54 protein-coding genes are annotated in these 54,718 nt (G+C 74.5%); 25 read left to right on the plus strand and 29 right to left on the minus strand.

The features are described 5' to 3' along the window. The coding region (locus ACFRAR_RS14105; protein ID WP_380698189.1) for a heavy metal translocating P-type ATPase at positions 1 to 2,002 on the minus strand (2,002 nt) is incomplete at its 3' end. Between the two features lie 293 nt (positions 2,003 to 2,295). Here ACFRAR_RS14105 and ACFRAR_RS14110 point away from each other — a divergent pair. Then, complete coding sequence (locus tag ACFRAR_RS14110) at positions 2,296 to 2,673, plus strand: metal-sensitive transcriptional regulator (protein ID WP_380698191.1); 378 nt, start codon at positions 2,296 to 2,298, stop codon at positions 2,671 to 2,673. Between the two features lie 59 nt (positions 2,674 to 2,732). Then, on the plus strand, positions 2,733 to 3,716 hold the full coding sequence (locus ACFRAR_RS14115) for a hypothetical protein (RefSeq protein WP_380698193.1): 984 nt from the start codon (positions 2,733 to 2,735) through the stop codon (positions 3,714 to 3,716). Between the two features lie 129 nt (positions 3,717 to 3,845). On the opposite strand, the gene ACFRAR_RS14120 is transcribed toward ACFRAR_RS14115, so the two are convergent. Beyond that, on the minus strand, positions 3,846 to 4,592 hold the full coding sequence (locus tag ACFRAR_RS14120; protein ID WP_380698195.1) for an aminoglycoside phosphotransferase family protein: 747 nt from the start codon (positions 4,590 to 4,592) through the stop codon (positions 3,846 to 3,848). 268 nt (positions 4,593 to 4,860) lie between these two features. Between ACFRAR_RS14120 and ACFRAR_RS14125 the strand changes: the two genes are divergently transcribed. From ACFRAR_RS14125 to ACFRAR_RS14135, 3 genes are all read left to right on the plus strand, one after another. After that, positions 4,861 to 6,093 carry an acyltransferase family protein gene (locus tag ACFRAR_RS14125; protein WP_380698197.1) on the plus strand — a complete coding sequence of 411 codons (1,233 nt, stop codon included), beginning with the start codon at positions 4,861 to 4,863 and terminating at the stop codon, positions 6,091 to 6,093. Continuing rightward, positions 6,074 to 7,294 (plus strand): cytochrome P450, encoded by a 1,221-nt coding sequence (locus tag ACFRAR_RS14130; RefSeq protein ID WP_380698199.1) that lies wholly within the window; start codon positions 6,074 to 6,076, stop codon positions 7,292 to 7,294. Before ACFRAR_RS14125 ends, ACFRAR_RS14130 begins: the two co-directional genes overlap by 20 nt. Positions 7,295 to 7,365: 71 nt before the next feature. Continuing rightward, entirely contained in the window at positions 7,366 to 8,169 is an 804-nt protein-coding gene (locus tag ACFRAR_RS14135) for an aminoglycoside 3'-phosphotransferase (protein ID WP_380698201.1), read from the plus strand. Here the strand turns inward: ACFRAR_RS14135 and ACFRAR_RS14140 are convergent. From ACFRAR_RS14140 to ACFRAR_RS14150, 3 genes are all read right to left on the minus strand, one after another. Then, on the minus strand, positions 8,139 to 9,548 hold the full coding sequence (locus ACFRAR_RS14140) for an MFS transporter (protein WP_380698203.1): 1,410 nt from the start codon (positions 9,546 to 9,548) through the stop codon (positions 8,139 to 8,141). The genes ACFRAR_RS14135 and ACFRAR_RS14140 overlap by 31 nt on opposite strands. Positions 9,549 to 9,672: 124 nt before the next feature. Then, positions 9,673 to 9,837: a hypothetical protein gene (locus ACFRAR_RS14145; RefSeq protein ID WP_380698205.1), complete on the minus strand. Its 165-nt coding sequence runs from the start codon at positions 9,835 to 9,837 to the stop codon at positions 9,673 to 9,675. A 215-nt stretch (positions 9,838 to 10,052) separates the two neighbouring features. Further along, positions 10,053 to 11,495 (minus strand): MFS transporter, encoded by a 1,443-nt coding sequence (locus tag ACFRAR_RS14150; RefSeq protein ID WP_380698207.1) that lies wholly within the window; start codon positions 11,493 to 11,495, stop codon positions 10,053 to 10,055. A gap of 414 nt (positions 11,496 to 11,909) precedes the next feature. Between ACFRAR_RS14150 and ACFRAR_RS14155 the strand changes: the two genes are divergently transcribed. The 5 genes from ACFRAR_RS14155 to ACFRAR_RS14175 all read left to right on the plus strand — a co-directional run bounded on the left by ACFRAR_RS14155 (position 11,910) and on the right by ACFRAR_RS14175 (position 16,057). Continuing rightward, positions 11,910 to 12,410 carry a GNAT family N-acetyltransferase gene (locus tag ACFRAR_RS14155; RefSeq protein WP_380698209.1) on the plus strand — a complete coding sequence of 167 codons (501 nt, stop codon included), beginning with the start codon at positions 11,910 to 11,912 and terminating at the stop codon, positions 12,408 to 12,410. 294 nt (positions 12,411 to 12,704) lie between these two features. Beyond that, positions 12,705 to 13,280 carry a class I SAM-dependent methyltransferase gene (locus ACFRAR_RS14160; protein WP_380698211.1) on the plus strand — a complete coding sequence of 192 codons (576 nt, stop codon included), beginning with the start codon at positions 12,705 to 12,707 and terminating at the stop codon, positions 13,278 to 13,280. 177 nt (positions 13,281 to 13,457) lie between these two features. Next, positions 13,458 to 14,462, plus strand: a complete 1,005-nt coding sequence (locus ACFRAR_RS14165) for a LuxR C-terminal-related transcriptional regulator (protein ID WP_380698213.1) — start codon at positions 13,458 to 13,460, stop codon at positions 14,460 to 14,462. Between the two features lie 105 nt (positions 14,463 to 14,567). Beyond that, a complete protein-coding gene (locus ACFRAR_RS14170; RefSeq protein ID WP_380698215.1) occupies positions 14,568 to 15,476 on the plus strand; it encodes an NADP-dependent oxidoreductase in 909 nt (302 codons plus the stop codon). Between the two features lie 122 nt (positions 15,477 to 15,598). Continuing rightward, positions 15,599 to 16,057: a Fur family transcriptional regulator gene (locus tag ACFRAR_RS14175; RefSeq protein WP_380698217.1), complete on the plus strand. Its 459-nt coding sequence runs from the start codon at positions 15,599 to 15,601 to the stop codon at positions 16,055 to 16,057. A gap of 10 nt (positions 16,058 to 16,067) precedes the next feature. On the opposite strand, the gene ACFRAR_RS14180 is transcribed toward ACFRAR_RS14175, so the two are convergent. Next, a complete protein-coding gene (locus ACFRAR_RS14180) occupies positions 16,068 to 17,201 on the minus strand; it encodes a CU044_5270 family protein (RefSeq protein WP_380698219.1) in 1,134 nt (377 codons plus the stop codon). Next, positions 17,198 to 17,896 carry an RNA polymerase sigma factor gene (locus ACFRAR_RS14185; protein WP_380698221.1) on the minus strand — a complete coding sequence of 233 codons (699 nt, stop codon included), beginning with the start codon at positions 17,894 to 17,896 and terminating at the stop codon, positions 17,198 to 17,200. The genes ACFRAR_RS14180 and ACFRAR_RS14185 overlap by 4 nt, the downstream gene beginning before the upstream one ends. Before the next feature lie 126 nt (positions 17,897 to 18,022). On the opposite strand from ACFRAR_RS14185, the gene ACFRAR_RS14190 reads away from it, so the two are divergent. Beyond that, positions 18,023 to 19,597 carry a serine protease gene (locus tag ACFRAR_RS14190; protein WP_380698223.1) on the plus strand — a complete coding sequence of 525 codons (1,575 nt, stop codon included), beginning with the start codon at positions 18,023 to 18,025 and terminating at the stop codon, positions 19,595 to 19,597. A 131-nt stretch (positions 19,598 to 19,728) separates the two neighbouring features. On the opposite strand, the gene ACFRAR_RS14195 is transcribed toward ACFRAR_RS14190, so the two are convergent. The 4 genes from ACFRAR_RS14195 to asnB all read right to left on the minus strand — a co-directional run bounded on the left by ACFRAR_RS14195 (position 19,729) and on the right by asnB (position 25,347). Then, complete coding sequence (locus tag ACFRAR_RS14195; RefSeq protein WP_380698225.1) at positions 19,729 to 21,300, minus strand: class I tRNA ligase family protein; 1,572 nt, start codon at positions 21,298 to 21,300, stop codon at positions 19,729 to 19,731. Positions 21,301 to 21,356: 56 nt separating this feature from the next. Beyond that, a complete protein-coding gene (locus ACFRAR_RS14200) occupies positions 21,357 to 22,145 on the minus strand; it encodes an SDR family oxidoreductase (RefSeq protein WP_380698227.1) in 789 nt (262 codons plus the stop codon). Between the two features lie 251 nt (positions 22,146 to 22,396). Continuing rightward, positions 22,397 to 23,476 (minus strand): PrpF domain-containing protein, encoded by a 1,080-nt coding sequence (locus ACFRAR_RS14205; RefSeq protein ID WP_380698229.1) that lies wholly within the window; start codon positions 23,474 to 23,476, stop codon positions 22,397 to 22,399. Further along, complete coding sequence (gene asnB / locus ACFRAR_RS14210) at positions 23,473 to 25,347, minus strand: asparagine synthase (glutamine-hydrolyzing) (RefSeq protein WP_380698231.1); 1,875 nt, start codon at positions 25,345 to 25,347, stop codon at positions 23,473 to 23,475. The genes ACFRAR_RS14205 and asnB overlap by 4 nt, the downstream gene beginning before the upstream one ends. Positions 25,348 to 25,513: 166 nt before the next feature. Between asnB and ACFRAR_RS14215 the strand changes: the two genes are divergently transcribed. After that, positions 25,514 to 26,230, plus strand: coding sequence for a PIG-L deacetylase family protein (locus tag ACFRAR_RS14215; protein WP_380698233.1), 717 nt, complete (start codon positions 25,514 to 25,516; stop codon positions 26,228 to 26,230). A 66-nt stretch (positions 26,231 to 26,296) separates the two neighbouring features. On the opposite strand, the gene ACFRAR_RS14220 is transcribed toward ACFRAR_RS14215, so the two are convergent. The 10 genes from ACFRAR_RS14220 to ACFRAR_RS14265 form a co-directional block, all read right to left on the minus strand. Beyond that, complete coding sequence (locus tag ACFRAR_RS14220) at positions 26,297 to 26,941, minus strand: maleylpyruvate isomerase family mycothiol-dependent enzyme (protein ID WP_380698235.1); 645 nt, start codon at positions 26,939 to 26,941, stop codon at positions 26,297 to 26,299. 12 nt (positions 26,942 to 26,953) lie between these two features. Continuing rightward, positions 26,954 to 27,901: a methylenetetrahydrofolate reductase [NAD(P)H] gene (gene metF / locus ACFRAR_RS14225; RefSeq protein WP_380698237.1), complete on the minus strand. Its 948-nt coding sequence runs from the start codon at positions 27,899 to 27,901 to the stop codon at positions 26,954 to 26,956. 178 nt (positions 27,902 to 28,079) lie between these two features. Continuing rightward, complete coding sequence (locus ACFRAR_RS14230; RefSeq protein ID WP_380698239.1) at positions 28,080 to 28,322, minus strand: acyl carrier protein; 243 nt, start codon at positions 28,320 to 28,322, stop codon at positions 28,080 to 28,082. A gap of 63 nt (positions 28,323 to 28,385) precedes the next feature. After that, positions 28,386 to 28,802 (minus strand): holo-ACP synthase, encoded by a 417-nt coding sequence (gene acpS / locus ACFRAR_RS14235; protein ID WP_380698241.1) that lies wholly within the window; start codon positions 28,800 to 28,802, stop codon positions 28,386 to 28,388. 1 nt (position 28,803) lies between these two features. Then, positions 28,804 to 29,673 carry a hypothetical protein gene (locus ACFRAR_RS14240; protein ID WP_380698243.1) on the minus strand — a complete coding sequence of 290 codons (870 nt, stop codon included), beginning with the start codon at positions 29,671 to 29,673 and terminating at the stop codon, positions 28,804 to 28,806. Positions 29,674 to 29,768: 95 nt separating this feature from the next. Continuing rightward, a complete protein-coding gene (locus ACFRAR_RS14245) occupies positions 29,769 to 30,671 on the minus strand; it encodes a diiron oxygenase (protein ID WP_380698245.1) in 903 nt (300 codons plus the stop codon). A gap of 27 nt (positions 30,672 to 30,698) precedes the next feature. Next, entirely contained in the window at positions 30,699 to 31,739 is a 1,041-nt protein-coding gene (locus tag ACFRAR_RS14250) for a class I SAM-dependent methyltransferase (RefSeq protein WP_380698247.1), read from the minus strand. Positions 31,740 to 31,767: 28 nt separating this feature from the next. Continuing rightward, positions 31,768 to 32,589: a class I SAM-dependent methyltransferase gene (locus tag ACFRAR_RS14255; RefSeq protein ID WP_380698249.1), complete on the minus strand. Its 822-nt coding sequence runs from the start codon at positions 32,587 to 32,589 to the stop codon at positions 31,768 to 31,770. Positions 32,590 to 32,697: 108 nt separating this feature from the next. After that, positions 32,698 to 33,210, minus strand: coding sequence for a MaoC family dehydratase (locus ACFRAR_RS14260; RefSeq protein ID WP_380698251.1), 513 nt, complete (start codon positions 33,208 to 33,210; stop codon positions 32,698 to 32,700). Positions 33,211 to 33,392: 182 nt separating this feature from the next. Further along, complete coding sequence (locus tag ACFRAR_RS14265) at positions 33,393 to 34,640, minus strand: trans-sulfuration enzyme family protein (RefSeq protein WP_380698253.1); 1,248 nt, start codon at positions 34,638 to 34,640, stop codon at positions 33,393 to 33,395. Positions 34,641 to 34,854: 214 nt separating this feature from the next. Here ACFRAR_RS14265 and ACFRAR_RS14270 point away from each other — a divergent pair, with 214 nt between their 5' ends. The 4 genes from ACFRAR_RS14270 (at position 34,855) to ACFRAR_RS14285 (ending at position 36,968) form a co-directional block, all read left to right on the plus strand. Next, positions 34,855 to 35,223: a BlaI/MecI/CopY family transcriptional regulator gene (locus ACFRAR_RS14270; RefSeq protein ID WP_380698254.1), complete on the plus strand. Its 369-nt coding sequence runs from the start codon at positions 34,855 to 34,857 to the stop codon at positions 35,221 to 35,223. After that, positions 35,220 to 36,116 (plus strand): M56 family metallopeptidase, encoded by an 897-nt coding sequence (locus tag ACFRAR_RS14275; RefSeq protein ID WP_380698256.1) that lies wholly within the window; start codon positions 35,220 to 35,222, stop codon positions 36,114 to 36,116. Before ACFRAR_RS14270 ends, ACFRAR_RS14275 begins: the two co-directional genes overlap by 4 nt. A 133-nt stretch (positions 36,117 to 36,249) precedes the next feature. Continuing rightward, positions 36,250 to 36,573, plus strand: a complete 324-nt coding sequence (locus ACFRAR_RS14280) for a heavy-metal-associated domain-containing protein (RefSeq protein WP_380698258.1) — start codon at positions 36,250 to 36,252, stop codon at positions 36,571 to 36,573. 113 nt (positions 36,574 to 36,686) lie between these two features. Continuing rightward, positions 36,687 to 36,968, plus strand: a complete 282-nt coding sequence (locus ACFRAR_RS14285) for a metal-sensitive transcriptional regulator (RefSeq protein WP_380698260.1) — start codon at positions 36,687 to 36,689, stop codon at positions 36,966 to 36,968. Between the two features lie 174 nt (positions 36,969 to 37,142). Here ACFRAR_RS14285 and ACFRAR_RS14290 read toward each other — a convergent pair whose 3' ends face one another. Then, entirely contained in the window at positions 37,143 to 37,913 is a 771-nt protein-coding gene (locus ACFRAR_RS14290) for a thioesterase II family protein (protein WP_380698262.1), read from the minus strand. A gap of 208 nt (positions 37,914 to 38,121) precedes the next feature. On the opposite strand from ACFRAR_RS14290, the gene ACFRAR_RS14295 reads away from it, so the two are divergent. Next, entirely contained in the window at positions 38,122 to 39,384 is a 1,263-nt protein-coding gene (locus tag ACFRAR_RS14295) for a cytochrome P450 (protein WP_380698264.1), read from the plus strand. A gap of 24 nt (positions 39,385 to 39,408) precedes the next feature. Here the strand turns inward: ACFRAR_RS14295 and ACFRAR_RS14300 are convergent, their stop codons facing one another. Both ACFRAR_RS14300 and ACFRAR_RS14305 read right to left on the minus strand, forming a co-directional pair. Then, positions 39,409 to 40,197: a phosphotransferase enzyme family protein gene (locus ACFRAR_RS14300; RefSeq protein ID WP_380698266.1), complete on the minus strand. Its 789-nt coding sequence runs from the start codon at positions 40,195 to 40,197 to the stop codon at positions 39,409 to 39,411. Between the two features lie 56 nt (positions 40,198 to 40,253). Beyond that, positions 40,254 to 41,471, minus strand: a complete 1,218-nt coding sequence (locus ACFRAR_RS14305; protein WP_380698268.1) for a Dyp-type peroxidase — start codon at positions 41,469 to 41,471, stop codon at positions 40,254 to 40,256. Between the two features lie 31 nt (positions 41,472 to 41,502). On the opposite strand from ACFRAR_RS14305, the gene ACFRAR_RS14310 reads away from it, so the two are divergent. The 4 genes from ACFRAR_RS14310 (at position 41,503) to ACFRAR_RS14325 (ending at position 45,680) form a co-directional block, all read left to right on the plus strand. Then, the gene (locus ACFRAR_RS14310; RefSeq protein ID WP_380698270.1) at positions 41,503 to 42,885 is read left to right on the plus strand and encodes a nitrous oxide reductase family maturation protein NosD; all 1,383 of its coding nucleotides are present in this window, start codon (positions 41,503 to 41,505) and stop codon (positions 42,883 to 42,885) included. 167 nt (positions 42,886 to 43,052) lie between these two features. After that, the gene (locus ACFRAR_RS14315) at positions 43,053 to 43,787 is read left to right on the plus strand and encodes a TSUP family transporter (RefSeq protein ID WP_380698272.1); all 735 of its coding nucleotides are present in this window, start codon (positions 43,053 to 43,055) and stop codon (positions 43,785 to 43,787) included. A 191-nt stretch (positions 43,788 to 43,978) separates the two neighbouring features. Further along, the gene (locus ACFRAR_RS14320) at positions 43,979 to 45,253 is read left to right on the plus strand and encodes an MFS transporter (protein WP_380698274.1); all 1,275 of its coding nucleotides are present in this window, start codon (positions 43,979 to 43,981) and stop codon (positions 45,251 to 45,253) included. A gap of 67 nt (positions 45,254 to 45,320) precedes the next feature. Continuing rightward, positions 45,321 to 45,680, plus strand: coding sequence for a hypothetical protein (locus ACFRAR_RS14325; RefSeq protein ID WP_380698276.1), 360 nt, complete (start codon positions 45,321 to 45,323; stop codon positions 45,678 to 45,680). Between the two features lie 293 nt (positions 45,681 to 45,973). On the opposite strand, the gene ACFRAR_RS14330 is transcribed toward ACFRAR_RS14325, so the two are convergent. Next, entirely contained in the window at positions 45,974 to 47,242 is a 1,269-nt protein-coding gene (locus ACFRAR_RS14330) for an MFS transporter (protein WP_380698278.1), read from the minus strand. Positions 47,243 to 47,629: 387 nt separating this feature from the next. Beyond that, entirely contained in the window at positions 47,630 to 47,824 is a 195-nt protein-coding gene (locus ACFRAR_RS14335) for a hypothetical protein (protein WP_380698280.1), read from the minus strand. A 282-nt stretch (positions 47,825 to 48,106) separates the two neighbouring features. On the opposite strand from ACFRAR_RS14335, the gene ACFRAR_RS14340 reads away from it, so the two are divergent. Beyond that, positions 48,107 to 48,955, plus strand: a complete 849-nt coding sequence (locus ACFRAR_RS14340; RefSeq protein ID WP_380698282.1) for a helix-turn-helix domain-containing protein — start codon at positions 48,107 to 48,109, stop codon at positions 48,953 to 48,955. Beyond that, entirely contained in the window at positions 48,952 to 49,152 is a 201-nt protein-coding gene (locus ACFRAR_RS14345) for a DUF397 domain-containing protein (RefSeq protein WP_380698284.1), read from the plus strand. The genes ACFRAR_RS14340 and ACFRAR_RS14345 overlap by 4 nt, the downstream gene beginning before the upstream one ends. On the opposite strand, the gene ACFRAR_RS14350 is transcribed toward ACFRAR_RS14345, so the two are convergent. The 3 genes from ACFRAR_RS14350 to ACFRAR_RS14360 all read right to left on the minus strand — a co-directional run bounded on the left by ACFRAR_RS14350 (position 49,145) and on the right by ACFRAR_RS14360 (position 53,181). Beyond that, positions 49,145 to 50,131 carry a Gfo/Idh/MocA family protein gene (locus ACFRAR_RS14350; RefSeq protein WP_380698286.1) on the minus strand — a complete coding sequence of 329 codons (987 nt, stop codon included), beginning with the start codon at positions 50,129 to 50,131 and terminating at the stop codon, positions 49,145 to 49,147. The two genes, ACFRAR_RS14345 and ACFRAR_RS14350, sit on opposite strands and share 8 nt — an antisense overlap. Before the next feature lie 48 nt (positions 50,132 to 50,179). After that, positions 50,180 to 52,867: a hypothetical protein gene (locus ACFRAR_RS14355; RefSeq protein ID WP_380698288.1), complete on the minus strand. Its 2,688-nt coding sequence runs from the start codon at positions 52,865 to 52,867 to the stop codon at positions 50,180 to 50,182. A 119-nt stretch (positions 52,868 to 52,986) separates the two neighbouring features. Continuing rightward, a complete protein-coding gene (locus ACFRAR_RS14360) occupies positions 52,987 to 53,181 on the minus strand; it encodes a hypothetical protein (protein WP_380698290.1) in 195 nt (64 codons plus the stop codon). A 265-nt stretch (positions 53,182 to 53,446) separates the two neighbouring features. Here ACFRAR_RS14360 and ACFRAR_RS14365 point away from each other — a divergent pair, with 265 nt between their 5' ends. Continuing rightward, the gene (locus ACFRAR_RS14365; RefSeq protein ID WP_380698292.1) at positions 53,447 to 53,803 is read left to right on the plus strand and encodes a hypothetical protein; all 357 of its coding nucleotides are present in this window, start codon (positions 53,447 to 53,449) and stop codon (positions 53,801 to 53,803) included. 216 nt (positions 53,804 to 54,019) lie between these two features. Then, entirely contained in the window at positions 54,020 to 54,448 is a 429-nt protein-coding gene (locus ACFRAR_RS14370; RefSeq protein ID WP_380698294.1) for a hypothetical protein, read from the plus strand. The last annotated feature ends 270 nt before the right edge of the window (positions 54,449 to 54,718 follow it).

Raw genomic sequence — 54,718 nt, forward strand, 5'->3', positions numbered from 1 at the left:
TGGCGGCGTCGGTGCCGGTGCCCATCGCCAGGCCCAGGTCGGCCTGGGCGAGCGCGGCCGCGTCGTTGACGCCGTCGCCGACCATCGCCACGACCTTGCCCTCGTCCTGGAGCCGCTTGACGGTGTCGACCTTGTCCTGCGGCATGACCTCGGCGATCACGTGCTCCGGCTTGATGCCGACCTCGGCCGCCACGGCCTCGGCGACCAGCCGGTTGTCACCGGTCAGCAGCACCGGGGTCAGGCCCAGGGCCCGCAGCTTGCCGATGGCCTCGGCGCTGGTCGGCTTGACGGCGTCGGCGACCTCCAGCACGGCCCGCGCCTCGCCGTCCCAGCCGACCGCGATCGCGGTGCGGCCGGAGGCCTCGGCGGTGCGCTTGGCCTCTGCCAGCGCCTCGGGCAGGTACTGCGACCACTGGTTCAGCAGGGCCTCCCGGCCGGCCACCACCGCGTGGCCGTCCACCACGCCCTGGACGCCCAGGCCCGGGACGTTCTCGAAGCCCTCGACGGCGGGCAGTTCGCCGGCCTTGGCGGCGGCGTTGGCGATCGCCCGGGCGATCGGGTGCTCGGAGGCGTGCTCCAGGGCGCCGGCCAGCCGCAGCACCTCGGCCTCGGTGACGCCGGCCGTGGCGTGGACGGCGAGCAGGGTCATCTGGCCGCTGGTGACGGTGCCGGTCTTGTCCAGGACGATGGTGTCGACCTTGCGGGTGGACTCCAGGACCTCCGGGCCCTTGATCAGGACGCCGAGCTGGGCGCCGCGACCGGTGCCGACCAGCAGCGCGGTCGGGGTGGCCAGGCCCAGGGCGCAGGGGCAGGCGATGATCAGCACGGCGACCGCCGCGGTGAAGGCGGCGGTCCAGCCCTCGCCGGTGCCCAGCCAGTAGCCGAGGGTGGCCACCGCGAGGGTGATCACGATCGGCACGAAGACCGCGGAGATCCGGTCCGCGAGGCGCTGCGCGGCGGCCTTGCCGTTCTGCGCGTCCTCGACCAGCTTGGCCATCCGGGACAGCTGGGTGTCCGCGCCGACCCGGGTGGCCTCGACGACCAGCCGGCCGCCCGCGTTGACGGTGGCGCCGGTGACGCCGTCGCCGACCCCGACCTCGACCGGGACGGACTCGCCGGTGAGCATCGAGGCGTCCACGGCCGAGGCGCCCTCGACCACCGTGCCGTCGGTGGCGATCTTCTCGCCCGGCCGGACCACGAAGCGGTCACCCACCGCGAGGTCCGCGATCGGGATCAGCACCTCGGCGCCGCCGCGCAGCACCGTCACGTCCTTGGCGCCCAGTTCGAGCAGCGCCTTGAGGGCGGCCCCGGCAGTGCGCTTGGAGCGGGCCTCGAAGTAGCGGCCGGCCAGGATGAAGGCGGTGACGCCGGCCGCCGCCTCCAGGTAGATGTTGGACGAGCCGTCGCTGCGGGCGATGGTGAGCTCGAAGCCGTGGCGCATGCCCGGCATCCCCGCGTCGCCGAAGAACAGCGCCCAGAGCGACCAGAGGAACGCGGCGATGGTGCCGAGCGAGACGAGGGTGTCCATGGTCGCGGCGCCGTGCCGGGCGTTGGTGAACGCGGCCCGGTGGAACGGCCAGGCGGCGTAGGTGACGACCGGGGCGGCGAGGGTCAGCGACAGCCACTGCCAGTTGTCGAACTGGAGGGCCGGCACCATCGCCATCGCGATCACCGGCACCGCGAGGGCGACCGCCGTGAACAGCCGCTGGCGCAGCGGGGCCAGTGCGTCGGCCGGTTCGGCCGGCTCGCCGCCCGCGCCCTCGGCGGCCGGGGGCTTGGGGAGCGCGGCGGTGTAGCCGGTGGCCTCGACGGTGGCGATCAGGTCGGCGACCTCGACGTCGCCCTCGAAGGAGACCTTCGCCTTCTCGGTGGCGTAGTTGACGCTGGCCGTGACCCCGTCCATCCGGTTGAGCTTCTTCTCGATGCGGGCGGCGCACGAGGCGCACGTCATTCCGCCGATCGAGAGTTCCACCTCCGCGGAGGCGGGTGCCTGCGTAGTCATCGTCGCTCCTCGTGACAGTTCGTCCTGCCGGCCGGACCGGTCGTACAGGGGGCCTTGCGGTCGTGCGGCGGTGCGTTCCTGCGGTAGTTTCGGTGGCCGGGCCCTCATACCCAGGAGGGGTATCGGGCGGTGCCGAGTTCCTTTATACCCCTGAGGGGTATCGAGGGCAAGCCCCGAGCGATACCCCCGGCAGGTATTTTTCCAGGGCGCGGATTCTGCGCGGATAAGCCGGGGATCCACTGAGGATCCGCCGGGGATCCGCTTGACTTGATACCCCCGAGGGGTATTCACTCATGGGTGTCGAGCCCCGGGACGCACCGCCCCGCCGACCACTCCCCGCACTCTCCCCGCACTCCCGTACGCCCCGCCGGATTCCTGAGGAGGGCCGCATGGCCGGCTACCGCAACGACAAGGACCAGCTCCTGCGCCGACTGCGCCGCGTCGAGGGCCAGATCCGCGGCCTCCAGCGCATGGTCGACACCGACACCTACTGCCTCGACACGCTGACGCAGGTCTCGGCCGCCACCAAGGCCCTCCAGTCCGTCGCCCTGCACCTGCTCGACAGCCACCTCGCCCACTGCGTCCAGGACGCCATCGCGGGCGGCGGCGCCGAAGCGGACGCCAAGGTCGCCGAGGCCTCGCAGGCCATCGCCCGGCTCATGCGGGCCTGACCGCCTTCCGCCGCCCCACCCCTCATCGCCCCTCGCCTCGGACGTCCCAGGAGACCGCCATGAACACCCCGCTGCGCATCACCGCCTTCGGCGCCGGACTCGCCGCCGCCTTCGGCCTCGCCCTCGGCGTCGGCCACGCCACCGGCAACGGCCCCGCCCCCAAGCCCGCCACCGCCGCGCACGGCGGACACAACGCGGCGGGCGCCGGCCAGGCTCCGGAGCACGCGGGCCACACCGAGGAGTCCGCAGCCGGCACCGGAGCCGGCGTCGGAGCCGAGCACCTGCCCGGCGGGCTCCAGGTCTCCGAGCGCGGCTACACGCTCAACGTCGAGAACCCCTTCGTCACCGCCGGCTCCCCCACCGACCTGCGCTTCCGCATCCTCGGCACCGACGGCAAGCCGGTCACCGCCTACCAGCAGCAGCACGAGAAGGAACTGCACCTGATCGTCGCCCCGCGCGACCTCTCCACCTTCCAGCACCTGCACCCGACGCTGGCCGCCGACGGCACCTGGAGCGCCCCGACCGCCGTCCCGGCCGCCGGGGAGTACCGGGTCTTCGCGGACTTCACCCCGACCGGCGCGAGCGAGGGCCTCACCCTCGGCGCCGACCTCCACGCCGCCGGCGACCTGCGGCCCGCCCCGCTGCCGGACACCGGACGGACCGTCACCGTCGACGGCTACACCGTCACCCTGGGCGGCGACCTCACCCCCGGACGCAGCGGCCGGCTCACCCTGAGCGTCAGCAAGGACGGCCGGCCGGTCACCGACCTCCAGCCCTACCTGGGCGCGTACGGCCACCTGGTCGCACTGCGCGCCGGCGACCTCGCCTACCTGCACGTCCACCCGGACACCACCACCCCGGGCCCGGAGATCGGCTTCACCACCACCGCCCCGAGCGGCGGCAGCTACCGGCTCTTCCTGGACTTCAAGCACCAGGACACCGTGCGCACGGCCGCCTTCACCGTGACGACGGACGGCACGGTGGCCCCGGCCCCCGCCCCGGCCGCCGGGCACACCGAGGGCGCGGACGACCACCAGCACTGAGACGCGGCGGAGTGCCGGGCGATCCCATGAAGGATCGCCCGGCACCCTCGGGTTTCAGCCGGACGGGTGGCCGGCGGCCTGTCGGAGCACCGCGCGCAGGAGGGCCTCCGTGCCGCCCCCGCAGCAGCCTCACATCCAGGATCTCAGCACGTCGACCTCGCAGCCCGGTGCGAAGGGGTCGAAGCCGTGCTCGGCCAGCCAGCGGACCACCAGCAGGCTTCGCAGCGACCACCACGCGTGGATCACGTCGAGGTCGACGGCGGTGCCGTAGCCGTCGATGACGTCACCGAGGTGCTCCTCGTGTCCGAGGGTGAAGGTGGCGAGGTCGTACAGGGCGTCGCCCTGGCCCGCCTCGGACCAGTCGATGATGCCGGTGACCTCGCCGCCGTCGAGGAAGACGTGCGCGATCTGGAGGTCGCCGTGTGTGAAGGCCGGGGTCCACGGCCGGAGCGCGGCGTCGGCGACCTGGCGGTTGCGGGTGACCAGGCCGGCGGGCAGGACGCCGTTGCCCGCCAACAGCTCGCATTCCCGGTCGAGTTCCTCCGTCAGCGCGGCGATGCTTCGGCCCGCCCGGCCGGGGCGGGGCGGCGGCGGCGCGTCGTGCAGCGTCCGGATGGCGGCTCCCGCCGCCGCCCATGCCGCCGGGGAGCCGGTCGACGGGCCGCCGAGCCGGCCGAGCGTCGCCCCCGGGACTGCGGCGATCGCGAGCACGGGCGGCTTGCGCCACAGGACCTTCGGGGTCGGGACCGGCGCGAGGGACATCGCCTCGACCTCGACGTCGATGCGCGCCTGATCGGCGTCCACCTTCAGGAACACGTCGCCGACGCGCAGGGTCGCGCGCTCGGAGTGGGCGACGACGACTTCGACCTCTTCCATGGTCGACCAGTATCCCGGGGGTGGCCGCCGGCGTCGCCGGGTTTCTCGCGGATCGGACACCTTCGGTCGCCGTGGCAGCGTCAACTCACTGGTGTTCAAATAGATTTGACGTATCAACAGAATCGATGCGGTGCATCGAGAGATCCCGTTTGACCGCTCCGACCGGGCCCGCCGATAGTGGTCCGATACCCAACCCCCGGACAGGGAATCGGCCATGCAGACGCCAGCACCGTCCGCTCGTCCGAGCCGCTTGCCGTCCCTGACCGGTATGCGGTTCGTCGCGGCGTTCGCCGTCCTCATCTCGCACTTGACCGGCCAGTTCTTCGGATCGATCCACCCCGGCCTCCCCTACTTCTTCACCACTCTCGGGCCGGTCGGGGTCGCCTTCTTCTTCATCCTCAGCGGCTTCATCCTCACCTGGGTCGCCGACCCGAAGGACACCGCCGTGCTGTTCTGGCGCCGGCGCCTGGTGAAGATCTTCCCGAACCACCTCACGACCTTCGCCGCCACCGTCGCCCTGATGGCCGTCGCGGGCATTCCGATCATGGTGATCAACACGCTTCCGCCGCTGTTCCTGGTCGAGCCGTGGATTCCGAACTTCGACGCCCTCGGCGGGCTGACCGGGATCAACGTGCCGAGTTGGACCCTCGGTTGCGAGTTGGTCTTCTACTTCGCGTTCCCCTGGCTCATCCGTCTCATCGCGCGCATCCCGCCGTCCCGGCTGTGGCCGTGGGCCCTGGGCACCGGGCTCGCGGTCGTCGCCGTCCCGTTCGTCGCCCAGCTGCTGCCCGCCCACCCGGCCACCTCCTGGGATCCGGAGGTCGCGCAGTTCCAGTCCTGGTTCGCCTACAGCCTGCCCTTCACCAGGATGCTGGAATTCGTCCTCGGCATCCTGATGGCCCGGATCGTGCTCTCCGGGAAGTGGATCCGCCTCGGCATGGCGCCCGCCTTCCTCCTCACGGTCGCGTTCGTCGCCCTCCAGTCCCGGCTGCCCGGCATCTTCCACCTCTGTGCCGGGCCGACCGCGTTCGCGCTCGCCCTGGTGATCGCGGCGGGCGCCGCCGCCGACGTCCGCGCCGTCCGTACGCCCTTCGGCGGCCGGGTCATGGTGTGGCTGGGCGAGGTCTCGTTCGCCCTCTACCTCGTGCACTACCTCGTCATCCAGTACGGCCCGATCGACGCCGCGCACGCCACCGGCCAGACCGCGATCGCCTCCCCGTCGACCAGGCTGGCGCACATCCTGCTCACCGTCGCGATCAGCCTCGCGCTCGCGGCCCTCCTGTACACGGTGGTCGAACGCCCGGCGGTCCGCCGCTTCAGCCGGCCGCGCGGCCGCCTCGCCGCCCCCGAAGGCGCACCCGAAGACGCACCCGGACCCGGCCCCGAAGGCGCACTCGAAGACGCACCCGCACCCGCCGGGGCCCGGCCCCCCGTACCCCGATCCGACGCGACCCCTGTCCGCCACCCTGGAGCCGTCCCCCATGACGAACCCCGGCCCTGACCAGGCGACCGGCACCCCCCGGTTCCCGACCATCCGGCCGCCCTCCCGCCCCTTCGACCCCGACGAGAGCTACGCCCGGCTGCGCGCCGACGCGCCCGTGTCGCCGGTGCGGTGTCCGGCCGGAATGGACGCCTGGCTGGTCAGCCGACACGAGGACATCCGGGCCGTGCTCACGGATCCGCGACTGAGCTCCCGGGGCGCCGGCTCGATGCACATGCTGCCCTCCTACGACCGGGCCGACCCGCCCCCTGGCTCCATGATCCAGCTGGACGGCGCGGAGCACGCGCGGCTACGACGGCTGCTGATCGGCGAGTTCACCGTGCGGCGGATCGCCGCCCTGCGGCCGTCCGTCCAGCGGATCACCGACCGGCACATCGACGCGATGCTCGCCGCCGGGCCGGGCGCCGACCTGGTCCGGGACTTCGCGCTGCCGATTCCGTCGCAACTGATCTGCGAGCTGCTCGGCGTGCCCTACGCCGACCACGACGCCTTCCAGCACGACAGCGAGGTGCTGATCGGCTTCGACGCCGACCAGGCCACCCGCGACGCGGCCACCCGGCGGTTGGAGGACTACCTCGCCGACCTGGTCACGAGGCGCCTCGCCGAGCCGCGGGACGACCTGCTGAGCCGGCTGATCGCCCGCGGCAGGACGACCGAACGGCCGCCGACCGTACCGGAGTTGGCCACCCTCGGCGTGCTGCTGCTGGTCGCCGGGCACGAGACGACCGCCAACATGATCGCGCTGAGCGCCCTGGTGCTGACGGCGGACCCGGACCGGGCGGCCGCGCTGCGGGCCGCCCCGGACACCATCGGCCTCGCCGTGGAGGAGCTGCTGCGCTACCTGTCGGTGATCCAGTTCGGCCTGCTGCGGTACGCCACCGAGGACGTCACCGTCGGCGGCACCCCGGTGGCGGCGGGAGACTGGCTGGTCGCCGCGATCCCGTCCGGCAACCGGGACGAGGACGTGTTCCCGGCCCCGGACACCGTCGACCTGCGCCGACCGCCCCGCCCGCACCTGTCGTTCGGCTTCGGCCCGCACCAGTGCATCGGTCAGCAGCTGGCCCGGATGGAGCTCCGGATCGCGCTGGCCACCCTGCTGCGCCGGATGCCCGGGCTACGGCCGGCGGAGCCGTTGGCGCCGTCCGCCTTCAAGCACAACGACATCGTCTTCGGCCTGCGGAGCCTGCCGGTCACCTGGTGACCTGGTGACCTGGTGACGCGCGGCGGCAAAAGGGCTTGGCCGGTGCGCCGTGGCCCGCCGAGAATGGGTGGATGATCGCCTTCGCCCCGCACGGACCCGTCGAGCCCCCGCCCGTCGTCACCGAACTCGCCGCCGGGCAGCCGGTCCGGGCCGTGTGGCAGAACGAGCTCGGCGGGCTGACCTTCCGGATCGGCTCGGGCGACACCTGCCGGTTCGTGAAGTGGACACCGGTCGGTAGCGGCATCGACCTCGCCGCCGAGGTCGCGCGCCTGCGGTGGGCGGCGAAGTACACCGTGGTGCCCCGGGTGCTCGACGAGGGCGCCGACGGGACGGGCTCCTGGATCGTCACCCGCGGACTGCCCGGCCGCTCGGCGGTGGACGATCGCCGGAAGCGTGACCCCGCCACCGCCGTGCGCGCGATCGGCGCCGGGCTGCGGCGGCTCCATGACGCGCTGCCCGTCGCCGACTGCCCGTTCGACTGGTCGGCCGGGGGCCGGCTGGAGAACGCGCGGTCACGGGCGGCGGCCGGCCTGACCGATCCGGCGGACTGGCCTCCGGAGCTTCAGCGCTTCGGCACCGTCGATCAGGCGCTCGACGTGCTCGCCGACATCCCGCCCGTCGACCGGCTCGTGGTCTGCCACGGCGACGCCTGCGCGCCCAACACCCTGGTCGGGGACGACGGCACCTGCACCGGGCACGTCGACCTCGGCACCCTCGGTGTCGCCGACCGCTGGGCCGACCTCGCGGCCGCCACCTGGAGCACCCAGTGGAACTACGGCCCGGGCTGGGAGGAGCCGCTGCTGGAGGCCTACGGGGTCGAGCCCGACCCGGAGCGGATCGCCTACTACCGGCTGCTGTGGGAGCTGTCGGACTGATCGGTCGTGGCGGCGCCCCGCCGCTGCGCCGCCCGTACGGCCAGCGCGCCCGCCGCGCCGAGCACGCACAGCACGGTGGCGGCCAGCACCGCGTGGTCCGCGCCGTCGGCGGCCGCTCGCGGGGTGGCGGGGCGGCCGAGGCCCATCAGGGTGACGGTGACCGCCACGCCGAGGGACGAACCCAGGTACCGGGCCGTGTTGTTGGCGCCCGAGCCCATCGCGGCGCGGTGGGCGGGCACGCTGGTGACGGCGAGGCGGCCGAGCGCCGCGTTCAGCACCCCGCTGCCGATGCCGGCCACCGCCAGCCCCGGGGCCAGCCGCAGCCAGGAGTCCCCCGGGCGCAGCCCGACCAGGGCGAGTTCGCCGACTCCGCAGACCAGCAGGGCGACGATCAGTTGGGTGGTGGCACCGATCCGGCCCGCCAGCCGGCGGGCCTGGAGCGCCGCGACCACCGACAGGCCGGACCAGATGGCGAGCACTCCCCCGGCGGCCAGCGCCGACACCCCGAGCACCCGTTGCAGGGCGGCGGGCAGGCAGCTCATCAGACCGACCACGGCGAGCCCGGTGAACAGCGCCCCGCCCGTCGCGGCGACGAAGCCCGGTTCGCGGAACAGCCGCAGGTCCAGCATGGGGTCGGCGCAGCGCGCCTCGACCACGGCGAAGGCGGCGAGCAGCACCACACCGGCGGCCAGCAGGGCGAGCACCACCGGTTCGGTCCAGCCGTAGCGGCCCTCGGCGAGCCCGGCGATCAGGGCCGCGGTGCCGGTGCCGAGGGTGAGCACCCCGGGGGTGTCGACGCGCCGGCGGGCGGGGCTGCGGGACTCCTCCAGCACGGTGGCGGCGAGCGCGAGCAGGGAGGCGGCGAGCAGGGCGAGCCCCCAGTAGACGGCGCGCCAGCCGAGCCAGCGCTCCGCCAGCGCGGCGTACACCGGGCCGACCGCGATGCCCAGGCCCACCGCCGCGCCCCAGACGCCGAGCGCCCGCACCCGGGCGGCGCCGCCCGGGTAGGCCTCGCCGATCAGGCCGAGGCTCGGCGCGAGGACGGCGGCCGAGGCGGCGCCCTGGACGACCCGGGCGGCGAGGAAGAGGGGCGTCACGGCGGCGGCCGCGGCGGCGGCGCTGGAGAGGGCGAGCAGCAGCGCGCCCACGACGAAGACCTGCTTGCGGCCGCGGTCGTCGGCGATGCTGCCGGCGGTGAGCAGCAGGGCGGAGAGTCCGACCAGGGCGCCGGTGAGCACCCAGGTCTGGGCCGTGGGGCCGGCGTGCAGGGCGGCCGCGGTCGGGGCGAGGGTGGTCATCGGCACGGTGTACGCGACGAGGACCAGCAGGGTGCCGTAGGCGGCGGTCGCTAGCACGCCCTGTGCGCGTCGGGTGGTCATGTCCGGCTCCGGGGTGGCGGATCAAGGGGAGAGGTCGGGAAGCGTGCCGAGGGGGCGGGTCAGGGGGACAGGTCAGAGGGACAGGTCAGGGGGTGCGGTGCTCGGCTCAGGGGGGGTGCGGCGGTCAGCGCCCCGGGCAACCACGGGCTGCGGCGCTCCCCCGGGCCGGTTCGGCGGCGGCGGCCGCGACGGCGCCGGCCAGGCAGGCGATCAGGCAGCGGGTGACGGGGTGGCGCACCGCCCGCACCAGTGCGGCCAGCGGGGCGGCGGGGGTCTCGCGGTGGGTCATCGGGTGCTCCTTCGCACGGGTGCTGCGGTGGTGTCACGGTCACCGGGGGCCGCGGCGGCGTCATGCCCGCGGAGTGCCGGCGCGGCGTCATGCCCGCCGTGTGCCGCGGCGGTGCCACGCCCTCCGGGGGCCGCGCCGTTCGGCGTGGCCCCCGGTGGGGTGGGTGGGGCGGGCGCCCGGTCGGGGCCCGCCCCGGGGTGGGAGGGTGGACGGCCTCACGCGGCCGTCGCGGGCTGGGCCTCGGCGGCCGGGGCGCCGGCGGCCTCGGGGCGCGGGGTGCGCAGGGTGACCACCGCGAGCAGGCCGCCGACCACCGCGATCGCCGCGGCGCCGATGAACGCCGCGGAGAAGCCCGAGGTGAGGCTCTCGGCCGTGGAGTCCGAGGTCCGGGCGGCGGCCAGCGCGGTCATCGCGGCCAGGCCGAGCGCCGAGCCGACCTGGTAGCCGGTGTTGACGATGCCGGAGGCGAGGCCGCCGTCCTGCGGGGGCGCGCTGGAGATCGCGGTGCCGAGGGACGGGATGAAGGCGAGCGCCATGCCGATCGCGGCGAGCAGCGAGGCGGGCAGCACGTCGGTCCAGAAGTTGCCGTCCGGGCGGGCCAGCGAGAGCCCGAACAGACCGGCGCCGAGGGCCAGCATGCCGGTGACGACCAGTGCCTTGGGGCCGAAGCGGGCGATCAGCCGCGGCGCCAGGGTGATCATGATGCCCATGATCGCGACGGTCATCGGCAGCAGGGCCGCGCCGCTGGCGAAGGCGCCGAGGTGGAGCACCTGCTGGAGGTAGAGGTTCAGGAAGAACCACATCGGCACCCAGGCCGCGGCCAGCAGGAACTGGGCGAGGTTGGCGGCGCCGAGGTTCGGCACCCGGAAGATGCTCAGCCGCATCAGCGGCTCGCGGCGCTTGCCCTGGATGACCAGGAAGGCGATCAGCAGCACGACCGCTCCGGCCAGCGTCAGCAGGGTCGAGGCCGAGGCCCAACCCTCCTCCGGGGCACGGACGATGGCGTACACCGCGGCGGCCAGGCCGACGGTCACGGTGAGCGCGCCGATGATGTCGATGCCGCCGGTGCGCCGGGGTGCGGAGGGCATCAGCGAGGGGGTGGCGAGCAGCGCGACCAGGGCGACCGGGATGTTGATGTAGAACACCCACGGCCAGCTGATGTACTGGGTGATCAGGCCGCCGAGGAAGACGCCCGCGGTGCCGCCGGCCGGAGCCGCCGCGCCGTACAGGGCGAAGGCCTTGGTCAGCTCCTTCGGATTGCCGCCGAAGAGCATCATCAGCAGGGTGAGCGCCGAGGGGGCGATCATCGCGGCGCCGAGGCCCTGGACGGCGCGGCCGGCCAGTTCGGTCGGGACGTTCCCGGCGAGGCCGGCGAGCAGCGAGCCGGCGCCGAGGACCGCCCAGCCGGTGCTGAACAGCCGGCGGGCGCCGAGCAGGTCGGACAGCCGGCCGCCGAGCAGGAGCAGGCCGCCGAAGGCCACCACGTACGCGTTGAACACCCAGGACAGGTTCCCCTGGCTGAAGCCGAGGTCGTCCTTCATCTTGGGCAGGGCCACCCCGATGATCGAGGTGTCCATGATCACCACGAACTGCGCCGCGGCGATCAGCGCCAGTGCGCGCCACCTCCGGGGGTTCGGCCCGGTGTTGTCGGTTGCCATCTCCAACTCCCTACCCGTCGGGGGGTATCTGCCGGGGCGGTGGCCCGCGGCAACGATCATCGGCCGTCAGCTCCCGGTGCAGGCATGGTGAGTGCCTCCGGTGGACGACCCCGGTGAGGACGTGTCAGAGCATACCCTAGGGGGGTAGGGTTTAACACGTGGAAGTCGGAGGCGGGTTCGAGGCACTTAGGGGTGGGGGGTATGCGACAGCCCCCGGGAGGGGCGGCGGACCGGACCCCGCCCGGCCGGGCACACCGCCCGCGACCAGGCATCCGGCTATCCGTTTCCTAAGTAAATTCGCAGAACTCCCTTGGTCCGGGCCTGACTTGCTTTCGCCATAGGCCTCCGCTCTACTGGCCTCCCGAACTGCCGTTGGCCTCCCGAACCCCCGCGCGTCGAAATGAGGACCGAACGATGGAATCCACGGTGGAACTGCACCCGGCCCGCCCGGCCGAGGCCGCCGCCATCTCCCGGCTCCTCGCGGCCTGCTGGCGCCACGACTACGCGGAGTACCTGGGCGGCCAGCGCACCGAGCACCTGATCGCCACCTACTGCCCCGTCAGCCGGATCACCGTCGAGATCTCCGGCTCCGGCGCCGGGGACGGCTGGCTCGGCTGGCTGGTCGCCGAGCACGCCGGAGAGGTCGTCGGCGTGGCCGCCGGGGGCATCGCCACGGTCGGATCCGGCGAGGTCTACACCCTGTGCGTGGCCACCGACCACCGGCGCCGGGGCATCGGCAGCGGCCTGCTCGACGCGCTCACCGAGCAGCAGCGGGCCCGCGGCGCGACCCGCCAGTGGGTGAGCACCCACGGCGCCGACGACCCCTCGGCCCCCTTCCTCACCCGGCACGGCTTCGTCGCCGACGGTGAGGCCCAGCCCTCCGGCACCGGCATCCGACTGCGCCGCACCCTCTGACCCGGATACAGGGCGGGGGTATACCCCGAGGGTCCGCCGACGGTACTCCGGGCCACCACCCGGGCCGGCTCCGCCACCCAGGGGGGTATCCGCCGCGACGCCCGGACCGGCACCGGACCAGTTCCCCGTACGGGGTGGGGGTATCCGGGGCATCCGGTGCAGCACCCTTGGCGTCCACCGGCCGCGGCGCGAACACGCCGCCGCCACCACTCCTGCGGCACGCACTCCGGGCGCAGAATGAACGCACCGCCCCCAGCTGCCCGTTCGGGCAGACCCTCAGCTCCCGGAGGAGCCATGCTGCTGCGTACCGCCCGCCCGGCCGGCACCCTGCGGACCGTTCCGCGCCCCACCGCCGAACCCCTCCCGCACGGCGCCGACATCCTCGACTACCTGCGCGCCGCCCGCGCCACCCGCGGCCCCGTCCTCGACCTCGGCGCGGGCTCCGGACGCTTCGCCGTCCCGCTCGCCCGCCAGGGCTTCGACGTCGACGCCGTCGACCGCGACCCGGCCCGGCTCGCCCGGCTGCGCAGCTGGGCCGCCACCCTCCCCGAGAGCCACCCTGGGCGGGTCACCGCGATCCGCGCCGACCTCACCGAACTCACCCTGCGCCGCCGCTACGGCCTGGTCATGCTCGCGGGCGGACTGATCCTCGAACTCCCCGAGCAGGTGAGGGCGCCACTGCTGTGGCAGCTCGCCGGCCACCTGACCAGGAACGGCCTGCTCGCCCTCGACTGGATCGCCCCGGACCACCGCGGCCTCACCCCGCCCGCCGACCTGCGCGCCTGCGGGCTGCGCACCGTGCGCCGCGACCGCCGGCCGCTGCCCGACGGCGCCTCCAGCACCTTCCTGCTCTGCGCCCGTCGCACCTGAGATCCGTCCGCCGGGGCCCCGAGAACCGTCCGCCGGCCCCCGAGAGCCACTCGCCAGGTCCGCACACCTCCCCCCGCACGCGCGGTGAACACCCCTTCCCGGCACTGACGTTGTGTTTCCGGAACGTAACGGAACCTCAGGTACCATGCCTCCCAGGGGTGACGCGAGGGGGCGGCAATGGCGACATCGACCGGAGGAAAATCCTCCGAGCACGCACTGTCCGTCTACCGCGCACTCCGGGCCCGAGGCTCCCACCACTTCTCCGCACTCACCCGAGAACTCGGCCTCTCCGGCCCCCAGGCCGCCGAGTGCTGGGCCGAGTTGGAATCCCTCGGACTGATCAGCGGCACCGGACCGGACGAGGACGCGCAGGTCACCGCGGTCGACCCGGAGGTCGCCCTGCTGCGCGTCCTCGCCCGCGAGGCCCAGGAGGTGCGCGCCCGCCAGCAGCGCACCGAACTCGCCTACACCGCCGTCGAGGAGCTCACCCGGCGTTACCTGCGCGGCGGCGTGGCGGTGCCCTCCGAGGTCGAGGTCGAGGTGCTGACCGGCAGCAGCAGCGTCCAACAGACCCTGGAGGGCCTCTCCGACACCGTCCGCACCGAGATCGCCTCCATGCACCCGGGCGCCCTGCCCACCGGCGAGTTCCTCACCGCCGGCCTCGACCGCGACCGCCGGCTGATCGAGGCCGGCGCCCGGGTCCGGGCGATCTACCAGCAGCGCTTCCTCTCCGTCCCGGCGCTCGCCGACTTCTTCCAGCGGCAGATCGAACTCGGCGTCGAGGTGCGGCTCGCGGCCGTCGTCCCGCTCAACATGATCCTCAGCGACCGCCGCCTCGCCCTGCTCCCGATCGACCCGGACGACCTCGACTCCGGCGCCATCCTGGCCCGCGGCCCCGCCCTCGTCCGCTCCTACACCGCGCTCTACGACTACTGCTGGCACACCTCCGCCGTCCTCGGCCGCACCGAGGAGTACCAGCACGGCAGCGACCGCCTCACCGACCAGCAGCACGCCGCGATCCGGATGCTCGCGGCGGGCATGAAGGACGAGAAGATCGCCCGCTCCCTCGGCATCTCGCTGCGCACCCTCAGCCGCCTGCTCTCCGAGGTGATGCAGGAACTCGGCGCCTCCAGCCGCTTCGAGGCGGGCGTGCGGGCGGCGAAGCTCGGCTGGCTGGACTGACCGGCGCGGCCGCGGCCGCCGGCGCCCTGGCCAGGGGGCCGGGAATCCCTTGATCGACAACGGGGTTCCACGGGGCGTCAGACGTCACCGACCGAAGGGCTCTCCGTGCGCGCCATACAGATCGACCGTTTCGGCACCCCTGATGTCCTCGACCTCGTCGAGGTTCCCCGGCCCGTGCCCGGCCCCGGGGAGGTGCTGGTGCGGACGGTGGCGAGCGGCATCAACCCCGTCGACGACAAGACCAGGGAGGGGGCCATCGGCGAGGGCGCTCCCCCGCTGCCCATGACGCTCGGCTGGGACCTGGCGGGCGTCGTGGTCGACGGCGGCGACGGCGGTCGGCTGGGCGCCGGGGACCGGGTCATCGCGATGTCGCACCAGCTCGGCACCGCCCGGGGCACCTGGGCCGACCTGGTCGTGCTCCCGGAGGAGGCGGTCGCCGTCGCGCCACGGGCGGTCAGCCTGGTCGAGGCCGCCACGCTGCCGCTGCCCGGACTGACGGCGCTCCAGACCCTGGACTGGCTCGCGGTCGCCGCCGGGCAGCGGCTGCTGATCGCCGGCGCGGCCGGCGCCGTCGGCGGGCTGGCCCTGCAGATCGCCCGGGCGCGCGGCGTCGAGGTCGACGCCCTGGTCTCCCGGGACGAACAGGCCGCCTTCGCCCGCGAGCACGGTGCGGGCCTGGTCTCCACCGACCCGGCCGCCTTTCCGGCCCGCGGCTACGACGCGGTCTTCGACACCTTCGGGGCCTTCGTCACGGAGGCGGTCGCGGACGGCGGCCGGTACGCGTCGATCGCCACCCAGGCCGGCCCCGTCCCGGACCTCTCGGCCCGGGGCGTGCGCACCACCGTCCACCAGGTGCGCGAGGACGGCGCCGGGCTGGCCGAGCTGGCCGCGCTCGTCGACGCCGGGGCGCTGCGGCCGCGGGTGCACGCGAGTTACGGCCTCCAGGACATCCGGGCGGCGCACGACCGCTTCCGGGCGGGCGGGCTGGCCGGGAAGATCGTCGTGACCTTCTGACCGTCGGCGTCCGGCCTCGTGCGGGCGGGCCGGACACCCGGCCCGCCCGGGCCGGGTTCTCGTGGTCCACCACAAGGTACGATGGAACCAAATCTTTGGTCGACCTGTGGGGGGTGGGGCTGATGGCGCGCGAGACCCTGACGGCGGACCGCGAGAGCCTGGCCGCGCACCGCGAGGCGGCGGCCCGCCAACTCCGGGACGTGGGGCTGCGGGTGACCGGCCCCCGGCTGGAGGTCCTCCAGCTGCTCGCGGCCGAACCTCACCAGGACGTCGAGTCCATCACCGAGGCCGCCCGTGAGCGCCTCGGCACGCTCACCAGCCAGGCCGTCTACGAGATGCTCCGCAACTTCCTGGAGACCGGGCTGGTCCGGAAGTTCGAACGCCCGGGCCGCACCGCCGTGTTCGAGCTCTCCGGCCCCCCGCACCACCACGCGCTGTGCACCCGCTGCGGCCGGGTCGCCAACGTGGACGCCGAGGCGCCCGCCCCGCCCCGCAAGGGCCTGCGGGGCTGGCGCGTCGACGACACCGAGCTGGTCTTCCACGGCGAGTGCCCCGACTGCCGGGTCCGCCGCCCGGAGTGACCGGCCTCGATCACCGTGGTGCCGGGGGGAGTTCACCGGCCCGGTCGACCGCGGCCCGGGTGAGGACGGCGGAGCTGCCGAGCACCGTCCCGACCGCCGGCCCGGCGTCTCCGGCCTCTGCCCCGCCTTCGGCTTCGACTTCCGCTCCGGCTCCGGTGACGACGGTGCGCTCACCGAGGAACGCGTACGTCGTCCGGTCGAACACCCACTGCGTCTGCCGCCCGTGCGCCGTACGGGCCACGGCGACGCCTTCACGCCCGGCGGCGTCGGTGGCCGAGGGAACGACCGTGACGCCGGGAATGCGCTCCGCGGCCCGGTAGAGCGCGGCACCGACCTGCGGCGGCGCCCAGGTCTCGGCCAGCAGGTCGCCGATGGCCGTGAACGCCCGCTGGTCCCGCCCTTCGGCGCCCCCGGCGCCACCCCGGGTCTCGTCCCGGATGAGCTTCAACAGGGCGTCCGGATCGGTGGGCAGCGAGGCGACGTACGCGTGGGTCGGGTCACCGATCGACGGGCCGCCGGGGCGCGCGGAGCCGGGCCGGGGCGCCGCACCCCGCTGGTCGAGGTGGAGGACCGGCCCGTCCTCGCGGAGCGGGGTGTCGGGCCCGCCCTCCTCGCGCAGCAGACCCGGGCGGCTGCCGTCGGCGGACAGCCACACCCGCCTGGTGTGCGCGGGCGCCATCGTCACGGGGCCTCCCCCGGCGCTCTGCGCCGCGTAGGCGACGGTGCTCTCGATGTAGACGAACTGGTCGGCGCGGACGGCGGGTTGCTCCGATCCGGCGGCGGCGAGGGCGATCCGGTCGAGGAGCAGCGCCGCCTCGGAGGCGCCGGCCGCGCCGGCCCCGGCCGCCGAACGTCCCTGCCGGGTCGGGTCGTTGAGGTCCACCACGACGGCGCCGACGATCGCCAGGGCGGCGGCGAGCGCCGGCACCGCGATCCGGACCGGACTGCGGTACCAAGCCGGACGCCGCTCCGGGGCCCGATGCGGCTGGAGCGCCGCCGCCTCGCGCAACAGCTCCTCCCGCAACAGCGCTCGGCGATCGGCGGCCAGGCCGGGCACCGTCGGCGGGCGCAGCAGTTCGGCGAGTTCGCGACGCTCGGGCGCCTCGGCCGGATCCTGCGTGCCGCGCCGTGGGGTGGCGTTCATCCGTGGCTCTCCTGGGTCGACGGCCGGAGTGCGGAGAGGCGGCCGGGTACGGACAGGGCGGTGGTTCGGGCGGACCGGCCGTCCGCCGGGCGGGGCTTCCCGGCCCGAGCGTCGGCCTTGGCGTTGGCGCCGGCCCTGGCCTTGACGCCGGCCCTCGACTCGGCCCTCGCCTCGACCTCGGTGAGCTCGCGCAGCCGGGCGCGGGCCCGGGACAGCCGCGAGCGGACGGTGCCGACCGGCGTGCCGAGTGCCTCCGCCGCACTCGCGTAGTCCAGTCCGGCCCACACCACGAGGGTGAAGACCTCCCGGTCACGGCGCCGGAGCCGGGCGAGCGCGCGGTGCGCCGCGCGCAGCTCCTCGACGTCCGCGAGGTGCGCGACCAGGTCGTCGGCGAAGTCCGGGACCGCCCCCCGCTCCGGGAGCCGGGCGAGCGCGACGTCGCGGCGCCGGCGGGCCCGGGCGTTGCGGCGCATGGTGTTGGTGGCGATCCCCAGCAGCCACGGGCGCAGGCCGTCGCCGTCCGGGTGCAGCTTCTCCCGGCTTCGCCAGGCCTCCAGGAAGGTCGTCGAGACGACGTCCTCGGCTTCCGCCCAGTCGCCCGTGACCCGGAGGGCATAGCGGTACAACACCTGGGCGTGCTCGTCGTACAGCTCGCCCAGGGCGTCCGGATCGCCACGGCGAAGACGCGTTCTCATGAGTGCTTCCACACCCTGCCCTGCCCGGTCGGCCGCCCGGGTTCCGGTGACCTGCGCCACAGCCGCCATCGCCCCGGTGTAACCCGGATCACAGGAACTCCGGTGCCCGGCCGAGCAGTACGAAGCATGACCGCTACTTCCCTCCCCCGCCGCAACCTCCTCCGGGCCCTGGCCGCCACCGTCGCCCTGGTCGGCGGCGCGGCACCCGCCTGGGGCGGCGCGGCCTTCGCCGCCGAGCCGGAGACGTACACCCTGACGATCAGGCACCTGGACCGCGACGGCCGGCCGACCGCGCCGTACCGCACCAACGTCACCGGGATCTCCGGCCCCGGCGCGGACACCTCGGTCCGGCCGGAAGCCCCCTCGGGCGTCACCACCCTACGGCTGCCCAAGGGCCGGTACCTGCTGGACAGCACCCTGGCCTCGGGTCTGGAACCGGGCGGCACGATCTGGACGGACTGGATCGTCCAGCCGCGCCTGGACCTCGACCACGACACCACCGTCACCGTCGACGCCCGGACCACCGCCCCCGTCTCCGTCCGGCCGCCGGACGGCTCCGCGGCCTTCGTGCACAGCGCGATGTTCGTCTCGGTCACCCACGGGGGCGCCACCAGGACGGTCGAGGTCGCCAACGGGTCGCCGAACCTGCGCGTCGCCCACCTGGGGCCGGAGACCGAGGCCGGGGCGGTGAAGCAGTGGTTCGACGTCAACTGGAAGACCGACAGCGTCGACTACCTGCTCGGCCCGACCTTCTCCGGCAGCCGCGCCCTGACCGGGCTCACCCGGCAGTACTCCGCGCCGGAGCTGGCCACCCTGAGGGTCCGCGGCGCCGCCGGACCGGGCGGCGCGGGGATCGGCCTGCTCAGCTTCCAGCCCTCCGAGGGGGCGTCCATCGGCATCTCCCGGAGCATGGCGACGCCCGGCACCGCCACCTTCGTCGTCACACCCGAACGCGGTAGCTGGGACGTCGGCTACACCGCCCCCCGCGCCGACGAGTCCGCGCCGAACTCCTACACCACCGAGCGTGTCGCCGTCCGGGCCGGGGCCACCACCACCCGGACCTTCGACGGCCCGGTCTTCGGCCCCGCGCTGACCGAGCGCCCCGCCGTCTCGCGCGACGGCGACCGGATCACCGCGGACATCCCGCTGCTCGCCGACGGCGACGGCCACGCGCCCTCGGCCCCGTCCTTCGACACCGCCTACACCTCGCTGTACCGCGACGGCGCGCTGGTCGGCGCGGCCTCCGGCACGCCCGGACAGGGCGAGTTCACCGTGCCCCCGGCGCCGGGCTCCTACCGCCTGGCCACCACGGTGACCCGCAAGGCCGCCGCCGGCGCCACCACCCGGGTGACCGCCTCCTGGACCTTCGCCTCGGCCACCACGAGCGGCCCGACCGCGCTCCCGGTGAGCGTGGTGCGCTTCTCCCCCGAGCTCGACCCCACCGGCACCGCGGCGGCCGGCAACGCCGTCCGGGTCCCGGTCACCGTCCAGGGCGCCGCCGCGGACGGCCGCGTCCGCTCACTGACCGTCTCCGCGTCCACCGACGGCGGCGCCTCCTGGACCCGGCTCCCGGTCGAGTCGGGCGCCGTCACCGTCCGGAACCCGGCGGCGGGCACCGGCGTCTCCCTGCGCGCCGAACTCACCGACGCCGACGGCAACACCCTCGACCAGACCATCACCGACGCCTACCGCACCCGGTGACCCTGCTCCGCGGCCGTCGAAGGCGGCGAGACGCGGAAGACCGCGCGTCACCCCCCGAGGGCGAGCGGAGGAAGCCGACGACCGGATGATGCGCCGGCGGGGGCGGGGCCCGCTCAGGGAGCGGGCCCCGGTCAGAAGCCGAAGACCGGGCCGGTGGGTGGGGTCGGGCGGGTGCCCGGGAGGGGTGGGGTGAGGGTGTCCGGGGTGATCGGCGCGCCGGGCCGGTCGCCGAGGGCGCGGGCGAGCCGGGTGGCGCCCTCGGGCATCACGGGCCAGGCCCAGGCGGCCAGGGCCCGGGCGACGGCCAGTTGGGCCACCAGGGCGGCCCGGTGGCGGGACTGGTCGTCGGCTCGGTCCCGCTCGTACGCGTTGACCAGCTGGAACTCGCCCACCAGCCGGACGGCTTCGTCCAGCAGGGCGACGGCGCGGCGCGGGTCGAAGCTCTCCGGCCGGTAGGCGACGCGCAGTTCGGCCGCCGTGACGGACAGCCGCTCGCACAGGTGGGCCCATCCGGCGCCGCCGGGTGCCGTGTCCGGGACGCTGCCGTGGCAGTCCTCCCGCAGGTCGGCGAACAGCCGCACCAGCCAGGGGTTCCACTCCTCCTCCAGCACCTGGCGGGAGCCGTCCAGCCCCTCCAGTGTGAAGTCGGTGGGGCGGCCCACCGGCCGCTGCGACAGCACGTGCCGGCGCAGCGCGTCCGAGCCGCCCTCGGTGAGGGCGTCCAGGGCCCAGACCGCGTGCCGCTGCCCGGTGGACATCCGGCGGCCCAGGAAGCGGTACGCCTCGTTGACCTGGTGGCCGACCGGCACCGGCCGGCCCAGGTGCAGCAGCAGGGCCGGGAGCAGGGCCAGCCGCAGGTGCGCGTGGTCGAAGCCGAAGAACTGGAGCACTCCGTCCGGCTGCCCGTCCTCGGCCAGCAGGTGCGCGGCCACGGCCTCGAAGCGGGAGTCCACCCGCTGCTCCTCGAAGCCGGGCGCGGTCACCTCCACGCCCCAGTCCGCCGGGTGGCTGACCGCGACCTCCGCCAGGCCGTCCCGGGCCAGTTGCTCGCACAGCACGGCGAGCCGCGGCGCCATCGGGGTGGCCGCCCAGTGGTCGAGCAGCGCGTCGCGGTGCGCCTCCAGCGGCAGGTAGAGCCGCCGGTACTGGCGCAGGTCGGCCGGGGTGCCGCAGAGCACGCAGAGCGGGCGCAGCAGGTCCCCGCAGTCGTTGGGCCGGGCGCAGGAGCGGCAGACGTTGCCGCCCGAGGTGGCGCCGCAGTACGGGCAGCCGCCGGTGACCAGCACGCCGTGCAGCCAGCGCTCGCAGGGCCGGCAGTACGGCAGCAGCCGGCTGCGCGCCACCACCGTTCCGTCGGCGTGCAGTCGGGCGAGCAGGTCCTGCACGTGGGTGCGGTAGCCGGGTTCGCGGTCCGGGTGCAGCAGGGCGTCGAACTCGACGCCGGCCCGTTGCAGGTCCACCGTGATGCTCTCGCCGTAGCCGTCGGCGACCTCCTCGGCCTTGCGCCCCTGCACCAGGGCGCAGAGCCGCACTGCCGTGTGGTGCTGGTCGATTCCGCTGCTCATCCGTACCGGACGGCCGTCCGCGCGCAGGAAGCGCCGCAGCACGTCCGCGGCGACGTACGGGCCGGCCAGGTGGCCGACGTGCAGTTCTCCGTTGGGCACCGGCGCGGTGGCGGTGATCCGGATGGGTGTGGTGGTCATGGACGGGCCTCCTTGCCGTCGGGTTGCCCCCGTCGTCGTTCGCTCGCTCCGCCCCGTCATCGGGGTTCGAAGTGGAAGGACCGGATGAAGCAGTCCCTCGGCTGGTCGACCGCGAAGGCGAGGCAGTCGAACAGGGCCTGCGCGGTGAGCCGTTCGCGCGGGCTGTGGCGGGTGCCGGGGCGGGCGCCGTCACCGGTGCCCTGCTGGGCGCCGTGGTGGGTGCCGTGGTGGGCGCCGTCCCACTCGGCGGCGCTCGGGTCGGAGCTGGAGAAGTCGGGCGGGTAGAGCGACATCACCCGCACCCCGGACGGCCGCAGCCGCCGGGCCAGCACGTCGGCGAACCCGGCCTGGGCGCTCTTCGCGGCGTGGAAGGCGTCGTGGGCGGGCGAGCCGTCGTCGGTGTCCAGGCCGGACACCGAGACCATGTTGACGATGTCGGGCCGCGGGGAGTTCCGCAGCAGGGGCAGGAAGTGCTTGACCATCAGCACGGTGCCACCGGCGGTCGCGCCGATCGTCTCGACGATCTGCTCGTCGGAGGCGTCGTCCAGCGCGACGCCGCCGAGCCAGCGCGCGCCGTTGTTGACCAGCAGGTCGACGCGGTCGGTCAACTCGCCCACCTGGCGGGCGAACCGGGCGATCTCGGTGGGCTTGCTCAGGTCGCAGCCGAAGGTGTGGATGCGTTCGCACGCCACGCCTTCGATCTGCCCGCTGACCACCTCCGCCGCGGACTTGGTCCGCGCGGACACGAACACCTCGGCCCCGAGGTGGGCGAAGCCCACCGCCAGGGAGCGGCCGAACGGACGGGACGCGCCGGTGACGACGACCCTCAGGTTGTGGAATCTCATGAGCACGTTCCTTCTGTCGTGCGGCCGGACGCGGACACGGCGGCAGCCCTGCGGCGCGCGTGAAAAAGGGCGGGACGGGGCCCCGGAGCAATCGGGCACCGCGCGGCGCGACACCGCGTACGACCCATCGTTCCAGCCCGTCCGGCCCCGATGGCGCCCTGACCACGGCGTGCCCCCGCCGTGGCGTGTGGCCGCCACGGGTGGACGGCCGGCGGGCCCCGGGGCCGCGCGGGACCGGCCCGCGCCGGGTCTCAGGCGGCCTCGGCCGCGGGCCGGCCCCCGGCCAGGACGACCCGGCCCAGGACCCGGGCCCGCTTGTGCGGGACGGTCACCCGGGCGAGGCGTCCGGCCGCCCGGACGGCGGTGGCGGTGACCGGACCGGCGGGGGTGAGCAGCGGCGGCGCGGCAGGAGTGGGCAGGAACGGCCCGGCGGGGGTTGGCAGGGACGGCCCGGCGGCGCCGGCGAGGCGGTGCGGCAGGGTGCCGGGGAGGGTGAGGGCGGCGGCGAGGCAGACCGCACCGGTGAGGGCGAGCCCGGGGTGCCAGCCGGTGGCGGTGAGGGCGCGGACGGGCAGCCCGGCGGGCTCGGCGGCGCCGACCAGCGCGAGTTTGGGCAGGGCGCCGTCGGCGGGGTGACCGAGCCGGGCGGCGGCGGCCGCGCGGATCGGGGCCAGCCGGGCGGCCACCCGGGCGTCGGCGGCGAACAGTTCGGCGCTGCCGCGCAGTCCGAGGTCGGCGGCCGCCACGAAGGCGTACGGGTTTCCGAACGAGACCAGTGAGGCGCCGACCTCGCCCGCGTCCGTCCGCAGCGGTTCGTACGCCAGGCCGGTGGGCAGCAACTCCGGGTCCGCTTCCGGCTCGTAGTGCAGCGTGTACTCGCCCTCCCCGACAGTCGATCCCCCAGCAGACGATTCCCCGGCGGACGACGCCCCGGCGGCCTCGACCACCAGGGCGCCGCCCTGACCGCGCAGCCGCACCGACGCGCCCGGCCGCCGCAACGGCCCCACCCAGCCCAGCAGTTCGGCGACCAGCGCGGCGGCCAGCCCGGAGTGCCCGCAGGCCGCGCCGAAGTCGAAGCGCTCGGCCCGGCCCGGCAGGCCCTGGACGAAGCGGTAGTCGAGGTCCCACCCCGGCTCCGCCGACCGGGAGATCAGCGCGAACTTCATCACCTGGCCCCCGACTTGGCGGCGGATCGCGGCCAGGGCGGGGCGCAGCCGCCACTCGTCGGCGGGCAGCAGGGCGGCGTCCAGGACCAGGGTCGGGCAGGGCGCGCCGAGCGCCCGCGCGAGGTGGCCCACCACGCGCGGTCCGACCAGGGGTGCGTCGCTCAATGCCGGGCCGATTCGCCGTCCGCCCAGAGCTGGTGGACCAGCAGCGCCCAGACGGCGCGGGCTGCGGTGTCCTCCGGCACACCCGCCCGCCGGTCGAGCAGCGCGGTGACCCGCTCGGCGCGCAGCCGCCCGTCCCGGCGCACCCGGTCCGGGGCCAGCACGTCGCGGGCGAAGGCGGCGAGCGGCTGCCCGGGGGCGAGCATGGCGGTGACCGGCAGGGTGAACGGCTGCTTGGGCCTGCGCAGCACGGAGTCCGGGACCAGCCCCCGGGCGGCGGCGTACAGCGGTTTCTTGACCCGCCCGCCGGAGACCTTGAGGTGCCCGGGGAGCCGGTGGGCGAGGCCGTGGACGGCGGGCTGGAGGTAGGGCAGCCGCACCTCCACCGCCGAGGCCATGCTGAGGTGGTCGACCCGGCGCAGGTGGTAGGCGGGCATCCGCAGGCCGGTCTCGAAGCGCCAGATGGCGGCCATCCGGTCGGGCTCCTCCCTCAACGGGGGTTCCTCGGCGCCCGGTTCGGCCCCCGGGTCGGCCCCCGGGTCGGCGTCCAGTTCGGCCCGGTAGTCGGCGGTGTACAGCCGCTCCCGCAGCGCGGTCGGCACCGCCGCCACCTCCTCCAGGTACGCCCCGGCCCACGGCCGCCCGGCCGGCGTGGCGACGGCGGTGCGGATGCGGTCGTAGCCGCCGAACAGTTCGTCGGCCCCGTCGCCGGTGAGCGCGACGGTGAAGCCGGCGGCCCGGACGGCGGCGAACAGGGCGTGGGTGGAGGCGGTGATCGGGTCGGCGTTGGGCTGGCCGAGGTGGGCGACGGTGCGCGGCAGCAGGTCGGGCAGGTCGGCCGGGTCCAGTTCGACCTCGTGGTGGACGGCGCCGCAGTACCGGGCGACCTCGGCGGCGTGACGGCGCTCGTCGCCGGGCCAGTGGCCGGGGTGGACCAGGGTGAAGGTGTGCAGGTCCGGCAGGGTCTGCGCGGCGAGGGCGGCGACCAGCCCGGAGTCCAGGCCGCCGCTGGCGACCACGGCCACCGGCACGTCGGCGCGGGCCAGCCGCCCGACCTCGCGGTGCAGCGCGGCGAGGGTGTCCCGCCCGGCGCCCGCCTCGTCCAGGACGCCGGACAGACCTCCGGACAGACCTCCGGACAGACCGTCGGACAGAACGCCGGAACCGACACCCGCACCGACCTCCGCCGGCGCCTCCCGCCGGGAGATCCGCAGCCCGCCCGACACCGAGTACCGGGCGACGGCGGCCGGCGGAAGCACCCGGACGTGCCGGTACAGGGTGCGCTCGCCGAGCGGGGTGCGGTAGCGCAGGTAGCGGTCCAGCCCGGGCTCCCAGCGCTCCCGCCGCACGGTCGGGAAGGCGAGCAGCGCGGGCAGCTCGGAGGCGAACTCCAGGCCGTCCGCGCCCAGATGGTAGTAGACCGGCTTCATACCCAACGGGTCGGTGGCGATGAGGAGTTCCGGCTCCTCGGCGCGCAGGTCGAGCACCGCGACCGCGTACATCCCGTCCAGCTGCTCGACGAAGGCCGGGCCGTACTCGGCGTACAGCGCGGGCAGCACCGAGCCGTCGCAGCGGTCGGGCAGCCGGTGGCCGCGGGTGAGCAGCCGGCGGCGCAGCTCGGCGTGGTTGTAGATCTCGCCGTTGAAGACGACCAGGATGCCGCCCTCGAAGGCGTGGCCGAGCCGGTAGGGCTGGTCGCCGCCGCGAGGGTCGGTGACGGCCAGCCGGTTGCAGCCGAGCGCCCAGCCGTCCCCGGCGAGCACGGACTGCCGGTCGGGCCCGCCGTGCCGCTGGCGGGCCGCGACCCGGGCCAGGTCGGCCCGGTCGACCCGGGTGGCCGGGCCTTCTCCCAGCCGGCCGAAGATCCTGCACATCGAGCACACCCCTTCGCTGGTTTTGCTCTCCCAAATCTTTGCCATGGCCTACTGACGCCATGGCCGGTGCACGCCACGCGCTCTCCGTTGTGCCCCGGGACGCCGGACGGCGAAGCTGGCGGGGTCCTGCGGATGTCCCGCCGAAGTCCCGCCGAGAGGAGGCCCGTTGAGCTCGCGCCCCGCACCCCGCCGCGCCCTGGTGGTGGCCGCCCACCCGGACGACACCGAGTTCTGCGTCGCCGGCACCGTGATGCACTGGACCGCCCAGGGCACCGAGGTCACCTACTGCGTGCTGACCGACGGCGACAACGGCGGTTACGACACCGCCCTCCCCCGGCAGAGCATCGCCCCGCTGCGCCGCGCCGAACAGCGCGCCGCCGCTTCGTACACCGGCGTCCGGGAGGTGCGCTTCCTCGGCCACCCGGACGGCCGACTGGAACCCACCATGGAGCTGCGCCGGGACATCACCCGGGTGGTCCGCCAGGTGCGGCCGGACGTCGTGGTGCTGCCGAGCCCGGAGATCAACTGGGCCCGGATCGCCGACGTCCACCCCGACCACCGGGCGGCCGGGGAGGCCGCGCTGCGCGCGGTCTACCCGGACGCCCGCAACCCCTTCGCCCACCCGGAGCTGCGGGCTCTGGGGCTGGATGCCTGGGAGGTGCCGGAGCTCTGGATGATCATGGGCCCGACGCCGAACCACTTCGTGGACGTCACCGAGCTGTTCGACCGGAAGCTGGCCGCCCTGCAGCTGCACACCTCGCAGACCGCCCACCTGGACGACCTGCGGGCGCTGCTGCACCGCTGGCAGACCGAGCACGCCCGGGAGGGCCACCTGCCCGAGGGCCGGCTCGCCGAGGCGTTCCAGGTGGTGGAGCTCGGCTGACCCACCGCCCCGGACCGGCCCTCCCGGTGGATCCGGACCCTCCCCGCCGGGAGCCCCGGACCGGCCCTACCGGTAGATGACCAGTTCCTCACGCGACGCCCCGGCCAGCCGGTAGCGCTCCGGCGCCACCGGCCGGCCGGTGTACATCCGGATCAGCGTGCCCTCGTCGCAGCTCAGCTCGGCCGCCGCCCGGCCGTCCACCACGTTGCCCAGCACCCAGTCGCCGTACGGGGTGATCGCGCAGACCCGGGGCGTCAGCCGCTCCCGGCTGACGGTGGCCAGCAGGGCGATCGCGTCGTTCGTCCCGAGGCTCTCGTACGCCCCCGGCAGGCCCAGGGCCTCCCGGACGTCCCCGGCGTGCACCCACTCGCCGAGGGCGATGACGTCCAGCCCGCCGTCGGCCTCCTCGATCGCCGGGCCGGCCCCGGCCATGCCGAACTCCAGCTCGTCCAGGATCCGCCCGACCGGCCAGTCGGCGCGCTCGGCGACGTCGGCGGCGTTGTGCTCGGGGGTGAACGCGGGCAGCCGTCCTTCGATGATCCGCACCAGCGCGGCGCCGCAGTGGGCGAGCAGTTCGCGCACCGTCCAGTCCGGGCAGGCGGTGGGCAGCTCGAAGAAGGCGGGCGGGGTGCGGCGCAGCAGGGGCAGCAGGGTCTCGCGCTCGGCGCGCAGGAGTCTGCCAGGGCGGTCCGGGTCGCGCGTGGTGGTCATGGTGCTCTCCTGTCAGGTAGGACTGCCGATCAGTTGTCGGGCCGCCGGCTCCCGCACCGGTCCGGTCGGGGTGAGGTTGCGGTGGATCTCCAGCGCGGCGGTGGAGCGGTTCAGGGTGATGTAGTGCAGACCGGGCGCGCCCTCCTGGAGCAGGCGCTCGGCCATCCGGGTGGCGTGCTCGACACCGATCCGGTGCGCCGCCGCCCGGTCGCCGCGGGCCGCCTCCAGCTGCCGGGCCAGCCCGGCCGGGAAGGACGCGCCGCTGAGCTCGGCGAACCGGCCGATCTGGCGCACGTCGGTGGCGGGCATGATCTCCGGGATCACCGGGGTCTCGCAGCCCGCCGCGGCCAGCCGGTCGCGCAGCCGCAGGTAGTGCTCGACGTCGAAGAACATCTGGGTGACGGCGTAGTCGGCGCCCGCCCGGCACTTGGCGACGAAGTGCCGGACCTCGTCGTCCCAGTCGGCCGAGCGGGGGTGGCGCTCCGGGAAGGCGGCCACGCCGACCGAGAAGGCGCCGCACTCCTTGACCAGCCGGACCAGTTCGACCGCGTACCGCAGGCCCTGCGGGTGCGGCTCCCAGCGGCCGTTGGGGTCGCCCGGCGGGTCGCCGCGCAGCGCGAGGACGTCGCGGATGCCGACGTCCGCGTAGCGCCGCAGGACCGCCTGGAGTTCGGCGGTGGAGTGCCCGACGGCGGTCAGGTGGGCCACCGGGCGCAGCGTGGTCTCGGCGGCGATCCGCTCGGTGGTGCCGATGGTGCGGTCGCGGGAGGAGCCGCCGGCGCCGTAGGTGACCGAGACAAAGGTCGGTGCGACCGCCTCCACCCGTCGGATCGCCGCCCACAGCGCGCGTTCGCCGGCCTCGTCCCTGGCGGGGAAGAACTCGAAGGAGTACGTCCGCTCGCCGGACGCGAGGATCTCGCGCAGGCCGCGTGGGGCGGCCTGCCGGGTGGTCTGGTCCATGGGTTCACCTCGGGTGGTGGGGGTCGGTCGTCGGGAGGGTGCGAGGGAGCGCCTCCACCCTGCCCGGGAGCCCGCAACGCCGCTGCCACAGCGGCGCGTCGATGACCTCCGGCCGGGGGCCGCGGCCGCCGCCCGGGGACCCGGCGGCTGCCGCGACCGGCCCTGCGGGGACGGACCGTCAGCGGACGGCCGCGGTGAGGAAGCGCTCCTCGATGACGCGCAGCGTGCGCAGGTGGTCGACCTCCAGCGCGGTCATGTCGATCTTCCGGCCGCTGACCTGCTCCAGCAGGAAGACGAACTCCACGAAGGAGAGCGAGTCGATCAGCCGGTTCTCGATCAGGTCGAGGTCGGGGGCGATGTCGGTCCGCTCGGGGTGGCGCTTGAGGATCCAGGCCTTGATCGGCTGCAGGGTGTCGGACACGGTCGTACTCCTTTGTCGTCGTGCGGGTGGGGGTGGGGGTGGGGGAAAGCGGAGGGGAGGGGCTCAGGCGATCGGGATCGGCGCGCCGACCGCGACGGCGTAGTCGACGTCGTGGCTGATGCTGACGGTGATCCCGCTGATGCCGGCGTCGGCGGCCAACCGGGCGGCGCGGCCGTGCAGTTCGATCAGCGGCCAGCCACCCGGCGCCTTGCGGACCTCGATGTCGAGCCAGGGCAGGATGCTGTCGGCGACCCGCAGGGTCTTGAACGCGGCCTCCTTGGCCGCGATCCGGCCGCACACGGCGAGGACGTTGATCCCGTCGGCCGTCCGGCAGTCGGCCAGCTCGCCCTCGGTGAGCAGCCGGGCGAGGAAGGGCTCGCCGTGCTCGCCGATCAGCTCACGGACCCGCCCGGCCGAGACGATGTCCATGCCGAGGTTCGCCCAGCCGGCGGGGGGCCCGGGCTCCGCGGCGGCGGTCATCTCAGACCGCCCTACCGGCCTGCCGGGCGGCCTGCTCGACGGCGGCGGTGGCCGCCTCCCAGCTGCCGTGCCGGCGGGTCAGGGCCGAGAGCCAGCGCTCGAGCCCGAAGGCGGCGCAGCTGGTGAAGGCGGCTTCTCCGGTGCCGGCCACGGTGATGCCGCAGCGCTCGCCGAAGAAGTTGCGGTGCACGTTGACGGAGGCGATGGCCAGGCCGTCGTACAGGAACTCCCACTTGACCGGCGAGAGTTGCTGGAGCAGCAGGCGGGCGCCGCCGCGGTCGTAGAACGGGTCGGTGGCGACCTCCCTGCTCAGCGGCAGGTCGAGCGCCTCGGCGAAGGCGGTGATCCGCTCGGTGAAGGCGGCCAGGTGGGCCTCGGCGTGCTCGCGCGAGCCGATGGCGACCACCTCGCGCATGTGGAAGCCGAGGATGCGGCGCAGGTCGTGGTACTCGGTCTCCTTGCGGAAGCACCGGCCGACCACGGTGACCAGGGTGCCGTCGGCGACCTCGGTGCCCGCGTGGTTCAGGTAGACCGCGTAGCAGGCGGCGGACGGCAGGGCGAGCGCGCCGGGCTCCAGGGCCTGCCGGGGGAAGGATCCGGCGTCGGGGTCGAAGGGGTGCCCGGCCCGCTGGTCGAGGTCGAGCGGGCTGGCGAGGATCGCCTGGTGCGGGAAGTTGTCGAAGTAGTCGAGCCGGGCCAGGTCGGCGGCGGGCAGCAGCGCGGGCATGGTGAGCGGCGCGGCCCCGGCCTGGACGCCCCAGCCGGCGAAGGTGTCGTCCAGCAGGCGCAACAGGGCGGTGGCCTCGGGCCCGAGGGCGAACAGGCCGCCCTGGTCCGCCGCGCGGACCGGTGGTGCTTCGGTGGGACTCATCGGTACCTCGTGGGGTCTCGGTGGTCGGGACGAACGGGGGAACGGGGATGTCGGGGTGGACTCGGGGTGTATGGAAGGGACTTCGGGGCGGAGGGTCAGCCGACCGGCAGGGTGTCGTCGGTGAACAGGCCGATCTTGCGGAAGAAGGCCATCGGCTTGCGGATCACCCGGCGCTCGGCGACCCGCCGGGCCGGGTCGGCCAGGACGGCGGCGCGCAGGGCCAGCGGGTCGGCGATCCCGGCGTCGCGGTAGACCTCCGGGTTGTAGAAGGAGTTGACGCTGTAGACGATGTACCGCTTGAGGTACGCCTCGACCTCGCGCAGCCGGTCCTCGTTGACCCGCTCGCGCATCAACCCGTAGAGGTGGGCGACCAGTTCGCGGCCGAAGGCGATGTGCCGGGACTCGTCCTGGTGGTGGATAGCGTTGACCTGGCGGATGGTGAGGCAGAGCCGGTCGTCCTGCCCCATCGCCATGTTGTAGTGGTCGACCATCTCCTCGAAGAACAGGATCCGGGCGAACACCAGGAAGTTCTCCACCTCCGGCTCGTGCAGCGGCTCGGGTCCGAGGGCGGCGACCACCGGCGGCCGGTAGATCTTCTGGCCGTAGCGCAGGCAGAACTCGGCGAAGAACCACATGTGTTCGTTCTCTTCGCCGATGAAGTGGTGGAAGAAGTCCGAGGGGGCCTCGAAGCCCGGCTGGTGGATCCGGTTGACCACCTCCATCAGGAGTTCGCGGATGCCGTGCACGTTGAGGCTGTAGAAGTTGATGCTCTCCCACTTGGACAGCCGCTTGAGGGTGGCCTCGTCCAGCTGCTCCGCCTGGGCGGTGCCGGCCACCGAGAGCAGCTCGGGGCTCATCCACCACTGGTCCTCGTCCAGGTGGTCGACCCAGTCGAAGCGCTGGTACGGGTTGTAGTAGTCCTCGATGGCCTTCTCGGTGAGGCGGTCGAGGAGTTCGCGGAACCGGTCGGTGACGTCGAGGCGGGGCGCGGTGGTCATGGTGCGGACTCCTTCTGGGCTCGGGTCTCAGCGGCGGGCCTGGTAGACCGCGCTGACGGCGGTCTCGGCGGCGCGGCGCCAGCGGGTGAAGCCGGCCTCCTCGGCGATGGCGCGCAGCGCCCGCTCGCCGGAGTGGTTGCCGAGCGCGTGCGGGCCCTGCTGGGCGGCGGCCACCGGCAGGCACATCACGGCGGACAGGCTCATGAACATCCGTCCGGCCGGGTTGCGGTTGTCGGCGAGCACCGCGCGGGCGTTGGGCTCGACGATCATCCAGACGCCGTCCTCGGCCAGTGCCTGGTGCGCCCAGCGGGCGGCCGGGACGGGGTGGCCCAGGTCGTGCAGCACGTTGAAGTAGCTGACCAGGTCGTAGTCCCGGCCGGGGAAGGCGTCGGCGGGGGCGACCTCGAAACGCACCCGGTCGGCGAGGCCGGCCCGGCGGGCCAGTTCGCGGGCGTGCTCGATGGCGGCGGCGGAGTAGTCGAAGCCGGTGAACTCGGCGTCCGGGAAGGCCTCGGCCATGATCAGGGTCGAGTGGCCGACCCCGCAGCCGACGTCGGCGACCCTGCCGCCGGCCCGCAGTCGGTCGGCGACGCCGTCCAGCGCGGGCAGCCAGTGCCGGACGAGGTTCGCCCGGTAGCCGGGCAGGAAGAACGCGCCCATGCCGGTGTCCAGCGCGTCGTCGTGGTCGGACCACTCGACGCCGCCGCCCTCGCGGTAGGCGCGCACCAGCTGGTCCTCGGTGGCGTAGAGGGCCTTGAGGGCGGTGAAGAAGGCGGCGACGTAGGCCGGGTCGTCCTCGTTCGCGAGGACGGCGGCGTGCTCCTCGGGCAGCCGGAAGGTGTCCTGCCCGGGATCGTGCTCCAGGTAGTCGGCGCTGGTCTGGGCGTGCAGCCACTCGGTGGCGTAGCGCTCGTCCAGGCCGGTGCGGACGGCGAACTCCTTGGCGGTGAGCGGGCCGGCGCCGAACAGTTCCCGGTACAGGCCGAGGCGCTCGCCGAGGGCGACGGTCAGGCCGCGGACGGCCGCGGCGGCGTCGTCGATCACCCGGTCACGGAAGGGGGTGGTCATGAGGGGTACCTCCTGGCTCGGGGCCGGGTCAGGCCGGGTCGGCGGTGTACAGGAAGGACCGCGGCACGCCCGGCACCTCGCGGGGGACCACCCGGTACGGCCAGCGGCCGAACTCGGCGCCGTCCTCGCCGGGCTGGCGCACCTCGCGGGCCTCCCAGCCGCACTCGGCGAGGAACGTCTCGGGCTCGTCGGTGCCGAACCGCCAGGGCGCGCCGTCCTCGGCGAGGGCGTTCAGGAACGGCCGGGCCAGCGGGTTGATCAGTGAGATCCGGCTGGCGAAGTCGCCGACCAGGACGGTTCCGGCGGCGGAGAGCTTGCGGACGGTGCCGAGCAGCCGGCGCACGTCGTCCTCGGCGAGGAAGAAGCTCAGGCCCTCGACCACCCAGAGCGTCGGCCGGTCGGGCCGGAAGCCGGCCAGCAGCAGCAGTTCGGTCCACTCCCCCGCCAGGTCGACGGCCACCGGCTGCCGGGTGACGCCGTTCGGCGGCTCGGAGTTGTCCAGCAGCCGGTCCTTGGCCAGCAGCAGGGCGGGGCGGTCGAGTTCGTAGACGGTGGTGCCCCCGGCCCAGCAGTCGAGGCGGTACGGGCGGGTGTCCATGCCGGCGGCCACGAACACCACCTGGCGGATGCCCTGTTCGGCCACCGCCTTGGCGATCGCGCGGTCCAGGTAGCCGGTGCGGATCGCCAGGAACTCGACGGTGCCGGCGCCCGCGTAGCGGTCGAGCAGCTTGAAGCCGGTGTCGGCGGCGACGGTGCGGGCGTACGGGTCGACGAAGACGGCGTCCGGCCGCTCGGACTCCAGCGCTCGCGCGGCGGCCGTCCACTGGGCGGTTTTCGAGACTGCTTCCATGGGATGGGGCTCCTTCGGGTTGACGGTCGGCGGGCGGGGACCGGCCCCGGACCTCGGTGGACGGGCGTCGGGCCGCGGTGACGGACTTCGGACCGCGGTGGACGGGCGTCAGGCCGCGGTGACGGGCGGCGCGACGGGCCCCGGGTGCACCGGGTCCACCGAGAGCGGCATCGCGGTCCGGGTCCGCCGGCGTTCGAAGATGCTGTGCAGGATCATGCTGAAAACCAACTGGCCGTCGCTGTCGATGAGTTCACATCGCGGCTGGACGATCCCTGTGGTCGGCCGGCCGAGCGAGGGCGCGGCGCCGACCACCCGGACCCGGGCGGTCAGCACGTCACCGGGCCGCACCGGCCGGTGGTAGCGGATCTCGTCCACGCCGGGCGAGCCGACGCAGGCGCTGTCGGCGAGCAGCCCGTCGACGTAGCGGCGCATGAACAGCCCGGCGGTCTGCCAGCCGCTCGCGATGATCCCGCCGTACGGCGAGGCCTGCGCGCGGTCCGGGTCGACGTGGAAGGGCTGCGGGTCGTACTGCTCGCCGAAGGCGACGATCTCGTCCAAGGTCACGGTCACGGTGCCGAGTTCGAACACGTCGCCGGGCTTGAAGTCCTCGAAGTAGTACACGGATTTCCCCTGCCGTCGGCACCGGAGGCGGTCGGTCCGCACGGACCCGGCGCGGGCTGTCGAGACCCCCTCACGGTAGGCATCCACCAATGATTTGGTCAATCCAAAAAAGCGACTATGTCAGAACAACTGCCGGGCGCCGCAGGCGGATCGGGCCGAACAGGGTCACGGGCCGGACAGGATCAGACCAGGCCGGACAGGGCCTGGGCGAGGTCGCGCCAGAGGTCCTCGGCATCCTCGATGCCCACCGAGAGCCGGACCGTGCCCGGGCCGATCCCGGCCTCCTTCAGCCCGGCGTCGCCCAGTTCCCGGTGCGAGGTGGAGGCCGGATGGGTCACCAGGGTCTCCACGCCGCCGATCGACAGCGCCAGCCTGGCCAGCCGGACGGCACCGATGAACCGCCGGCCCGCCTCCCGGCCGCCGGCCAGGTCGAAGGAGAGCATCCCGCCGTACCCGGCCAGCAGCCGGTCCGCCACCGCACGGTCGGGGTGCCCGGCCAGACCCGGCCAGTGCACCGCCTCCACCGCCGGATGCGCGGCCAGCCGCTGCGCCAGCAGCGCCGCGTTCTCGCCGTGCTGGCGCATCCGCACCGCGAGCGTCTGGAGCCCGCGGATGGTCAGCCAGGCCGCGAACGGGTCCGGCGTGGCGCCGAGTTCGACCGCGCGGGTCCAGACCGTGCGGTGCAGCTCCCGGTCCGCGAAGACCGCGATCCCGCCGAGCACGTCACTGTGCCCGGCCAGGTACTTGGTGCTGGAGTGCACCACCACGTCCGCGCCGTGCTCGATCGGGCGGCACAGGATCGGCGAGGCCAGCGAGTTGTCCACCACCCCGAGCAGCCCGTGCGCGCGCCCGGCCGCGAGCAGCGCGGGCAGGTCGCAGACCCGGGTGGTCGGGTTGGCGATGGTCTCCAGCAGGAGCAGCCGACTGGTCGGCCGCCGGGCCTCGGCGATCTCCTCCGGGCGCTCGGCGTCCAGGTAGCTGGTCTCGATGCCGTACCGGCGGCCGAGGTCGGCCAGCACCGAATAGGTGCCGCCGTACAGGCACTTCTGGGCCAGCACGTGGTCGCCCGGCTTCAGCAGCGACAGCAGCACGGCGCTCATCGCGCCCATCCCGGAGGAGCTGGCGATCGCCGCCGCGCCGCCCTCCAGCGCGGCGACCGACCGCTCCAGCGCGCGGACCGTCGGGTTGCCGCGCCGGGTGTAGACGAAGTCGCCGTCCGGCCCGGCCATCGCGGCGGCGATGGCGTCCGCGTCGTCGAAGGCGAAGCCGGTGGTCTGGTGGATCGGCACGCTCAGCGGGCCGGTGCGGCCCACGCCGGCCGCGTGCCGGGCGGCGGCGTGCACCACCAGGGTCCGGGGGTCGAGTTCGGGGTCCAGTTCGGGGGCGGGCTCCGGTGCGGCCGCGCCGGCGGCCGGTTCACGAGTCGTCATGGGGCCCAGGATGCGGCCGGACCGGGGGGCGAAGGCAAGGGGGTATCCCGAAATGCCCTGATCTTCCACCGGAGTTGACAAGGTATTTGCCGCAGACTTCCGCCGATACCCCACCCCCCTCCGGTAGCAGCCCCTCCCCCTCGGCGGGCCCACCGCCTACCATGACGGACGGATCACCGAACGCGAGGGCGACGAGGGCGAGGGGGCACCGGAGATGCGGCGCTTGGGGGAGCTTGAGGCGGAGATCATGGACCGGCTCTGGTCCTGGGACGAGCCGACCACCGTCCGCAGACTCGTGGACGACCTCAACACCTACCGCCCGATCGCCTACACCACCGTGATGACGGTGGCCGAGATCCTCTACCACAAGGGCCACCTGGACCGCCGCAAGGCCGGACGGATCTGGCTCTACGAGACCGTGCGCAGCCGCGAGGAGTACACCGCCGCGCTGATGGCCGACGCCCTCACCGCCAGCGCCGACCGCTCCACCGCCCTCGCCGCCTTCGCCGAGCAGATCACCCCCGAGGAGCGGCAGGCGCTGCGCGCCGCACTGGAGGCACTGCTCGCCGAGCGCGCCGAATGACCGTCCTGGCGGCCTGCGTCCTCGGGCTGTACGCGGCGCTGGCCGGCGCGCTGCTGCCGGGCCGACTCGCCCGGGCGCACTGGCCGCAGCGGGCACCGGGCCTGGCGCTGACCGCCTGGTTCGGGCTGGCCGCGACCTTCACCGTGGCCGTCGCACTGACGGCCTACCACCTGGCCCTCGCCGGACCCCGGGCGCACGCCCACGGCCTGCTGGCGCTGTTCGAGCCGGGGGCGCGGGCGGCGGGCGCCGAGGGCCCGGCCGTACTGGTCCCGATCGTGCTCGCCGCGGCCTGGCCGCTCACCCGGATCGCCGCCGCCACCCGCCGGGCCCGCCGCGACCGGGCCGAGCACCTGGACCTGCTGACCCTCGCCGGCCGAGCCGACCCGGCCCTCGGCGCCGTGCTGCTGGACCACCCCGCGCCGGTCGCGTACTGCCTGCACCGCGGGCCGGTGGTGATCAGCAGCGGGACGGTCGCGCGGCTGACGGACGGCCAGCTGCGCGCGGTGATCGCGCACGAGCGGGCCCACCTGGCCGGACGCCACCACCTGCTGCTGGCACTCGGAGCCGGACTCGCCGACGCCTTCCGCCGGTTGCCGCTCGGCCGGGCCCTGCGCGCGCAGGTCGCCCCACTGCTGGAGATGCTCGCGGACGACCGGGCGGCCCGCGGCTGCCGCCCCGAGGACCTCGCGGCGGCGATGTGCGAGGTGGGCTCGCTGCGCCCCTCCCCCGCCACCCTGCCGGCCGGCGGCGGGGCGCGCACCCTGCTGCGGATGCGCCGGCTGCTGCGGCCCGCGCCCCGACTGCGGCCGGCGGCCCGGCTGGTGACGGTGGCGCTGATCGCCCTGGGGCCGCTGGTGCCGTACCTGCTCACCTGCGGGCCCACGCCGGGCTGAGGCCGTCCTCCGGGAGTGCCCGGGGCGGGTTCCGGCCACCTGATTCAGTACCCTGGGGGGGTATGGTATGTTCAAAGTGAAACAGCCGCCAGGCAGTCCGGCCGGTGCGGACACTCACGACAGGAGCACACCCATGAGCGAGACCGCCGTCACCATCGAGTCCGCCGCCACCGAAGCCCCCTCCTCCTGCTGCGGCTCGTGCGGCACCGACGCCGCCGCGGCCCCGGCCGCCGAGTCCGCCCAGACCGCGGTCTTCCAGGTCAAGGGCATGACCTGTGGCCACTGCGTCAGCTCGGTGACCGCCGAGCTGAAGAAGCTGGACGGCGTGGGCGACGTCGCCGTGGACCTCGGCACCGGCCAGGTCACCGTCGGCAGCACCCGGCCGCTCGCCGACTCCGACGTGGCCGCCGCGATCGACGAGGCCGGCTACGACCTGATCGGCCGCGTCGAGGGCTGACCGGCAGCCGTCGCCCGGGCGGGCAGCACCCCCGCCCGCCCGGGCCGGCTCCGCCCCTCACGCGCCCCGGTAGAGTGAGACCACTCCTCACCGCACAGGAACCGGAGACGGCCATGGCCAGCTACAGCTCCCACAAGGACGACTTCCTCAAGCGGCTCCGCCGCGTCGAGGGCCAGATCCGTGGCCTCCAGCGCATGGTCGAACAGGACACCTACTGCATCGACGTCCTGACCCAGGTATCCGCCGCCAGCCGCGCCCTCCAGTCCTTCGCCCTGCAACTCCTGGACGAGCACATCGAGTGCTGCGTCCGGGACGCCATCGCCGAGGGCGGCCAGGAGGCGAACGGCAAGATCCGCGAGGCCAACCAGGCCATCGCCCGCCTCGTCCGCTCCTGAACGACCGGCCGAACGAACGGCCAGCCAGCCGAACGACCGAGCGACACGGCGGGGACGGCACCCACGCACAGCACAGGACGCCCTCCGGTGGCAGCTGCCACCGGAGGGCGTCCTGTCGTACGCGGCCCGGAAGACCGACCGCGAATTACGGGGTGGGGGTATCCGGGGCACCCCTCACCGGCCGGCCGGGGCCCCCGTCAGCTGGGCGATGAGCAGGCCGAGCACCGCCGCGGCCTGGTCGGTCAGGTAGAAGTGCCCACCGGGGAAGACCCGCATGTCGAAGGCGCCCCGGGTGTGGCCCGCCCAGGCCCGGACGTCCTCGACGGCGACGCGGGGGTCGGCGTCGCCGGTCAGCGCGGTGATCGGGCAGTCCAGCACGGCGTCGGGCTCGCCGCGGTAGGTCTCGATCGCGGTGTAGTCGCTGCGCAGCGGCGGCAGGATCATGTCGCGCAGTTCCTGGTCCGCCAGCACCTGCCGGCCGGTGCCGCCGAGCAGCACCAGCTCGTCGAGCATCCCCTCGTCGGGGAGCAGGTGGACCTTCTCGTCGCGGTGGACCGAGGGCGCGCGGCGCCCGGAGGCGAACAGGTGGGCCGGGGCGTCCAGGCCGTCCCGGTGGAAGCGCAGCGCCACCTCGAAGGCGAGCACCGCGCCCATGCTGTGCCCGAAGAAGGTCAACGGCCGGTCCGCGCAGGGCCGCAGCACCTCGTACAGCCGGTCGGCCAGCTCCGCGACCGTGGTGATCCCGGGCTCGGTCCGGCGGTCCTGCCGCCCGGGGTACTGGACGCACAGCACGTCGGCGTACGGGGAGACCGCGGCGGACACCGGGTGGAAGTAACCGGCCGATCCGCCGGCGTGCGGGAAGCAGACCAGTCGGGGCGCGGCCTCCGGCACGGGGTGGTAGCGGCGGAGCCAGCGGGTGTCGACCTGGGTGCTGTGGTCTGACATGGGTGTCCCTTCAATCGCCTGCGCAAAAAGCGTTCTGCCCGTCCGTCAGATCCTCGCCGACGCCGCCGGACCGAGTACAGCCCCGACGACCCCCTGTTGCGTGGTGACGCTCGCGTGCTGTGGACTGCGGGGGACATAGGCATACCATCGGTATGTAACGGGAGAAGCGCTATAAGCGTCCAATTCCACATGACAATACGACAATTGGATGCAGCATCTCCCCTCCACCAGCCGGACCGCCCACCCCGTGAAGGGACCCATGGACTCCGCCTCGGCCGACACCCGGACCACCCTCCCCCCGCTTCACCGGCTCCCCGTCGCCCCCGCCCAGCCGCCCTGCCCCACCACCCTCCCGGACGGCACCCCCGCGTGGCTGATCACCCGCTACCACGACGTCCGGCAGGTCCTCGCCGACCCCCGGGTCACCCGGGCCGACCTGCACGACGTCGGGACCGCCGGCACCACCGCCGACGTGGCCGCCAACCCGGCCTCACTGTTCAACCAGGACGGGCCCGCCCACCGCCGGCTGCGCGGCACCGTCCAACGGGCCTTCACCCCGCGGGCCATCGCCGACTGGCAGCCCTGGGTCGCCGCCGCCGTCCAGCAGCACGTGGACCGGCTGGTCGCCGCCGGGCCGCCCGCCGACCTGGTCCCCGCGTTCGCCCGGCCGGTGCCCTTCGCCGTCACCACCCGGCTGATGGGGCTCGACGGGAACGGGCCGGACCGCCTGGAGGAGGACCGGCTGAACCGCTGGACCCTCGCCCTGCTCGCCCAGGGCGGCGCCCCGGACCAGCCGCAGACCGCCGGGCACGACGACACCCTCGCCGAATTCGGCGCCTTCACGGCCGAGTTGGTCGCCCGCCGACGGCGCGAGCCCGGCGACGACCTGGTCAGCCGACTGGTCCGCGCCGCCGACCAGGACGGCGGCGTCTCCGAGGAGTCACTCGTCTTCCTGGTCGCCGGGCTCACCGCCAGCGGCAACGAGAGCGTCGCCGGAGCCCTCGCCAACGCCCTGGTGTACGTGCTCGGCGAACGCCCCGACCACTGGCCGCGCCTCGCCGACCCGGACACCGCCGAGCGCACCGCCGAACGCCTGCTGCACTACATCCCGCTGGGCGACGACCAGGCCACCATCCGCCGCACCACCGCGGCGGTCGAGATCGGCGACGTCACCGTCCCCGCCGACTCCGTCGTCGCCGTCAGCCTCAACAGCGCCAACCGCGACCCGGCCGTCTACCCCGGCGGCCTCGACGCCGACCTCGGCCTCCCGCTCCCCGCCCCCACCCTCGCCTTCAGCGCCGGCCCGCACTACTGCGTCGGCGCCTGGCGGGTCCGCCTGGAGATGCGCGAGTCCCTGCGCCGACTGGCCACCGCCCTGCCCGGCCTGCGCCTCACCACCCCGGTCGCGGAACTCGACTGGCAGCTCGGCGGCACCACCCGGAGCCCGTCCCGCGTCCCGGTCGACTGGTAGCCGCCACCGGCTCCTGCTCGGCGCTCAGCCGTCGAGCAGGGCACTCAGCCAGAGCTCCCGGCGGTGCTCGGCGTACTCGGCATCCCCGCGCCACACCTCCCCGTGGCCCTCCGCCCAGAGCCGCGCCCAGGGCTGGACGCCGCGGCCCGCCCGGTCCCGCAGGAAGTCGTGCATGGCCATCGACCGAGGCCCCAACAGTGGCACCAGGGCGCGCCGTTCGGCCTCGTCCAGGCCGTAGGCGTCGACGAAGACCCGCAGCCGGGCCGCCGCGTCGGCATCGACGAGCTGCCAGCCCGGCTGCGCCGACAGCGGCAGGAACCCGTGCAGCGCGTAGGCGAGGTCCCAGAGCCGGGTGCCGGGGGCGGCCGTGTCCCAGTCGATGAGGGACCACGGGTGCTCACCCCCGCCCACCAGGTTCCACGGGGCCAGGTCGTTGTGGGCGATGATGCCGGTGTCGCCCCCGGGCGGCATCAGCACCTGCCACCGGGCGTCCGGCGGCGGGGTGAAGCCCTCGACGGCGTCATGGAACTCCCGGATCAGGCGGGCGACCTGGGCCAGGTGCTCGGCCGGGTCCAGCAAGCCGAAGCGATCGGGCCAGACCACCGGGCCCGGCTGGTACGTCAGCACCTCGCGCCCCTGCTCGTCGAGGCCGAGCGGGCGCGGCGCCGCCCGGAACCCCGCCGCGTGCAGGTGCTCCAGCAGTGCGTGCACGGCGGGCGTCCACGGCCCGGCCGGGCGCCGCACGGTGTCCCCGACGCGGACCACGCCGGCGCTCACATTGCCGCCGGACAGCGGCTGTTCCTCATGGCTCAACTGGCCCTCCTTGACGTTTAGTTGCACTTCCGATCGGCGTGACGCCCCATGACGGCTCAACCGAACAGCCCCTCCCCCAGCGTTCCGCCCTCCCGCGCCCCCGGCAGGACGTACGCCACCGCCGAGGCCGTGTGCTCGATGAAGGCGTTCAGGGCGTCGCGGGCCGCCAACCGCTCCTGGACCCGGGTGAACTGGGCCGGGTCGCGCACGAAGGCGCAGAACAGCAGGCCCCGGTCGCCCGGGCCGTCGTCGTAGCTGTAGCCCCGCCGCAGCATCCGGGCGCCGCCGTCCAGCCGGGGGCTGGACAGGCGCACGTGCGCGGTCGACGGGAGGACGTAGGAGCCGTCCGGGTTCTTGGTGTAGATGTCCGGCTCGTCGTGCTCCGCCGTGCCGGTGAGCGGGGAGCCGTCGCCGGCCCGGCGGCCCATCACCTGCTCCTGCCGGTCCCCGGGGAGGGCGGCGAAGGCGGCGGTGTCCATCCGGATCCGCCGGTAGACCAGCACCGTGCCGTGCTCGTACGGGCCCGGCGGACCCCAGACCCACTGCCCGTTCTCCGCCGCGGTCGGGTTCGCCGTCCCGTCCTTGAAGCCGAACAGGTTGCGCGGGGTGGCGCCCCCGGCCGTCCGGGCCAGGAAGCCGGACTGGGTCCACCGCACCGCCGCGCCCGCCGCCCGGGCCGCCGCGCCCAGCTGCTCGGCGACCACCGACAGCGGCCAGCGGTCCGCCGCGCACAGCTGGACCACCAGGTCGCCGCCGCCGCGCGCCGGGTCGAGCCGGTCCCCGGGGAAGGCGGGCAGCGCGGTCAGCAGCGCCGGCGGAACGTTCAGCCCCAGCCGGGCGGCGAGCTCCGGGCCGACCCCCACCACGCTGCTGAGACCGGCCGGTTCGCCGTCCCGCAACCGGGCGTCCGCCGGGCTGCCGCCGGACGCCTCGGCGAGCACCCTGGTCAGCTCGCCGAGCAGGCCGCGCAGCGCGGCCCGTCCGTCCGAGGTCGCGGCGGGCGCCAGGTCGAGGGCCAGCAGCTGGGTGGCCGGCTGCTGCGCGGCCGTCACCCCGGACTGGCGCTCACCGTGGAAGGGCAGCGCCCGCCGCTCCGGGGGCACCGCCCGTCCGGGCCCGCTCCCGCCGCCGCTCCGGCCGCGCAGGGCCAGTGCCGCGGCCCCCGCGCCCAGCCCGGCGGCCACCACCGCCCCGCCGGCGAGCAGACCCCGGCGATCCACACCGCCCTCGCTGGTACGCGGCTGGTTCGGCGCCTTTCCGCTTTCGGCATGCATGAGCGACATTGGAGACGATAGAACACGCCGTATGCAACTTTTGACCACACGTCACTCCCGGGCCGCCACCGTCCGCACACCGGGGGCCGGGGCCCGGCAGCGCCCGCCCGCCCCGTTCGCCGCCGTCCTGTCCCTCGCGCTCGTCCTCGCGCCCGCCCTCGCCGGGTGCTCCTCCGCCGGCTCGTCCTCCTCCGACGCCAAGCACCCGGGCGGCACGGTCGTCCGCGTCCCGCAGGACTTCCCGACCATTCAGCAGGCCGTGGACGTCGCCCACGAGGGGGACACCGTGCTCGTCGACGCGGGCACCTACCGGGAGAGCGTGCGGATGACCAAGCCCGACATCGTGCTGCGCGGCACCGACCGCAACACCGTGGTCCTGGACGGCGGCCTGCGGCTGGTCAACGGCATCGCCGCCTCCGGCCCCGGCTCGGCGGTGGAGAACCTCACCGTCCACGGCTACCTCGCCAACGGCGTGCTGTTCACCGGCGTCACCGACGAGAAGCTCCAGCAGCACGGTGCCGGCGGCTCCGCCTACAACCCGCTGGACACCACCCGCTTCCCGGCCCTCCAGGGCTTCCGGGCGAGCGGCGTCACCGCGTACAACAACGGCCTGTACGGCATCTACGCCTTCGACGCGCAGGCCGGGGTCATCGAGGACTCGTACGCCTCCGGGGGCGCCGACTCCGGCATCTACGTCGGCCAGTGCAAGCCCTGCGACACCCTGGTGCGCAACAACACGGTCGAGCGCAACGCCGTCGGCATCGAGATCACCAACGCCTCGGACGGGCTCACCGTGGTCGGCAACAGGGTCACCGGCAACCGGGTCGGCGTCACCGTCAACTCCAACGACCTGGAGGCCCTCGCCCCGCAGCACGGCGCGGTGATCGTCGGCAACGTCGTCACCGACAACAACGCCACCGACACCCCCCAGCAGGCCGACGGCGGCTACGGCATCGGCATCGGGATCGGCGGCGGCACGGGCAACCAGGTGCGGCGCAACCTCGTCCAGGGCAACCACGCGGCCGGCATCGTCATCACCGACCCGCCCGGGCACCCGGCCAGTGGCAACCGCGTCGAGGGCAACCGGACCACCGGCAACGGCACCGACCTGGTGCTGGCCTCCGCCGACCCGGCCAACTGCTTCACCGGCAACCAGCCCGCCGTCCAGAGCCCGGACGACCTGGAGAACCTGGCCAGTTGCGCCGTCCAGGGCCGGGCCGCCCCGCCCTTCGGCCGGGCCACCCCGGTCCAGTCACCGCCCGGCATCCCGTTCAGCAAGGTGCCCGCCCCGCCCGCCCAGCCCTCGACGCTCGACCTGAACGCGCCCGGGCGCCCGGCGACCGGCCTGCCCGGCCCGGTCGACGCCGGCGCCTACCCGCTGCCGGAGTCCGCGGACGCGCTGCCGAAGCACTGAGCCCGGGGCCGGTCCTCGATCCCACGCCCACCAGCCGGCGCTATGTTCCCTGCGGACGACGGGAGTTCGGGGGATGGGCCCGGCCGGTCCCGGGCCCGTTCGGCAGGAGTGGGCGGGGCCTCGGGCCACCAGGAGACATCCGGACCCGCAGCAGGAGGCCACACCCGATGCCCGACGGCTTGACCACCGACCTCGTCCTGGGCTGCACCGTCCTGCTGGGCGCCTCCGTCCAGCGGCTCGCGGGCATCGGCTTCGCGCTGGTCGCCGCGCCCGTCCTGGTGCTGCTGCTCGGCCCGGGTGACGGCGTCCGGCTGTCGAACGCCGCCGCCGGGACCATCAGCGCCCTCGGCCTGCCGGGCAGTTGGCGGCAGGTGCGGCTGACCGCGATGCTGCCGCTGATCCTCGCCGCGGCCTGCACGGTGCCGGCCGGGGCGTGGGTCGCGGCGGAGGTCCCGGCGCCCGCGCTGCTCATCGGCATCGGCGTACTGGTCAGCGCGGCCTCGCTGCTGGTGCTGCGCGGGGCGCGAGCCGCCGCGCTGCGCGGCGTGGGCGGCGCCCTGGCCGCGGGAGCGACCAGCGGGTTCATGAACTCGGCCGCCGGGGTCGGCGGCCCGGCCGTCTCCCTCTACGCCGTCAACTCCGGTTGGACGACACGGGAGTTCGTGCCCAACGCACAGTTCTACGGGGTGGTGGTGAACGCCTTCTCGCTGGCCGCCAAGGGCGTGCCCGGGCTGTCCGCCACCGCCTGGTGGCTGGTGGCCGCCGCCCTCGCGGGCGGTGCCGCCGTCGGCCGGCTGCTCGCCGCCCGAGTGCCGGAGGCACACGCCCGACTGGTGGTGCTGGGCCTCGCCCTGGCGGGCGGGCTGACCACCCTCGCCAAGGGCGTCTGGGGACTCGGCTGAGCCCGCCGGGCACCGGGACGCGGCCACCCGGGACCCGGCGAACACCCAGCGAACACCCAGCGGATTCCCAGTGGGCACTCCGGGCGATACCGGATGATCCGGATACCCTTGCCGACACGGGCAGTTCGGGACACCACGGACAGTTGGGAAACGGCCCGGGCCACCCTCCGCGGACATGACATACTGCGTCGGTGACCTCAGCCGAGCTGGCCGCGAAGCCACCCAAAACCCGTCCCCAGCTGGGCCGGAAGTTCAACCTGCTGTGGTCCGCGTCAGCGATTTCCTTCGTCGGCGACGGCATGCGGGACTCCGCCCTGCCGCTGCTGGCGGTGGCGGTCTCCGAGTCCCCCAGCGCGGTCTCCGTGGTCTCCGTCGCCGCGTCACTGCCCTTCCTGCTGATGTCGCTGCACGCCGGGGTGCTCGCCGACCGGACCGACCGGCGGCGGCTGATGTGGACGATCGACGCCGGGCGCGCCGTCATCGTCCTGGGCTTCGCCTGCTGGGTCTACCTGGACTCCCCGCCGCTGGCCGCGCTCGCCGCCCTGGCCTTCCTGCTCGGCTGCGGCGAGACGGTCTTCTCCAACGCCGCCACCTCGGCCATCCCGGAGCTGGTCCGGCCCGGCCAACTCGACGCCGCCAACGGCCGGATGCAGGCCAACATGCTGGTCGGCGGCAACCTGATCGGCCCGCTGCTCGGCTCGGCACTGTTCGCCGTGGCCGCCGTCCTCCCGTTCACGGTGGACGGCATCTCCTTCGCGCTCGCCGCCGTCCTGGTCGCCGCCACCGGCCGCTCCACCGCCCCCCGCGGCCAGGCCGGCCGCCGCCCGGTGCTCACCGAGATCCGCGAGGGCGTCAACTGGCTGATCCGCCACCGCGAGGTCCGCATGCTCGCCGTGCTCTCCACCCTGGGCGCGCTGGCCTGCTTCATGGGCACCACCATGATGGTCCTGATGGTCACCAGGGTCATCGACGCCCCGGCCGCCTCCTACGGCATCGTGCTCGCCGCCGGTTCGATCGGCGGCACCGTCGCCAGCACCATGGCCGGCCGGCTCAGCCGTCTGCTCGGCCGGGGCACCCGGATCGCCCTCTCCTTCCTGCTGATGGGCTCCTCGCTGATCCTGACCGGACTGTCCGACTCGGTGGCCCAGGTGGCCGCGCTGTACGTCGTGACGGGGTTCGGAATCGTCACCTGGAACATCCAGGCCATCTCGTTGCGCCAGCAGGCCGTACCGAAGGAGCTGCTCGGCCGGGTCAACAGCTGCTACATGCTGCTCACCCGGATCGGCATCATGTCCGGCGCCGCCCTCGGCGGCTGGATCGCGTCCGTCAGCAGCATCCGCACCCCGCTGTTCGTCGGCGGCGGGCTGCTGCTGGTCCTGCTGGTCGCGGTGCTGTTCCTGCTGCCGCGGATGGCCGCGATGGAGGCGGCCGCCGCACCGGCCGCCGCCGACACCGAGGGCGAGTAGCCCAGGCTCGGGCGGCGACCCGGATCCGGTTTTGACCCGCCGCCCGGTCGGATGATCAGGTCAGGCCATGGACACCAGCACGACCGGCGGTCCGCTGCCCAGGGAGGCCGTCCGGCCCCTGGAGGCCCTCCTCCAGGACGACGACCCGACACACCGCGCCCTGCTCGCGCAGCTCCCCCACCCGCGCGTCACCGGCCACTGCCAGTGCCCCTGCGCCAGCCTCGACCTCGGCCTCGACCGGGCGGCGGCACCGGCCGCACCCGTCACCCCCGATCCCGCCGCCACGGCGTCGATGCACGACGCCGACGGCGAACCGGTCGGCGGCGTCCTGGTCTTCGCCCAGGACGGCTACCTGTCCGGCCTGGAGGTCTATACCTGGGCCGACGAGCCGATCACCCGGCTCCCGCCCCCGGACCGACTCTCCTGACTCCCGCGCGGGTGAGGGCCGAGGGCACGGCCGCACCTGCGGGCGCACCTGCGGGCGGCCTTCGGGGCGGACAACTGCCCGACGCGGCTGCCGACTTGGCAGGGGCCGCACGACGTCGAAGGCCCCCGGACCGGAGTCACGGCCAGGGTGCGGCCGGGGTGAGGCCAGGGCGGCACCAGGGATCGGCCGGCGAACGACCGAACCGCCCGCACGGAAGCGCGCGTCGACCTGGCTCGCCGGGCCCCCGCACCGCGGCGAGGGCCCACGACACCACCCGGCTGCCGCCCCCTCCCCTACCTCTGGGACTCGGCCACCCCGGCTCCCGCCCCGGCACCCGCCCCGGCGGACAGTTCCTCGGACGGCCCACCACCCGGGGCAGCCGCCGCCCGGCCGCGCGCGGCGGCGAGGGCGGCCAGGGCCGGGGTGGCCGCCAGGACGAGGCAGAGCGGCAGCGGGAACCGGTCCGCGAGCAGCCCGGCCAACGCCGTCCCGGCCGAACCGCCCCCGTTGAAGCAGGCGTTGACCCAGGCGCCGGCCCGGGTGCGCCGGCCGGGTCCGGCGAGTTCGTCGGTGAGCAGGTAGGCGGTGGTGAGGGTCGGCGCCACCGTCAGGCCGGTCAGGGCGGCGAAGGCCGCCAGCAGCGGCAGACTCGGCGCGAGGGCGGTCAGGGCCAGCGCACCGGCGAAGGCGGTGGTGAGGACGGCGAGCCGGGCCCGCGCCGAGGCCCGCCAGTCGAGGGCGCCGAAAGCCAGACCGCCGATCGCGCTCCCGGCCGCCAGTGTCGCCTCCACCCAGGCGACGTCGGCGGTCTGGCCGTGCCGCTGGGCGAAGGCCACCGCCAGCAGGCCGAACGCGCCGAGTCCGGCACCGGCCGCCGCGGCGGCGGCGAGCGGCTGGCGGGTCCGGGCCAGCAGGTGCCAGGGTCGCGCGCGGTCGTCGGTGGAGGTGGAGTCGGCGTCCGTGGGGGCCGGTCCGGTGTGGACCGAGGCGGCCAGGGCGAGGGTGCCGCCGAGGACGAGAACGGCCCCGACCACCAGGCCGAGCGCCGGGCGCGCCGTCGCCGCCACGATCAGGCCGGCCAGCAACGGGCCGGTGACGTAGAGGAGTTCCTCGGCGACGGTGTCCAGACTGTAGGCGCGTCGGCGCAGGCCGGGGTCCGGCAGCAGGGCGCTCCACTGCGCCCGGGTGACCGGCCCGAGGGGCGGTGCGAGTACGCCGGCCGCCACCGCGAGGGCGAGCAGGGCGGGGTAGGGCACGCCCGGTCGCCAGGTGGCGGCGGCGAGGCCGAGCAGGACCAGCGCGTACCCGGCCGCCATCGGCGGCAGCACCCGGCGCGGGCCGTGGCGGTCGACCAGCCCGGCCCGTACGGGCGAGAGCAGCACGTTGGAGGTGGCGAACAGGGCCATCAGCCAGCCCGCCCGGGCGTACGAGCCGGTCGTGCCGGTGACGGCGAGCACGAGTGAGAGCGGGACGATGCCGTAGGAGAGGCGGCCGATCAGGGCCGCACCGAAGAGCCGGACCGCGCCGGGGGTGCGCAGGACCGTCACGTAGGACGAAGACATGGAGTTGTTCCTCTGGGGTTGGCGCGCGCCGCGCGCCGGTGTACCGGGACGCCGAAGGACCGCACCACCGGGGTGCGGTCGCCGTCTGGGGCCCTAGTCACGAGAGAGGAACACGCGGCCATCGTAGGGCACGCCGCCGGCCCCCGCGCGAGAAGTCGGCCGGCCCGACTTCTCGCGCACCCCCGGCGCCGCCCGCCGGCCACGAGGCCGCCGCGCGGGCGCGGAGGCGACGCACCAGGGGCCGGAGCCCGGACGGGCAGTTCGCCAGGAACCGCGGCACGTCCGCCACCACCGGGCCGCCCGCCTCCGCGGTCGTCGCCGTCGTCAGGATCCAGGCGACCGCCGAGGTGACGGTGCAGCGGATCACCGGGTCGGCGAGCCGGATGTTCAATTACCTGCGCGCACCCCCGCCGTCGGGCGGGTCCGGCCGGGCGGCCGGAGGTCACGGCCCCCCTCGGGGGCGGCGGCCGTGATGGCGTCCGGACGGTGGGGCATCCGCAGGACGGCGACCGCGCCGAGGCCGACGACGGCGATGGCGAGGAGCAGCAGGAGCGGAAGGACGAGGTCGATCAGGAGTCGCACGGGGCCTCGGGTCTGGTCGTGGGGATGGAGTGGTTCGCTCCTCGCCGCAAATCGACAGACGCACTCCGAATGGCGGCGAGTTCACAGGTCGCCGCCTACTCGTTGCACACGTCCCGCTACGCTCAGCATGCAGTCTTCGCGCCGCGCAGCGCAACTCGCTCCCCATGTCTCGCATATTTGCAAATCGAACCTGAATTCGGCCTCCCCAGCGGGCAGTTGTCGGTGGCGCGGCCGACCGCCGCGCAGGCACACTGGTCGACTGATAGTTCAGGAGGGGGCACGATGGCAGTCTCGACCGTTCGCCGGCGGAGGCTCGGTGGCGTGCTGCGGAAGCTCCGTGAGGAACGGAAGCTCACCGCAGAAGTGGTGGCCGAAGCGACGGGGATGAGCCAGGCCAAGCTCACCCGGATCGAGACCGCCCACACCGCGGCCAAGGTCGAGGACGTCAACAGACTTCTCGACTTCTACGGATGCGACGACGAGGACTACCGGGCCGGCCTGATCGCCATCACCAAGGACGGCGCCAAGCGCGGCTGGTGGCTGAGCTACCGCGACGTCATCAACTCCACCGCGACCGACCTGATCCTCCTGGAGGCCGACGCCGCCACCTACCGGACGTACGAACCCGCCTTCGTCCCGGGCCTGTTCCAGACCCCCGAGTACGCGCGCATCGTCATCGGCCGGCTGCGCATCCGGTCCGGCGGATCGGTCGAGGACCTGGTCCAGGTCCGGATGGCCCGCCAGTCCATCCTGACCCGCCCGAACCCGGTCCAGGTACGGGCCGTCATCCACGAGGCGGCCCTGCGCGCCAACGCCGACCGCCCCGAGATCATGGTCCCGCAGCTGGAGCGACTGCTGACGCTCAGCAGCCTGCCCAACATCGACATCCAGGTCATGCCCGTCGGCGCGGCCGTCCACCCGGGGATGACCGGCGCGTTCGCGATGATGGGCTTCCCGCAGCGGACGGACCTCGACGTCGTCCTGGTCGAGGGCCTGCTGAGCAGCCTGTGGGTCGAGGACCCGTCCGACGTCGAGCTCTACCGGGCGAAGTTCCAGGAGATCACCGCCGAGGCCATGTCGGTCGACTCCTCGCTCGCCTTCATCACCGCACAGAGAGACCGGATCAAGTGACCCAGCCGACCTTCACCACGTCCAGCTACAGCGCCGGGGACGACAACTGCGTCGAAGTCGCCGCCCCCGACGGTCCGACCTGCTACCTCCGCGACTCCAAGGACCGCTCCGGCCCGGTCCTGGCCGTCGGCCGCGAGGCCCACGCCGCCTTCGTCCGGGCCGTCGCCGCCGGGGAGTTCGACTTCGGGGTCATCTGACGGCCGCACCCCCCGGCGCCCCGGGCACCGCACCGTGGATCGCGGTGACCATCGCCGCGGTGTCGAAGCCGAGCACCGGATCGGGCCGGCCGGACAGGAGGCTGGCGTAGAGCGGCCGGTAGTGGGCGACCTTCCGCCCGGTCCTGCCGTCGTTGCCGAAGGCCGCCAGCAACTCGCCCTCCCTGGCGGCGAATCCGGTCATCGCGGTGTGGTCGATCCAGACCTCCACCCCGGAGCGCCCGAAGGCCAGGCTGCTCTCCTTGCTGCTGGAGCCGGTCAGCCAGCTGCTGCGCAGCCGGGCCGTACCCACCTCACCGCGGGAGCGGAACTCCACCGCGCACCACGCGCTCGCGCCCCCGTCCGCCTGCCGGACGGACGTGAGGCCGACGAGGTCCACGAAGCGGGTGAGCATGCTGAGTTGGTTCACCCCCGAGTCCGTCCAGCTGGAGACGTACGAGGCGAAGGCCGCCTCGCCGCGCAGGACGTACGGGTCGTAGAAGGCCGAGGTGACGGTCGTGACCGGCCCCCACTCCGGGTGCGCGGCGATCAGCTCCGCCGCCCAGTCGACCTCCGGGGAGAACGCGAAGTGGTGCGCGGTGAAAACGCGTTCCGCCACGTCGGCCTTCCCCTCCAGCTCGCGCAGCGCGGCGAGGGAGGCGAGGTCGTGGACGAGCGGCTTCTCCACCAGCACCCGGGCCGTGGAGCGGAGCAGCGCCTCGGCCAACAGCTCGGCGTGCGTCTCCGTCGGGGTGGCGAGGACCAGCAGGTCCGGCTGGTGCCGGTCGAGCGCCCCGCCGAGGTCGCGGTGGTGCGGCGGCCTCGCGCCCCGGAAGTCGACCGGCCCGACCGGCCCGGGGTCGACGGTGAACTCCAGTTCCACATCCGGCCGTTCGGCGAGGACGGCGAGATGGGTCTCGGCGATGATGCCGATCCCCACCAGTCCCACCCGTACCGGGTCGGCGTGCTCCTGCTGGGCCATGGGTTCTTCCCCTCGTCCGCTGCGGCCCCGCCCGCCGGGGCCCACGTCTCATCCTCGCGCAGCCACCGCCGCCCACCGGCCCAGCGACTCGGCCGGCCCGTCGACCCAGTCGACCCGGAGGTCGTGCTCCGCGGCCTTCGGGACGCCCTCGATCCAGCTGGTCACGATCGGGACCCAGTAGGTGTTGCCGCCCGACCGGCGGGTCCGCGCGTCGAGCTCGGCCCGGGTGCGGCGGGCGCCGTCCCGGTCGTCACCGAGGACGTCGATCAGGATCCGGGCCACGTCGGCCAGGTTGTGGCCCCCTCGGTAGCCGATGCCGTCCGCGAGCCGCCGGGTTCCCCCGACCGCCGCCACGGCGGCCGCGGCGTCCCCGGCCACCGCGTGCGCGACCGCCTCGGCCGAGCGGATCTTGACCAGTTCGACCGGGTTGGGCACCAGGTCGAGCAGGTCCCTGGCCCGCGCCGCCGCGTCCGCGACCGCCGTCGTGTCACCGGCCCAGCAGGCGGTCTGCGCCAGGTTGGCCAGCGCCTTCGCCTCCGCGGCCGCGAGGTCCTCCCGCCGGGCCAGCTCGATCGCCTCGGTGTACACGACGGACGCCTCCTCGAAGCGGGCGTTCACCCGCCAGATGTGGCCGATCAGCCGCAGCCGTTCGCCCTCGTCCTCCGGCCCGTGGCTGCGCTGTTCCCGGAGCGAGCCCAGCGCCGTGCCGAACCGCCCGTTGAGGTAGTCGAAGTCGCAGAGCCAGTACCGGGCCGCCGTGTCGAACTCGCCGCCCACCAGGGTGCGGTAGATCTCCGCGGCCTCGGTGTAGTCGCCGTGGTTGCGCAGCGCGTGGGCGAGGTGGATGCGCAGCAGCTGCGCCGTCGCGCTGCCCCGGCGGACGCCCTCCGCGGCGGCGCCGAGCAGCTCGACGGCCTCCGCGGCACGGCCGGTGCGCCGCAGCTGGACGCCCCTGATGGCGGCGCGCACCGCCTGGTACTCGGGCGTCCCGGTGCGTTCGGCGGCGAGCCCGGCGCGGTCGGCGCGGTCGGGGGCGAACCCGGTGCGTTCGGCGGCGAGCCCGGCGCCCAGGTCCGTCCACTGCCCCGCGTCGACGAGGCGCTGGGTGGCCCGGGCCATCCAGTCCTCGAAGACCCCGTGCGCCGCCGAGAGCTTGAGGCCGGACTCCAGGACCTGGGCGATGGTGACCCGCCCGTCGGACGGCCCGATGCGCCGCCCCAGCCAGCCGAGCAGCCGGGCCGCGACCTCCTCGCGGTCGCGCTCGGACCAGCCGTCCGGGAGCGTCCGGTCCGCCTCGCCGATGGCGTGGCGCAGCGCCGCGTGCAGGGCGTACGGCATGGCGCAGGCGTCGTCGCGGGTCAGGAAGGGACGCCGCAGGAAGCGGGCCACGCTGCCGTAGGAGGCGCCCGGCTGTCCGGCCCGCAGCAGGTCCGCGCCGACCCAGTCGGTGAGCGCCGCGGTGCGGACCAGGTCGCGCTCCTCCCGGGGCAGGTCGCGGATCGACCGGGTGGCCACCGCGGTGAACGAACCGCCGAAGTCGGCCGGGGAGGGCTGTCCGCCGCGGGCGAGGAGTGCGGCGAAGTGCGACACCGAGAGGTCCAGGTACAGGGGCAGCCCCTGGCCGCCCTCGATGATGCGCCGGCGGACCTCGGCGGGCATGGCGGGCTCGCCGTCCCGGGTGAGCGCCTCCCTGAGGTAGCTGTCGGCGTCGGAGTCCGAGAGGTAGCCCACGAGGTGCTGGCGCGGTTCGACGGTGTCGTTGCGGTAATGCAGGTTGGGCCAGCACTGCGGGCCGGTGAAGTCCAGCTCGCTGCCCGTGCCCGCGTCGGCCCAGTCGACCCGGTTGCGGCCGGTGATCACGAACAGCACGTTCGGCATCAGGTACGCGCACCGCTGGACCAGGCGCTCCACCGTGCGGTCGGCGTGGCCGTTGACCACCTCGAAGGTGTCGAGGAACACGCACACCGTGGGCCGGCGGGCCGGCCGGCCCCGGGGCGGCAGCCGGTCCAGGTCCCAGGCCAGCAGGTACGGGAAGTAGGAGAGCGTCTCGTAGTCGGCGTCGGCCTCGACGAGTTCGGCGAACAGCTCGCAGTCGGCGAGCAGGCGCCCCTCGCGGACCCGGTCCCGGACGGCGCGGTAGGTGGCGAGGGCCGCGCGGTGCGCCAGTCCGGCCAGGCCGCCGAGGCCGGCCGGGTCGACCTCCTGCACGGTCTGGGTGATCTGGTCGCCGAGGCCGATGCTCCGGGAGGCCCGGCGCAGGGCGGGCGAGGCGTCGAGGAAGTCCTGGAGGGCTTCGCCGGGGTGCGCCCGGGCCCAGTAGGAGGCGAGCGCCAGGTCGAAGCCCTGCCACCGGCTGCCCAACTGCCCGAGGCCGGCCCGCAGCCGCAGCAGCAGGCTCTCGATGTCGCACGCACCGTCCTCGGCGAGGTCGACCCGGACGGTCACGACGTCGTCGCGCCCCCCGGCCGCCGCGTCGGCGAGCAGTCGGCGCTCCAGCTCCTGGGAGAGCGTCGACTTGCCGATACCGCCGACGCCGTAGAGCGTCAGGACGTTGCGGCGCCCCTGTGCCCGGTCCATGACCGGCGACACCTCGGCCTCGTCCAGCGTCCGGGCCAGGCTCTCCACCGACCGCTCGAAGGCGGCGACTTCGTCGACCCGGTTGGTGAAGACCTGTTGCGCCGTGACGCTGGACGCCAGTCCGCTCATGAACGCCGCCCGCAGGTTCACCCGTGCCATTTGCGCCTCCTCCTCCGCGGCGCCCCGCGGCTGCCACGTCGGCATCGGGCCGGGTACGCGACCTGAGATCTTGTCAGGTGACCGCGAGGTCCCACAAGGAGTCTCCGGTGCGGGGGGACCTAAGGTCCCAGGTCGACGGCGAGGCAGTTGTAGAAGTTCCAGGCACTCTCGGGGTCGTACGAGGCGTCGGCGGCGCCGCCCGGGCCGGACGGCGCCTCCTCGGTCATGTCCTCGAAGCGGATGCGCTCGGGGAGCGTGCCGTACCGGGCGTGGCGGGCCTCGGCGGCGCGGTCGGCCGCGGGCTGCTCGTTCATGACCACTCTCCGGATCGCCGATGTCGGACGGCGCCTCGGCGGCCGCCGGGGACGGTCTTCAGGGTGCAGCCCGCCACCGTCACCAGTCAAGAGGGTGACGAAAACGGCAGAGACACACCCGCACCGGCTCTCACATGTGTTTGGCCGATTCTGCACTCCCGGGCACATTGTTGAACGTGCAATGGTCTTCTCGCGGCAGGGCCCGCCCGCCGGGTCCCGCTCCGACACGTCCGGCAGTTCCGTCACTCACGAGAGGGTGAGTTGCATGTTCACACCCAAGGCGAACATCCGCCGCGCAGCCACGACCGCCGCCCTGGCCGCGACGCTGATCGGCCTCGGCGCCGGGGCGGCCGGCGCCGCCGGCTGGCCTCCGCTGCAGCCGGGCGCGCGGCTCTACTCGGCCGCCAACGGGCAGGGCGCGGCGACCACCGTCAACCTCGGCGAGCTCGGCACCTGCCACACGCTGTCGACGGCCGCCCGGTCGGCGCAGGTCGCCAGCGGCTCCGCGTCCGTGGTGCTCTACCCCGGCGCCGGCTGCACCGGCGGCGGGTGGGCCACCGGCTCGCTGGCCCAGTCCGACATCCCGTTCGCGGCCCTGAGCTACCGGGTCGTCCCGGCGTAACGAGGCGACCCGACCCGGCGAACACCCCGCCCGGCCGAGCAGGTCGACCGCTCCCCGATGCCCGGCACCGCCCCCACGGCGGTGCCGGGCATCGGCATGACGCGACACATGTCTCGCCCATCGGTCCTGCACCGTCACCGCCTTGACAGGTGACGAAGGCTCATGGAAATCTGTCGTCACCGGCCAGAACAGTCACTTCCGATGAGGACACCCACCATGGCAGTCGTACGCTTCCATCTCGCCTCCACCCTCACCCCGGCGGACGCGCTGGCGGTGCTGACCGACTTCGGCCCGGCCCGCGCCGAGACCTGGCCGACGATCGACGCCGACCACTTCGAGGTCCACGCCCAGGGCGACACCTGGGCCGAGGTCACCGAGGGCACCGCCGCCGCCTGGGAGCGCGCCCGCTACGACTGGGAACCGGGCGGCGACACCGTCACCATCACCACCCTGGACTCCAAGCTCTTCGGCCCCGGCGGCGGCTGGGTCTTCCGGATGACCCCCGAGGACGGCGGCACCCGGGTCGACGTCCAGCTGACGCGACAGCCGGACACCCTCAAGGGCAAGATGCTCGCCTCCATGCTCCCGCTCGCCGCTCCGCCGGCCCTGCGCAAGTCGTTCGCGGGACCGCTCCAGGCCAAGTGACCTCCGCGGGAGGCGGCCCCCCAGGGGCCGACAGCTCCGACTGTCGGCCCCTTCGCCGTTGCCGGCCCCCCTCCGTCGCTGCCGGGACCTCCCTCCGCCGCAACACGGTGAAGCCATTCCATATCGTCACCGGTTCACCTGGTGACGACGCTGGCGCGACCCGACCGGCCTGTCAACGAGACGGGCGACCGGGGCGGGGCGAACGAGAGCGCACGAAAAGAAAGTTGCCGCCCACGAACGGCCTGCTACAGTGGCCGCCATCTGTAGTCG

It is taken from the genome of Kitasatospora sp. NPDC056651 (assembly GCF_042792155.1).
In the GTDB taxonomy this organism is placed as follows: domain Bacteria; phylum Actinomycetota; class Actinomycetes; order Streptomycetales; family Streptomycetaceae; genus Kitasatospora.

Excerpts from the sequence above, each read along its gene's own strand:
- ACFRAR_RS14325 (WP_380698276.1), top strand. The coding sequence starts at position 45,321 with ATGGACACCAGCACGACCGGCGGTCCGCTGCCCAGGGAGGCCGTCCGG.
- ACFRAR_RS14125 (WP_380698197.1), top strand. The coding sequence starts at position 4,861 with ATGCGGTTCGTCGCGGCGTTCGCCGTCCTCATCTCGCACTTGACCGGC.
- ACFRAR_RS14315 (WP_380698272.1), top strand. The coding sequence starts at position 43,053 with ATGCCCGACGGCTTGACCACCGACCTCGTCCTGGGCTGCACCGTCCTG.
- ACFRAR_RS14150 (WP_380698207.1), bottom strand. The coding sequence starts at position 11,495 with ATGGCAACCGACAACACCGGGCCGAACCCCCGGAGGTGGCGCGCACTG.
- ACFRAR_RS14160 (WP_380698211.1), top strand. The coding sequence starts at position 12,705 with ATGCTGCTGCGTACCGCCCGCCCGGCCGGCACCCTGCGGACCGTTCCG.
- ACFRAR_RS14115 (WP_380698193.1), top strand. The coding sequence starts at position 2,733 with ATGAACACCCCGCTGCGCATCACCGCCTTCGGCGCCGGACTCGCCGCC.
- ACFRAR_RS14155 (WP_380698209.1), top strand. The coding sequence starts at position 11,910 with ATGGAATCCACGGTGGAACTGCACCCGGCCCGCCCGGCCGAGGCCGCC.
- ACFRAR_RS14190 (WP_380698223.1), top strand. The coding sequence starts at position 18,023 with ATGACCGCTACTTCCCTCCCCCGCCGCAACCTCCTCCGGGCCCTGGCC.
- ACFRAR_RS14310 (WP_380698270.1), top strand. The coding sequence starts at position 41,503 with ATGCAACTTTTGACCACACGTCACTCCCGGGCCGCCACCGTCCGCACA.
- ACFRAR_RS14195 (WP_380698225.1), bottom strand. The coding sequence starts at position 21,300 with ATGACCACCACACCCATCCGGATCACCGCCACCGCGCCGGTGCCCAAC.
- ACFRAR_RS14255 (WP_380698249.1), bottom strand. The coding sequence starts at position 32,589 with ATGGAAGCAGTCTCGAAAACCGCCCAGTGGACGGCCGCCGCGCGAGCG.
- ACFRAR_RS14250 (WP_380698247.1), bottom strand. The coding sequence starts at position 31,739 with ATGACCACCCCCTTCCGTGACCGGGTGATCGACGACGCCGCCGCGGCC.
- ACFRAR_RS14350 (WP_380698286.1), bottom strand. The coding sequence starts at position 50,131 with ATGGCCCAGCAGGAGCACGCCGACCCGGTACGGGTGGGACTGGTGGGG.
- ACFRAR_RS14360 (WP_380698290.1), bottom strand. The coding sequence starts at position 53,181 with ATGAACGAGCAGCCCGCGGCCGACCGCGCCGCCGAGGCCCGCCACGCC.
- ACFRAR_RS14120 (WP_380698195.1), bottom strand. The coding sequence starts at position 4,592 with ATGGAAGAGGTCGAAGTCGTCGTCGCCCACTCCGAGCGCGCGACCCTG.
- acpS (WP_380698241.1), bottom strand. The coding sequence starts at position 28,802 with ATGACCGCCGCCGCGGAGCCCGGGCCCCCCGCCGGCTGGGCGAACCTC.
- ACFRAR_RS14275 (WP_380698256.1), top strand. The coding sequence starts at position 35,220 with ATGACCGTCCTGGCGGCCTGCGTCCTCGGGCTGTACGCGGCGCTGGCC.
- asnB (WP_380698231.1), bottom strand. The coding sequence starts at position 25,347 with ATGTGCAGGATCTTCGGCCGGCTGGGAGAAGGCCCGGCCACCCGGGTC.
- ACFRAR_RS14295 (WP_380698264.1), top strand. The coding sequence starts at position 38,122 with ATGCAGCATCTCCCCTCCACCAGCCGGACCGCCCACCCCGTGAAGGGA.
- ACFRAR_RS14165 (WP_380698213.1), top strand. The coding sequence starts at position 13,458 with ATGGCGACATCGACCGGAGGAAAATCCTCCGAGCACGCACTGTCCGTC.
- ACFRAR_RS14245 (WP_380698245.1), bottom strand. The coding sequence starts at position 30,671 with ATGACCACCGCGCCCCGCCTCGACGTCACCGACCGGTTCCGCGAACTC.
- ACFRAR_RS14220 (WP_380698235.1), bottom strand. The coding sequence starts at position 26,941 with ATGACCACCACGCGCGACCCGGACCGCCCTGGCAGACTCCTGCGCGCC.
- ACFRAR_RS14175 (WP_380698217.1), top strand. The coding sequence starts at position 15,599 with ATGGCGCGCGAGACCCTGACGGCGGACCGCGAGAGCCTGGCCGCGCAC.
- ACFRAR_RS14130 (WP_380698199.1), top strand. The coding sequence starts at position 6,074 with ATGACGAACCCCGGCCCTGACCAGGCGACCGGCACCCCCCGGTTCCCG.
- ACFRAR_RS14140 (WP_380698203.1), bottom strand. The coding sequence starts at position 9,548 with ATGACCACCCGACGCGCACAGGGCGTGCTAGCGACCGCCGCCTACGGC.
- ACFRAR_RS14110 (WP_380698191.1), top strand. The coding sequence starts at position 2,296 with ATGGGTGTCGAGCCCCGGGACGCACCGCCCCGCCGACCACTCCCCGCA.
- ACFRAR_RS14180 (WP_380698219.1), bottom strand. The coding sequence starts at position 17,201 with ATGAACGCCACCCCACGGCGCGGCACGCAGGATCCGGCCGAGGCGCCC.
- ACFRAR_RS14340 (WP_380698282.1), top strand. The coding sequence starts at position 48,107 with ATGGCAGTCTCGACCGTTCGCCGGCGGAGGCTCGGTGGCGTGCTGCGG.
- ACFRAR_RS14285 (WP_380698260.1), top strand. The coding sequence starts at position 36,687 with ATGGCCAGCTACAGCTCCCACAAGGACGACTTCCTCAAGCGGCTCCGC.
- ACFRAR_RS14145 (WP_380698205.1), bottom strand. The coding sequence starts at position 9,837 with ATGACCCACCGCGAGACCCCCGCCGCCCCGCTGGCCGCACTGGTGCGG.
- ACFRAR_RS14330 (WP_380698278.1), bottom strand. The coding sequence starts at position 47,242 with ATGTCTTCGTCCTACGTGACGGTCCTGCGCACCCCCGGCGCGGTCCGG.
- ACFRAR_RS14265 (WP_380698253.1), bottom strand. The coding sequence starts at position 34,640 with ATGACGACTCGTGAACCGGCCGCCGGCGCGGCCGCACCGGAGCCCGCC.
- ACFRAR_RS14240 (WP_380698243.1), bottom strand. The coding sequence starts at position 29,673 with ATGAGTCCCACCGAAGCACCACCGGTCCGCGCGGCGGACCAGGGCGGC.
- ACFRAR_RS14270 (WP_380698254.1), top strand. The coding sequence starts at position 34,855 with ATGCGGCGCTTGGGGGAGCTTGAGGCGGAGATCATGGACCGGCTCTGG.
- metF (WP_380698237.1), bottom strand. The coding sequence starts at position 27,901 with ATGGACCAGACCACCCGGCAGGCCGCCCCACGCGGCCTGCGCGAGATC.
- ACFRAR_RS14185 (WP_380698221.1), bottom strand. The coding sequence starts at position 17,896 with ATGAGAACGCGTCTTCGCCGTGGCGATCCGGACGCCCTGGGCGAGCTG.
- ACFRAR_RS14365 (WP_380698292.1), top strand. The coding sequence starts at position 53,447 with ATGTTCACACCCAAGGCGAACATCCGCCGCGCAGCCACGACCGCCGCC.
- ACFRAR_RS14290 (WP_380698262.1), bottom strand. The coding sequence starts at position 37,913 with ATGTCAGACCACAGCACCCAGGTCGACACCCGCTGGCTCCGCCGCTAC.
- ACFRAR_RS14370 (WP_380698294.1), top strand. The coding sequence starts at position 54,020 with ATGGCAGTCGTACGCTTCCATCTCGCCTCCACCCTCACCCCGGCGGAC.
- ACFRAR_RS14280 (WP_380698258.1), top strand. The coding sequence starts at position 36,250 with ATGAGCGAGACCGCCGTCACCATCGAGTCCGCCGCCACCGAAGCCCCC.
- ACFRAR_RS14135 (WP_380698201.1), top strand. The coding sequence starts at position 7,366 with ATGATCGCCTTCGCCCCGCACGGACCCGTCGAGCCCCCGCCCGTCGTC.
- ACFRAR_RS14200 (WP_380698227.1), bottom strand. The coding sequence starts at position 22,145 with ATGAGATTCCACAACCTGAGGGTCGTCGTCACCGGCGCGTCCCGTCCG.
- ACFRAR_RS14305 (WP_380698268.1), bottom strand. The coding sequence starts at position 41,471 with ATGCATGCCGAAAGCGGAAAGGCGCCGAACCAGCCGCGTACCAGCGAG.
- ACFRAR_RS14355 (WP_380698288.1), bottom strand. The coding sequence starts at position 52,867 with ATGGCACGGGTGAACCTGCGGGCGGCGTTCATGAGCGGACTGGCGTCC.